The 56,435-nt window shown below is 69.7% G+C and carries 49 protein-coding genes, 3 pseudogenes and 1 riboswitch; of the genes and pseudogenes, 29 read left to right on the forward strand and 23 right to left on the reverse strand.

Features of this window, described 5'->3' with window-relative positions; genetic code table 11:
• Positions 1-51 precede the first annotated feature (51 nt).
• From ACNPQM_RS22180 to ACNPQM_RS22190, 3 genes are all read right to left on the reverse strand, one after another.
• The gene (locus tag ACNPQM_RS22180; RefSeq protein ID WP_418085439.1) at positions 52-582 is read right to left on the reverse strand and encodes a hypothetical protein; all 531 of its coding nucleotides are present in this window, start codon (positions 580-582) and stop codon (positions 52-54) included.
• Between the two features lie 189 nt (positions 583-771).
• On the reverse strand, positions 772-1,530 hold the full coding sequence (locus ACNPQM_RS22185) for a hypothetical protein (RefSeq protein ID WP_418085440.1): 759 nt from the start codon (positions 1,528-1,530) through the stop codon (positions 772-774).
• A gap of 15 nt (positions 1,531-1,545) precedes the next feature.
• Complete coding sequence (locus tag ACNPQM_RS22190; RefSeq protein ID WP_418085441.1) at positions 1,546-1,677, reverse strand: hypothetical protein; 132 nt, start codon at positions 1,675-1,677, stop codon at positions 1,546-1,548.
• Positions 1,678-1,912: 235 nt separating this feature from the next.
• On the opposite strand from ACNPQM_RS22190, the gene ACNPQM_RS22195 reads away from it, so the two are divergent.
• The 4 genes and pseudogenes from ACNPQM_RS22195 to ACNPQM_RS22210 all read left to right on the forward strand — a co-directional run bounded on the left by ACNPQM_RS22195 (position 1,913) and on the right by ACNPQM_RS22210 (position 6,157).
• Positions 1,913-2,131, forward strand: coding sequence for a hypothetical protein (locus ACNPQM_RS22195; protein ID WP_418085442.1), 219 nt, complete (start codon positions 1,913-1,915; stop codon positions 2,129-2,131).
• Positions 2,040-2,964 (forward strand): annotated as a pseudogene (locus ACNPQM_RS22200) (SCO0930 family lipoprotein). Before ACNPQM_RS22195 ends, ACNPQM_RS22200 begins: the two are co-directional and overlap by 92 nt.
• A gap of 203 nt (positions 2,965-3,167) precedes the next feature.
• Positions 3,168-3,986: an SAM-dependent methyltransferase gene (locus ACNPQM_RS22205; RefSeq protein ID WP_418085443.1), complete on the forward strand. Its 819-nt coding sequence runs from the start codon at positions 3,168-3,170 to the stop codon at positions 3,984-3,986.
• Positions 3,983-6,157, forward strand: a complete 2,175-nt coding sequence (locus ACNPQM_RS22210; RefSeq protein WP_418085444.1) for a putative bifunctional diguanylate cyclase/phosphodiesterase — start codon at positions 3,983-3,985, stop codon at positions 6,155-6,157. The genes ACNPQM_RS22205 and ACNPQM_RS22210 overlap by 4 nt, the downstream gene beginning before the upstream one ends.
• Positions 6,158-6,185: 28 nt before the next feature.
• Here ACNPQM_RS22210 and ACNPQM_RS22215 read toward each other — a convergent pair whose 3' ends face one another.
• Complete coding sequence (locus ACNPQM_RS22215; RefSeq protein WP_358859429.1) at positions 6,186-7,106, reverse strand: LysR family transcriptional regulator; 921 nt, start codon at positions 7,104-7,106, stop codon at positions 6,186-6,188.
• A gap of 94 nt (positions 7,107-7,200) precedes the next feature.
• On the opposite strand from ACNPQM_RS22215, the gene ACNPQM_RS22220 reads away from it, so the two are divergent.
• Genes ACNPQM_RS22220 through ACNPQM_RS22230 form a run of 3 tightly spaced genes read left to right on the forward strand, consistent with a single transcriptional unit; the run spans position 7,201 to position 10,599 of the window.
• The gene (locus ACNPQM_RS22220) at positions 7,201-7,908 is read left to right on the forward strand and encodes a succinate dehydrogenase (RefSeq protein WP_358859430.1); all 708 of its coding nucleotides are present in this window, start codon (positions 7,201-7,203) and stop codon (positions 7,906-7,908) included.
• A 1-nt stretch (position 7,909) separates the two neighbouring features.
• The gene (locus ACNPQM_RS22225; RefSeq protein WP_358859431.1) at positions 7,910-9,859 is read left to right on the forward strand and encodes a fumarate reductase/succinate dehydrogenase flavoprotein subunit; all 1,950 of its coding nucleotides are present in this window, start codon (positions 7,910-7,912) and stop codon (positions 9,857-9,859) included.
• The gene (locus tag ACNPQM_RS22230; RefSeq protein ID WP_358859432.1) at positions 9,856-10,599 is read left to right on the forward strand and encodes a succinate dehydrogenase/fumarate reductase iron-sulfur subunit; all 744 of its coding nucleotides are present in this window, start codon (positions 9,856-9,858) and stop codon (positions 10,597-10,599) included. Before ACNPQM_RS22225 ends, ACNPQM_RS22230 begins: the two co-directional genes overlap by 4 nt.
• Here ACNPQM_RS22230 and uvrA read toward each other — a convergent pair.
• Positions 10,596-13,076 carry an excinuclease ABC subunit UvrA gene (gene uvrA, locus ACNPQM_RS22235; RefSeq protein ID WP_418085445.1) on the reverse strand — a complete coding sequence of 827 codons (2,481 nt, stop codon included), beginning with the start codon at positions 13,074-13,076 and terminating at the stop codon, positions 10,596-10,598. The two genes, ACNPQM_RS22230 and uvrA, sit on opposite strands and share 4 nt — an antisense overlap.
• A gap of 152 nt (positions 13,077-13,228) precedes the next feature.
• Positions 13,229-14,620: a polysaccharide pyruvyl transferase family protein gene (locus ACNPQM_RS22240; protein ID WP_418085446.1), complete on the reverse strand. Its 1,392-nt coding sequence runs from the start codon at positions 14,618-14,620 to the stop codon at positions 13,229-13,231.
• A 401-nt stretch (positions 14,621-15,021) separates the two neighbouring features.
• On the opposite strand from ACNPQM_RS22240, the gene ACNPQM_RS22245 reads away from it, so the two are divergent.
• Together ACNPQM_RS22245 and ACNPQM_RS22250 are read left to right on the forward strand one after the other, a co-directional pair.
• Positions 15,022-15,549 carry a DinB family protein gene (locus ACNPQM_RS22245; RefSeq protein ID WP_418085447.1) on the forward strand — a complete coding sequence of 176 codons (528 nt, stop codon included), beginning with the start codon at positions 15,022-15,024 and terminating at the stop codon, positions 15,547-15,549.
• Positions 15,550-15,715: 166 nt separating this feature from the next.
• Positions 15,716-16,204 (forward strand): hypothetical protein, encoded by a 489-nt coding sequence (locus tag ACNPQM_RS22250; RefSeq protein WP_358859436.1) that lies wholly within the window; start codon positions 15,716-15,718, stop codon positions 16,202-16,204.
• Between the two features lie 15 nt (positions 16,205-16,219).
• Here ACNPQM_RS22250 and ACNPQM_RS22255 read toward each other — a convergent pair whose 3' ends face one another.
• Positions 16,220-16,435, reverse strand: coding sequence for a dodecin (locus ACNPQM_RS22255; RefSeq protein WP_358859437.1), 216 nt, complete (start codon positions 16,433-16,435; stop codon positions 16,220-16,222).
• 199 nt (positions 16,436-16,634) lie between these two features.
• Between ACNPQM_RS22255 and ACNPQM_RS22260 the strand changes: the two genes are divergently transcribed.
• From ACNPQM_RS22260 to ACNPQM_RS22270, 3 genes are all read left to right on the forward strand, one after another.
• Positions 16,635-17,891, forward strand: a complete 1,257-nt coding sequence (locus ACNPQM_RS22260) for an extracellular solute-binding protein (protein WP_418085448.1) — start codon at positions 16,635-16,637, stop codon at positions 17,889-17,891.
• Between the two features lie 198 nt (positions 17,892-18,089).
• Positions 18,090-18,947, forward strand: a complete 858-nt coding sequence (locus ACNPQM_RS22265) for a GNAT family N-acetyltransferase (RefSeq protein WP_418085449.1) — start codon at positions 18,090-18,092, stop codon at positions 18,945-18,947.
• On the forward strand, positions 18,944-19,798 hold the full coding sequence (locus tag ACNPQM_RS22270; protein ID WP_358859440.1) for a lysophospholipid acyltransferase family protein: 855 nt from the start codon (positions 18,944-18,946) through the stop codon (positions 19,796-19,798). Before ACNPQM_RS22265 ends, ACNPQM_RS22270 begins: the two co-directional genes overlap by 4 nt.
• Here ACNPQM_RS22270 and egtD read toward each other — a convergent pair.
• Genes egtD through egtA form a run of 4 tightly spaced genes read right to left on the reverse strand, consistent with a single transcriptional unit; the run spans position 19,741 to position 24,123 of the window.
• Positions 19,741-20,703, reverse strand: coding sequence for an L-histidine N(alpha)-methyltransferase (gene egtD / locus ACNPQM_RS22275; protein ID WP_358859441.1), 963 nt, complete (start codon positions 20,701-20,703; stop codon positions 19,741-19,743). The genes ACNPQM_RS22270 and egtD overlap by 58 nt on opposite strands.
• Positions 20,700-21,455: an ergothioneine biosynthesis protein EgtC gene (gene egtC, locus ACNPQM_RS22280; RefSeq protein WP_418085450.1), complete on the reverse strand. Its 756-nt coding sequence runs from the start codon at positions 21,453-21,455 to the stop codon at positions 20,700-20,702. The genes egtD and egtC overlap by 4 nt, the downstream gene beginning before the upstream one ends.
• Positions 21,455-22,789 carry an ergothioneine biosynthesis protein EgtB gene (gene egtB, locus ACNPQM_RS22285; RefSeq protein WP_418085451.1) on the reverse strand — a complete coding sequence of 445 codons (1,335 nt, stop codon included), beginning with the start codon at positions 22,787-22,789 and terminating at the stop codon, positions 21,455-21,457. Before egtB ends, egtC begins: the two co-directional genes overlap by 1 nt.
• Positions 22,786-24,123, reverse strand: coding sequence for an ergothioneine biosynthesis glutamate--cysteine ligase EgtA (gene egtA, locus ACNPQM_RS22290; protein WP_418085452.1), 1,338 nt, complete (start codon positions 24,121-24,123; stop codon positions 22,786-22,788). Before egtA ends, egtB begins: the two co-directional genes overlap by 4 nt.
• Before the next feature lie 148 nt (positions 24,124-24,271).
• Between egtA and ACNPQM_RS22295 the strand changes: the two genes are divergently transcribed.
• Positions 24,272-25,138 carry a TIGR02452 family protein gene (locus ACNPQM_RS22295; protein WP_418085453.1) on the forward strand — a complete coding sequence of 289 codons (867 nt, stop codon included), beginning with the start codon at positions 24,272-24,274 and terminating at the stop codon, positions 25,136-25,138.
• Between the two features lie 264 nt (positions 25,139-25,402).
• Here ACNPQM_RS22295 and ACNPQM_RS22300 read toward each other — a convergent pair whose 3' ends face one another.
• The gene (locus ACNPQM_RS22300; RefSeq protein ID WP_418085454.1) at positions 25,403-26,920 is read right to left on the reverse strand and encodes a flotillin family protein; all 1,518 of its coding nucleotides are present in this window, start codon (positions 26,918-26,920) and stop codon (positions 25,403-25,405) included.
• A 138-nt stretch (positions 26,921-27,058) separates the two neighbouring features.
• A complete protein-coding gene (locus ACNPQM_RS22305) occupies positions 27,059-27,277 on the reverse strand; it encodes a hypothetical protein (protein WP_418085455.1) in 219 nt (72 codons plus the stop codon).
• Positions 27,278-27,326: 49 nt separating this feature from the next.
• On the opposite strand from ACNPQM_RS22305, the gene ACNPQM_RS22310 reads away from it, so the two are divergent.
• The 3 genes from ACNPQM_RS22310 to ACNPQM_RS22320 all read left to right on the forward strand — a co-directional run bounded on the left by ACNPQM_RS22310 (position 27,327) and on the right by ACNPQM_RS22320 (position 30,467).
• The gene (locus ACNPQM_RS22310) at positions 27,327-28,349 is read left to right on the forward strand and encodes a LacI family DNA-binding transcriptional regulator (RefSeq protein WP_418085456.1); all 1,023 of its coding nucleotides are present in this window, start codon (positions 27,327-27,329) and stop codon (positions 28,347-28,349) included.
• Between the two features lie 55 nt (positions 28,350-28,404).
• Positions 28,405-28,737: a hypothetical protein gene (locus ACNPQM_RS22315; RefSeq protein WP_418085457.1), complete on the forward strand. Its 333-nt coding sequence runs from the start codon at positions 28,405-28,407 to the stop codon at positions 28,735-28,737.
• 293 nt (positions 28,738-29,030) lie between these two features.
• Positions 29,031-30,467 (forward strand): aldehyde dehydrogenase family protein, encoded by a 1,437-nt coding sequence (locus tag ACNPQM_RS22320; protein WP_418085458.1) that lies wholly within the window; start codon positions 29,031-29,033, stop codon positions 30,465-30,467.
• A 146-nt stretch (positions 30,468-30,613) separates the two neighbouring features.
• Here ACNPQM_RS22320 and trxA read toward each other — a convergent pair whose 3' ends face one another.
• A complete protein-coding gene (trxA, locus tag ACNPQM_RS22325; protein ID WP_418085459.1) occupies positions 30,614-30,985 on the reverse strand; it encodes a thioredoxin in 372 nt (123 codons plus the stop codon).
• A 116-nt stretch (positions 30,986-31,101) separates the two neighbouring features.
• Here trxA and ACNPQM_RS22330 point away from each other — a divergent pair, with 116 nt between their 5' ends.
• Positions 31,102-32,541 carry a dihydrolipoyl dehydrogenase family protein gene (locus tag ACNPQM_RS22330; protein WP_418085460.1) on the forward strand — a complete coding sequence of 480 codons (1,440 nt, stop codon included), beginning with the start codon at positions 31,102-31,104 and terminating at the stop codon, positions 32,539-32,541.
• A 132-nt stretch (positions 32,542-32,673) separates the two neighbouring features.
• Here the strand turns inward: ACNPQM_RS22330 and ACNPQM_RS22335 are convergent, their stop codons facing one another.
• The 3 genes from ACNPQM_RS22335 to ACNPQM_RS22345 form a co-directional block, all read right to left on the reverse strand.
• Positions 32,674-32,829, reverse strand: a complete 156-nt coding sequence (locus tag ACNPQM_RS22335; RefSeq protein WP_418085461.1) for a hypothetical protein — start codon at positions 32,827-32,829, stop codon at positions 32,674-32,676.
• A 222-nt stretch (positions 32,830-33,051) separates the two neighbouring features.
• The gene (locus ACNPQM_RS22340) at positions 33,052-33,543 is read right to left on the reverse strand and encodes an Asp23/Gls24 family envelope stress response protein (protein ID WP_418085462.1); all 492 of its coding nucleotides are present in this window, start codon (positions 33,541-33,543) and stop codon (positions 33,052-33,054) included.
• 486 nt (positions 33,544-34,029) lie between these two features.
• The gene (locus tag ACNPQM_RS22345) at positions 34,030-34,608 is read right to left on the reverse strand and encodes a histidine phosphatase family protein (protein WP_418085463.1); all 579 of its coding nucleotides are present in this window, start codon (positions 34,606-34,608) and stop codon (positions 34,030-34,032) included.
• A gap of 126 nt (positions 34,609-34,734) precedes the next feature.
• Positions 34,735-34,883, forward strand: a riboswitch (adenosylcobalamin (AdoCbl) riboswitch).
• A gap of 3 nt (positions 34,884-34,886) precedes the next feature.
• Between ACNPQM_RS22345 and ACNPQM_RS22350 the strand changes: the two genes are divergently transcribed.
• Positions 34,887-35,105: a CbtB domain-containing protein gene (locus ACNPQM_RS22350; RefSeq protein ID WP_358859456.1), complete on the forward strand. Its 219-nt coding sequence runs from the start codon at positions 34,887-34,889 to the stop codon at positions 35,103-35,105.
• Positions 35,106-35,133: 28 nt separating this feature from the next.
• The gene (locus ACNPQM_RS22355; RefSeq protein ID WP_418085464.1) at positions 35,134-35,904 is read left to right on the forward strand and encodes a CbtA family protein; all 771 of its coding nucleotides are present in this window, start codon (positions 35,134-35,136) and stop codon (positions 35,902-35,904) included.
• 67 nt (positions 35,905-35,971) lie between these two features.
• Here ACNPQM_RS22355 and ACNPQM_RS22360 read toward each other — a convergent pair whose 3' ends face one another.
• Both ACNPQM_RS22360 and ACNPQM_RS22365 read right to left on the reverse strand, forming a co-directional pair.
• Positions 35,972-36,544: a GNAT family N-acetyltransferase gene (locus tag ACNPQM_RS22360; RefSeq protein ID WP_418085465.1), complete on the reverse strand. Its 573-nt coding sequence runs from the start codon at positions 36,542-36,544 to the stop codon at positions 35,972-35,974.
• A gap of 179 nt (positions 36,545-36,723) precedes the next feature.
• On the reverse strand, positions 36,724-37,080 hold the full coding sequence (locus tag ACNPQM_RS22365) for a tetratricopeptide repeat protein (protein ID WP_358859459.1): 357 nt from the start codon (positions 37,078-37,080) through the stop codon (positions 36,724-36,726).
• 165 nt (positions 37,081-37,245) lie between these two features.
• Between ACNPQM_RS22365 and ACNPQM_RS22370 the strand changes: the two genes are divergently transcribed.
• Positions 37,246-38,211 (forward strand): pirin family protein, encoded by a 966-nt coding sequence (locus ACNPQM_RS22370; RefSeq protein WP_358859460.1) that lies wholly within the window; start codon positions 37,246-37,248, stop codon positions 38,209-38,211.
• A gap of 40 nt (positions 38,212-38,251) precedes the next feature.
• Here the strand turns inward: ACNPQM_RS22370 and ACNPQM_RS22375 are convergent.
• Positions 38,252-38,407: pseudogene (locus ACNPQM_RS22375) on the reverse strand (aminopeptidase P family protein); the annotation flags it as partial.
• A gap of 138 nt (positions 38,408-38,545) precedes the next feature.
• On the opposite strand from ACNPQM_RS22375, the pseudogene ACNPQM_RS22380 reads away from it, so the two are divergent.
• From ACNPQM_RS22380 to ACNPQM_RS22420, 9 genes and pseudogenes are all read left to right on the forward strand, one after another.
• Positions 38,546-38,780 (forward strand): annotated as a pseudogene (locus ACNPQM_RS22380) (IS200/IS605 family accessory protein TnpB-related protein); the annotation flags it as partial.
• 30 nt (positions 38,781-38,810) lie between these two features.
• On the forward strand, positions 38,811-39,977 hold the full coding sequence (locus ACNPQM_RS22385; RefSeq protein WP_418085466.1) for an NAD(P)/FAD-dependent oxidoreductase: 1,167 nt from the start codon (positions 38,811-38,813) through the stop codon (positions 39,975-39,977).
• Complete coding sequence (locus ACNPQM_RS22390; RefSeq protein ID WP_358859462.1) at positions 39,974-40,294, forward strand: (2Fe-2S)-binding protein; 321 nt, start codon at positions 39,974-39,976, stop codon at positions 40,292-40,294. The genes ACNPQM_RS22385 and ACNPQM_RS22390 overlap by 4 nt, the downstream gene beginning before the upstream one ends.
• Complete coding sequence (locus tag ACNPQM_RS22395) at positions 40,275-41,705, forward strand: NAD(P)/FAD-dependent oxidoreductase (protein ID WP_418085467.1); 1,431 nt, start codon at positions 40,275-40,277, stop codon at positions 41,703-41,705. The genes ACNPQM_RS22390 and ACNPQM_RS22395 overlap by 20 nt, the downstream gene beginning before the upstream one ends.
• 117 nt (positions 41,706-41,822) lie before the next feature.
• Positions 41,823-42,734 carry a dihydrodipicolinate synthase family protein gene (locus ACNPQM_RS22400; RefSeq protein ID WP_418085468.1) on the forward strand — a complete coding sequence of 304 codons (912 nt, stop codon included), beginning with the start codon at positions 41,823-41,825 and terminating at the stop codon, positions 42,732-42,734.
• A gap of 26 nt (positions 42,735-42,760) precedes the next feature.
• A complete protein-coding gene (locus ACNPQM_RS22405; protein WP_418085469.1) occupies positions 42,761-43,762 on the forward strand; it encodes a proline racemase family protein in 1,002 nt (333 codons plus the stop codon).
• Positions 43,693-44,781: a proline racemase family protein gene (locus ACNPQM_RS22410; protein ID WP_418085470.1), complete on the forward strand. Its 1,089-nt coding sequence runs from the start codon at positions 43,693-43,695 to the stop codon at positions 44,779-44,781. The genes ACNPQM_RS22405 and ACNPQM_RS22410 overlap by 70 nt, the downstream gene beginning before the upstream one ends.
• A 10-nt stretch (positions 44,782-44,791) precedes the next feature.
• Positions 44,792-45,739 carry an ornithine cyclodeaminase family protein gene (locus tag ACNPQM_RS22415; RefSeq protein ID WP_418085471.1) on the forward strand — a complete coding sequence of 316 codons (948 nt, stop codon included), beginning with the start codon at positions 44,792-44,794 and terminating at the stop codon, positions 45,737-45,739.
• Positions 45,740-45,781: 42 nt separating this feature from the next.
• Positions 45,782-46,459: a GntR family transcriptional regulator gene (locus ACNPQM_RS22420; RefSeq protein ID WP_418085472.1), complete on the forward strand. Its 678-nt coding sequence runs from the start codon at positions 45,782-45,784 to the stop codon at positions 46,457-46,459.
• A gap of 178 nt (positions 46,460-46,637) precedes the next feature.
• Here ACNPQM_RS22420 and ACNPQM_RS22425 read toward each other — a convergent pair whose 3' ends face one another.
• The 3 genes from ACNPQM_RS22425 to ACNPQM_RS22435 all read right to left on the reverse strand — a co-directional run bounded on the left by ACNPQM_RS22425 (position 46,638) and on the right by ACNPQM_RS22435 (position 55,809).
• Positions 46,638-47,606, reverse strand: coding sequence for a helix-turn-helix transcriptional regulator (locus ACNPQM_RS22425; RefSeq protein WP_418085473.1), 969 nt, complete (start codon positions 47,604-47,606; stop codon positions 46,638-46,640).
• A 308-nt stretch (positions 47,607-47,914) separates the two neighbouring features.
• On the reverse strand, positions 47,915-51,715 hold the full coding sequence (locus ACNPQM_RS22430) for a S8 family serine peptidase (protein ID WP_418085474.1): 3,801 nt from the start codon (positions 51,713-51,715) through the stop codon (positions 47,915-47,917).
• 305 nt (positions 51,716-52,020) lie between these two features.
• Entirely contained in the window at positions 52,021-55,809 is a 3,789-nt protein-coding gene (locus ACNPQM_RS22435) for a S8 family peptidase (RefSeq protein ID WP_418085475.1), read from the reverse strand.
• Between the last annotated feature and the right edge of the window lie 626 nt (positions 55,810-56,435).

A 56,435-nucleotide genomic window follows, 5' to 3' on the forward strand; every position in this document is an offset into this window, starting at 1 on the left:
TCCTGATGCAGGACCCGGGGCGACGGGCGTACCACCGACGGTCTGCGCCGGTCAGTGGCTGTACCTCTCGTTGCGCCGGCGCACCACGAAGACGGCGCCGGTGGTCGCGGCCACGGCCACTGCCGTGCCGCCGACCAGTTGCGCGGCATTCATCCGGCCGATGCCGCCGCCGAGATCACCCTGTACGCCGTTCGGCGCGATCGCCGTGGAGCCGGGGGTGGGGGTGGGGGCGGAGATCGCGAGACCGATCTCCGCCGTGGAGGTCGGGGATGTATTGCAAATGAACGACACCTCATACGAAGCGCCGGGTTTTGCATCCCGGTCGACCGTGGCCGAGGCGCTGCCTCCTCTGGGAATAGTGACGCTGTCGAAGATGCCCGAGCTGGCCGTTGCTGTTGTTAGGCACCCCCGTGCGGCCAGGGTGACCTGGCCGCCCGGCGCGATCACCGACGGAGCAACGGTGTATCCGGTCGCGCCCGGCGCGCCCCCCGACGTCGCGGCGTACGCGGTCGCAGCCGGAGCGGTCAGGGTGAGAGCGGCGGCACCGAGCAGGGCGACGGGTGCGACACCTATGGTGCGCATGGTGAATCCTCCAGTTCCCCGAGGAGCAACTGCGGAACGAATATCCACAAAGCGTCAAATGTGCGCCTCGATGGAGGAAACGTTAGAAGTGCTGTATATCGCTCGCGATCGGGGACCGGCGAATGGGGCACCGGTGTCCCCCGGGCGGCGCACCGACGGGACGTCAGGCCGTCAGGGCGCCGGTCAGCCCTACACGTTGGGAAAGAGGTCGAGGAACGGCGCGGCTGTGGCCGAGATGCCGCGGCCGAAGGGGGAGTCGAAGTCCCAGATCAGGAAAAGCAGGAAGGCGATGAGCACACTGAACAGCCCGGCCAGCAGGAGTTCCCGGAATGTTCGACGGATCTGCAGGGTGAAGATCAGCCCGACGGTCACCAGCGCCCCGGTGATCAGACCGAACCAGACCACGCCCGGCATCGTGGCGCCGACGCTCTGAGCGCGGGCGCTGCGCGCGTCGTCGGCCGCGGCGACCTGGTCGACCAGTGGCTGATACGCCTGTCCTTCGTGGTCGTTCCTCGGCCGGTAGTCGGTGACGTCGGCACGTACCCGGCCGAGGAGTTCGGCGCCCTTGTCGGTGAGGCTTCCGTGCTCCGTCATCGCCCTCCACTCGTCGTGGACGACGTGACCGACGTACGCGTCGACGTCGGCGCGGATCCGGGTACGCACCTCGGCGGGGTAGACGGAGGATCGGGCGTGCACCTCGTGCAAGGCCTGGGCCTCCTGGCGGACGTATTCCTGGGCTGCGCTGCGCCCCTCCCAGACGCCCGCGATGGCGAGGCCGAGCACGATGGCGTACACCACGCCGATCATCATCGTCATGTATTCGATGACGTCAGGGGTTTCGGACGGGTCGTCGTCCTCCCCGACGCGGCGATTCTTGAGGACGGCGATGGTGAGCACGACTGCGCAGGCCGCGGCCATGGCGAGGGTGAGAACGAGCCATTCCGACATGGGCTTCTCCGTAGGTCATCGGGAGCGGGGACGTAGCACGGCGACGGCGAACACTGCGGGAGCGGTGATCAGCAGGGTGAGGGTGACCAGGGAGGAACCTCGCTGAGGGGCCTTGCGCGGCGGCTTGCGGTAGGTGGGGATCGCCACCGGCTTGGGCGGGGGTGGTGTGGGGCGTACGGAGCGCGTGGGCTCCGGAGGAGGCGGTGTGGGCGCCGGTGGTGGCGTGGGCGCCGGTGCCGGTGCCGGTGGTGGTGGCGGGGGCGGGGGCGGAGGCGGCGAGGGTGAGGGCGGCGCAGGCGGGGGAGGCGGAGGCGGCGGTGGGGGTGTCGGCCGCGGGGTCGGTCCGGGCGCCGGGCCGGCCTGGCAATGACCGTCGCCCGATGTGGCGACCGCCGAGCTGCTGCCGCCGTCCCCGATCGAGGCGTACGAGCAGTTGTCGGCCACCGCGGGCACCGGGGCGGTCAGGAGCCAGCTGAGCGCGACGGCTGCGGTGAGCCGCCCGAAGAGGGATCCGTGCACGACGGGGAGCATGTTCCGGCCGGTCGGACGGCACGCGGACCACGGTCCTGATTCCCCTGATGGAGGGGACCTGGAGCGCTGAGGGTTTGCGCATCGGCAGCGACTACGGATCCGATTTCGGGGCCCAGGCGGGCAAGTCCGAGCAGGCGGGGCAGCTCGCGGTGTGGGACAGCAAGAAACTCGGCAAGGTCGTGACGGACAGCGAGGGATTCACTCTCCACCGTTTCGACAAGGACACCGCGAGCCCGCCGAAGTCGAATTGCGAGGGCGACTGCACGAAGACGTGGCCGGTCGTTCCCGCGGGCAAAGTGACGGCCGCCGCCGGTACCGATGGAGCCCTGATCGGCAAAGTCATCCGTGCGGACGGCACCCGGCAACTCACCATTGCGGGGCGGCCGATGTACCGGTACGCCAAGGACACCAAGCCCGGAGACGCAATGGTCAGGGAGTGGAGGCGCGTGGTGCGCCTCTGCGCCGGACAGCAAGAAGGCTGCGTCGAACGCCGACGGTCCGAGCGGTGGTGAGCAGGCTGATCTCTCGGGGCTTTCGGCCCGCAAGGACCCGAAACTCGGAGACATCGTCGTCGACAAGCGCGGCATGACGGTCTACCGGTTCAAGAAGGACACGGCATGGCCGATGAAGTCGGCCTGCACCGGAGCCTGTCTCTCGAAGTGGCCGGTTGTTGCCCCGTTGGCCAAGAATGGTGTGAAGGGCGTGACCACCAAGGGTTTTGTCACTTTCCATCGCGCCGACGGTCTCTGGTGCCGGGAGGGATACCAGCAGCAGGCCATCGACTGCTGGCCCCTCTATGCCTTCTCCGGTGACGGGAAGCCGGGTGACACCAACGGCCAGGGTGTCAGGGGCAGATGGTACGCGGTGTCTCCCGACGCAAAGCTCGTCGGCGTCCCGAAGTGACCCCACAACAGCCGTCCGGACACCGGCCCGTCGCCGAATGTCACCGATAGCGACGGGCCGGTTGCACATGCCACTGGTGTGTGACCAATAACGGACCGCTAATTTCCGTTTCCGCTCGCTCTCCTGGCGGTCGGTCAGTAACCTCTGGTCAACACTGACCATGAACATGGCCGGATCGCCGTGGCGACTTGTTGGAGACATCGATGGAGCGTCCTGCCTGGGCACCGCAAGGCATTGACATTTCAGTGCCGAGCGTTTCACGCATGTATGACTTCTATCTGGGCGGATCGCACAATTTCGAGGTGGACCGGGAAGCGGCCCGCAAGGCCATGGAGTTCATGCCGGGGCTCCCCAAGATCATGCAGGCCAATCGCGCCTTTATGCGCAGGGCAGTGCGCCATGCGGTGAGTGAAGGCGTGACTCAGTTCCTGGACATCGGTTCCGGTATACCTACCTTCGGCAATGTGCACGAAGTCGCCCAGGCCGCGGACCCGGAGGCGCGGGTGGCGTATGTGGACCACGACCCCGTTGCGGTCGCGCACAGCCAGGCCGTACTCGAAGGAAACGACTGCGCGGTCGTCACCAGCGCCGATCTGCGTCGCCCGCAGGAGATTCTGAAGAGTCCCGAGGTCAGCGAACTTCTCGACCTGGAACGCCCGGTGGCGCTGCTGCTCGTCGCCGTCCTCCATTTCATCGAGGACGCCGACGACCCGCAGGCGGCCGTTGCCGCCCTGAGTGAGTCACTCGCCCCTGGCAGCCTGCTCGTCATCACCCACGCCTCGTACGAGGGCATCCCGCTCACCAAGGAGGAGGCGGGGGGTGCGGTCGGTGTCTACCGGAACATCCGCAACCCGCTGATCATGCGGTCGCGCGACGAGGTCAGCCGGTTCTTCGACGGGTACGAGATGGTCGAGCCAGGGCTCGTGGCCATGCCCAACTGGCGTCCCGACACCCCCGTGGTGCAGGAGCAGGAAGACCCGTATGCCTTCTCGGGCTTCGGCGGAGTGGGACGCAAGGCGTGAGCATTCCCGCCCAAGCGTCCGAAGCACCGGACGCGGAGCCCGACGACGCCGAGGACCGGCTCCGGAGATTCGCCACCATCTGGAGCCGGGCCATCTTCCCCTCGACGGCCACTTCCATGACCCGTCCGGAGTTCGAACAGCATCTGCTGCCGCTGGCCCGCAGGTTGAGCGACATCCTGCACGCGCGCCCCTTCGACCCGGCGCCCGCCAACAAGGTGGGAGCCGCGCTCGTCGCCGCGCACTGCACGGACCCGGACGCGCTCAGCTCCACGCTCGGGGTCGTCGACTCGTACCTGGTGCTCTACTGCGGCGGCAACGGCCCGGTGGCCCTGTTGACCGAGGACAGCAGGGCCCGCTGTGCCCGGATGCAGCATGCTCTGGCGGGCGGCTTCACCCAGGCGCTGCGCGAGCGGACCCTGGCCGAACAGGAGGCCATCGCCCGCTCGGCGCTCACCGCACGCTCCAACGCCGAGCAGGCCCTGCACGCCACCGAGGCGCGGTTCCGTGCCGTCTTCAAGGACGCCGCCATCGGCATCGGGATCGCCGACCTGGAAGGCAATGTGCTGGAGGTCAACGACACGCTGACCCGGATGTTCGGCGGCCTCGAGCACCATGTCCGCAGCCACAAGGTCAACGAGTGGGTCCACCCCGAGGACTCGCCGCACGTGTGGAAGTACTACGAGGAGCTGGTACGCGGTGAACGCGAGCACTATCGCGTCGAGAAGCCGTACTACCGCAATGACGGCACCGTCCTGTGGACCAACCTCACGGTGTCGCTGCTCCGCGACCCAGAAGGCCGGCCGCAATACCAGCTGGCGCTCATGGAGGACACCACGGAGCGCAGGCTGCTGAATCTGCGGCTGCGGTACGAGGCGACCCACGACGCGCTCACCGGCCTGCCCAACCGCACGTTGTTCTTCGAACGGCTGGAGAAGGCGCTCTCCGCCGACGACGGCAGCCGCTTCGGGCTCTGTTACCTCGACCTCGACGGCTTCAAGGCGATCAACGACAGCCTGGGCCACGCGGCAGGCGACCGGCTGCTCGTCGAGGTCGCCGACCGGCTGCAGAGCTGTGCGACCGCGCCGGGCGAGATGGTGGCACGGCTCGGCGGCGACGAGTTCGTGGCCCTGACCACCGGCCCGCACACCGAGTCGGAGGTCGACGAACTGGCCTCCCGGATCCTCGGTGTGCTCGCCACGCCGATCCGGCTCGACGGCCGCGAACTGACCGTACGAGGCTCCATCGGCATCGTCGAAGGGCCGGCGGGCGAACGCAGCGCCGCCGAGGTGCTCCGCAGCGCCGACATCACGATGTACCGGGCCAAGTCGGCAGGCGGCAGCCGCTTCGAAATCGCCGACGCCGAGGCGGACGCCCGCGCCATCACCAGGCACGGGCTGACCACCGCGTTGCCCGCCGCCCTGGAGCGCGGCGAGTTCTTCATCGAGTACCAGCCGCTCGTGCACCTCGGTGACGGCACGGTCCACGGCGCCGAGGCCCTGGTGCGCTGGTGCCATCCGCAGCACGGGGTGCTCGGGCCGGACCGATTCATTCCGCTCGCCGAGCACACCGGGCTGATCGTGCCGCTCGGGCGGTGGGTGCTGGAGGAGTCCGTCCGGCAGGCCAACTTCTGGCAGGAGCGGCACAGCGACGGCGGTCCGCTGCGGATCAACGTCAACCTCTCGCCGACCCAGCTGCACCATCCGCGGCTGGTCACCGAGATCGTGGACGTGCTGGAAACCTCGGGTCTCGAGCCGGGCGCGCTGTGCCTGGAGGTCACCGAGTCCGCGGTCATCGGAGCCGACGACGACCTGCTCAAGCCGCTGCGGCAACTGGCCGAGATGGGTGTTGACATAGCGCTCGACGACTTCGGTACGGGCTACTCGAACCTGGCCAATCTGCGTCGGCTGCCGGTGAGCGTGCTGAAGCTGGACCGTTCCTTCACCCAGGGCATGCAGCAGCATCCGGCCGACCCGGTCGACCTGAAGATCGTCGAGGGGATCGTCTCGCTGGCGCACAGCCTGGACCTGGCGGTCACGGTGGAGGGTGTCGAGACAGGGGCGCAGGCGGAGCAGCTCCGGAAGCTCGGCTGCGACACGGCCCAGGGGTGGTACTACGCGCGGCCCGGGGCACCTGACCGGATCCATTCCTTGCTGCTGGCCGACGCGGTCTGAGCGGGTAGGCCCGGCACAGGTTCCGTCCTCAGCTTCCGGACGGGTTCGATCTCCCGAGCCCGTCCGGCCGACTGGCCAGCAGTACCCGCTGGAGCTCGCGCGCCGCCCGCGGAGGTGCCACGTCACTGCGGTGCGCCAGCGCGATCGTGCGCCGCAGCCCCGGCGGGGCCAGCTGTGTCGTCCGCAGGCCGTGCCCCGTCCGGATCGCCACCATGCTGGGCACCACGGCCACGCCCAGTCCCGCCCGTACGAAACCGAGCACCGCGTCCATCTCGCCGCCCTCCACCGTGAACGACGGCTCGAAGCCCTCCGCGCGGCACGCGGCCACGGTCAGCTCCCGCAGGTCGTAGCCGTGCCGGAACATCACCAGCGGCTCGCCCTGCAGATCCGCGATCCGCACGCTCGCGCCCTTCCCCGGTCGTGGAGCCTCCGCCGACGACACCACCACCAGGTCCTCCTGGAGCAGCTCCACCGTGGTCAGCGCAGGCGACGCGGCCGGCAGCGGCAGGACCACCAGCGCGAGATCGAGCGCCCCCCGCGCCAGCTCCCGTACGAGGTCGTGCGAGCCACCCTCCTCCAACAGCAGCTGGATTCCCGGGTGTTGGTCGTGGAACGTGCGCAGTACGTCGGGCAGCAGCCCTGTGCACAGGCTCGGCGTCGCTCCGAGCCTGACCCTGCCCCGGCGCAGCTGGGCCAGCTCCTGCACCTCGTGCCGGGCGGTATCGGCATCCGCCAGGATCCGGCGGGCCAGCGGCAGCAGGGCCTCGCCCGCGTCGGTCAGGGTGATGTTGCCGCGGGCCCGGCTGAACAGCTCTGCCCCCAGCTCCTTCTCCAGCGCCCTGATCTGCTGGGAGAGCGAGGGCTGCGAAACATGCACCTCCTCCGCGGCACGGGTGAAGTGCCGTGTCTCGGCGACGGCCACGAAGTACATGAGCTGCTGAAACTGCATACACCCAGCCTAGCCCGCACCATAGCCAGAGGCTATGGACATGAGCCACACCATGTCTTGGACCGATGAGCCCTGCGGTCGTAGCGTCGTGCCCATGGCACTGGCAACACGGACGGACCGACGACCGTCCATGACGCGTACGCTCTGGGACTCGTCCGTCGGCAAGAAGACGGTCATGGCCGTGAGCGGCCTGATCATGCTCGGCTACCTGGTCGTCCACATGATCGGCAACCTGAAGATCTTCTTCGGGCCGGGGGAGTTCAACCACTACGCCCACTGGCTGCGGGTCGTGGGGGAGCCATTCCTGCACTACGAGTGGGCCCTGTGGATCATCCGTGTGGTGCTCGTCGTCGCAGTCGTGGCCCACGCCACCTCCGCGTACCAGCTGAGCCGCCGGGACATCAGGGCGCGCCCCAGCAAGTACGTCCACAAGAAGCCCCGCGCGAGCTACGCCACCCGCACCATGCGGTGGGGCGGGATCATCCTCGCCCTGTTCATCGTCTGGCACGTCCTCGATCTGACCACCGGCACCGTCCACGCCGGCGGCTTCCAGTCCGGGCACCCGTATCAGAACGTCGTCGACACCTTCTCCACCTGGTACGGCAACGTCATCTACATCGTCGCCATGCTCGCCCTCGGACTCCACGTCCAGCACGGGTTCTGGAGCGCCGCCCAGACCCTCGGCGCGGGCAGGGCGAGCCGCGACCGTGTTCTCAAGACCATCGCCAACGTCCTCGCACTGGTGCTGACGATGGGCTTCATCTCCGTACCCGTCGCCGTCATGACCGGAGTCGTGAGCTGACATGACCGACTACTCGCACTACGAGACCGGCGCACCCGTCGTCGACACCAAGGCCCCCGAGGGCCCGGTCGCCGAACGCTGGGACACCCGCCGCTTCGAGGCCAAGCTCGTCAACCCGGCCAACCGACGCAAGCACACCGTCATCGTCGTCGGCACCGGTCTGGCCGGCGGATCGGCCGGGGCCACGCTGGCCGAACAGGGCTACCACGTCGTCCAGTTCTGCTTCCAGGACTCGCCCCGCCGCGCCCACTCCGTCGCCGCCCAGGGCGGCATCAACGCCGCGAAGAACTACCGCAACGACGGCGACTCGATCCACCGGCTCTTCTACGACACCGTCAAGGGCGGCGACTTCCGCGCCCGCGAGTCCAATGTTCACCGGCTCGCCCAGATCTCCGTCGAGATCATCGACCAGTGCGTCGCGCAGGGCGTCCCGTTCGCCCGCGAGTACGGCGGCCTCCTCGACAACCGCTCCTTCGGCGGTGTCCAGGTCTCCCGCACGTTCTACGCCCGCGGCCAGACCGGGCAGCAGCTGCTCCTCGGCGCCTACCAGGCACTGTCCCGGCAGATCGCCGCGGGCAACGTCGAGCTGCACGCCCGTACCGAGATGCTCGACCTGATCATCGTCGACGGCAAGGCCCGCGGCATCGTCGCGCGTGACCTTGTCACCGGGAAGATCGACACGTACTTCGCCGACGCGATCGTCCTGGCCAGCGGCGGCTACGGCAACGTCTTCTACCTGTCGACGAACGCCATGAACTCCAACGCCACCGCCGTCTGGCGCGCCCACCGGCGCGGAGCGTACTTCGCCAACCCGTGCTTCACCCAGATCCACCCCACCTGTATCCCGCGTACCGGCGACCACCAGTCCAAGCTGACGTTGATGAGCGAGTCGCTGCGCAACGACGGCCGGATCTGGGTGCCCAGGGCGAAGGGCGACACCCGCCCCGCCAACGAGATCCCCGAGGAGGAGCGCGACTACTACCTGGAGCGCATCTACCCGGCCTTCGGCAACCTCGTGCCCCGCGACATCGCCTCGCGCGCCGCGAAGAACGTCTGCGACGAGGGCCGCGGCGTCGGCCCCGGCGGACAGGGTGTCTACCTCGACTTCGCCGAGGCCATCCAGCGCATGGGCAGGGCGAAGGTCGAGGAGAAGTACGGCAACCTCTTCGACATGTATGCGCGGATCACCGCGGAGAACCCGTACGAGACCCCGATGCGCATCTACCCAGCCGTGCACTACACGATGGGCGGACTCTGGGTCGACTACGATCTCCAGACCACGATCCCCGGCCTGTTCGCGATCGGCGAGGCCAACTTCTCCGACCACGGGGCCAACCGGCTCGGCGCCTCGGCACTGATGCAGGGTCTCGCCGACGGCTACTTCGTCCTCCCGTCGACCATCAACGACTACCTGGCCCGCAACCCGCACCACGGCGAGGTCGACACCTCGCACCCCGCCGTGGAAGAAGCCGTCGCCGAGACCGAGGACCGGCTGAACCTGCTGCTCGCCGTCGACGGCGACCGCACCCCCGACTCCTTCCACCGCGAAATCGGCGAACTGATGTGGGAGTACTGCGGGATGGCCCGCACCGAGGAGGGCCTGCGCAAGGCGCTCGACCGGATCCCGCGAATCCGCGAGGAATTCTGGCGGCGTATCAAGGTTCCCGGCACCGGCGAGGAGTTCAACCAGTCGCTGGAGAAGGCCAACCGGATCGTCGACTATCTGGAGCTCGCCGAGCTCATGTGCCTCGACGCCCTGCACCGCGCCGAGTCCTGCGGAGGCCACTTCCGCGAGGAGTCGCAGACCCCGGACGGTGAAGCCGCCCGCCGGGACGAGGAGTTCTCGTACGCCGCGGCCTGGGAGTTCACGGCCACCGGCGACGCCCCCGTCCTGCACAAGGAAGACCTCGTCTTCGAGTACGTCCACCCCACTCAGCGGAGCTACGCATGAAGCTCACCCTGCGCGTCTGGCGCCAGAAGAACGCCGACGCCCCCGGCGCCATGTCCACCTACCAGGTGGACGGCATCTCGCAGGACATGTCGTTCCTGGAGATGCTCGACACCCTCAACGAGGAGCTCATTCTCGCCGGCGACGACCCTGTCGCCTTCGACCACGACTGCCGCGAAGGCATCTGCGGCGCGTGCAGCCTCGTCATCAACGGCGACGCGCACGGCCCGGAGCGCACCACCACCTGTCAGCTCCACATGCGGTCCTTCGAGGACGGCGACACGATCGACATCGAACCGTGGCGCGCCTCGGCGTTCCCGGTCGTCAAGGACCTGGTCGTGGACCGGTCCGCCTTCGACCGGATCATCCAGGCGGGCGGCTACATCTCCGCCCCGACCGGCACCGCACCCGACGCCCACGCCACCCCCGTGCCCAAGCCGGACGCCGATTTCGCGTTCGAGCACGCCGAGTGCATCGGCTGCGGCGCCTGCGTGGCGGCCTGCCCCAACGGCTCGGCGATGCTCTTCACCTCGGCGAAGATCAACCACCTCAACGTCCTGCCGCAGGGTGCCCCCGAGCGCGAGACGCGGGTGCTCGACATGGTCGAGCAGATGGACAGTGAGGGGTTCGGTGGCTGCACGCTCACCGGGGAGTGTGCCACGGCCTGCCCGAAGGGCATTCCGCTGCCGTCGATCTCGGCGATGAACAAGGAGTGGCTGCGGGCGACCCGGAAGCTCCTCTAAGACCGACCGGCAGTTGGGGGGTGGGAGACGGAGTGACCCGTCGTGATTGTCCGGCAGGCCGACCTGAGAGCGGCCGTCAGGTACGCCGCGGTCCGGCTGTCCGCCGCACCCGCCACCTCTGCGGGCGTCCCCACCGCGACGATCCGGCCACCCTGGTCGCCGCCTCCGGGGCCGAGGTCGATCACCCAGTCGGCACCCGCGACCACGGCCATGTCGTGCTCCACGACCACCACCGTGCTGCCCGCATCGACCAGCCCGTGCAACTGCCGCATCAGCACCTCGACATCGGCCGGATGCAGCCCTGTTGTCGGTTCGTCGAGCAGATACAAGGTGTGGCCGCGACGGGTGCGCTGCAGCTCGGTGGCGAGCTTGATCCGCTGGGCCTCACCGCCGGACAGCTCCGTCGCCGGCTGCCCCAGCCGCAGATAGCCGAGCCCCACATCGAGCAGTGTCCGCAGACTGCGCTCGACGGCGGGTGTCCCGGCGAAGAAGCCGGCCGCCGACTCGACCGTCAGATCCAGCACCTGCGCGATGTTCAGCCCGCGCAGGGTGATCTCCAGCGTCTGCGGGTTGTACCGCGCACCGTGGCAGTCCGGGCAGGGCGCGTACGTGCTCGGCAGGAAGAGCAGCTCGACGGAGACGAACCCCTCGCCCTGACAGGTCTCGCACCGCCCGCCCGCCACATTGAACGAGAACCGCCCCGCCCGGTAGCCGCGTTCGCGCGCCGTCTCGGTCTCGGTGAACAATTTCCGCACGACATCGAAGAGCCCGGTGTACGTGGCCAGATTGGAGCGCGGGGTACGGCCGATCGGCTTCTGGTCGACCTGGACGAGACGGTCCACCGCCTCCAGCCCTCGCGCCGACGCGCAGCCGGCCGCGGGCCGCTCGACGGGAAGGTCGGCGGTGGCCGACGACTGTCGGTCGGCGAGGGCCCCGGCGAGTACCTGACCGACCAGAGTCGACTTGCCGGAGCCGGAGACCCCGGTGACCGCGGTGAACACCCCGAGCGGGAACGCGGCGTCCACCCCGCGCACATTGTGTTGGTCGACACCGATCAGCTTCAGCCACCCGGAGGGCGTACGCGGCTCCCGGGCAGGAGCCGGACCCCCGTCGAAAAGGAACCGCCGCGTCGCCGACTCCACGACGTCCGCGAGCCCGGCCGGGGGACCGCTGTGGAGCACCCGCCCCCCGTGCTCACCGGCCAGCGGCCCCACGTCGACCAGCCAGTCCGCCTGTCGCACCACATCCATCTGGTGCTCCACGACGAAGACCGAGTTCCCGGCCTCCTTCAGCCGGCCGAGGACCGCGAGCAACGACGCGGTGTCCGCCGGGTGCAGACCGGCCGACGGCTCGTCCAGCACATAGACGACCCCGAACAGCCCCGAGCGCAGCTGGGTGGCGAGCCGCAGCCGCTGCAGCTCGCCGGAGGACAGCGTCGGAGCCGTGCGGTCGAGACTGAGATAGCCGAGCCCCAGCTCGGTCACCGTCCCGATCCGGGCCAGCAGATCCGTCGTCAGCAGCCGCGCGGTGTCATCGCCGCCCGCAGCCGACAGCACGTCGGCGAGGCGCGCGAGGGGCAGCGAGGCCAGCTCGGCGATCGTACGGCCGGCAAAGGTGACGGCCATCGCCTCCGGACGCAGCCGGGTGCCGCCACAGACCGGACAGGGGGCGCTGGTCAGGAAGCGCTCGGCCTTGGCCCGCAGGGTGCGGCTCTTGGAGTCGGCGAAGGTGTGCATCACATAGCGCCGTGCACTCATGTACGTGCCCTGGTACGGGCGCTGGATCCGGCCGGCTTCCCGCACCGGGTGCACCGTCACCACCGGCTGATCGTCGGTGAAGAGGATCCACTCCCGGTCCTGCGCGTCCAGCTCTCGCCACGGCCGGTCGATGTCGTACCCCAGTGTGTCCAGCACGTCGCGAAGGTTCTTGCCCTGCCAGGCGCCCGGCCAGGCGGCGATCGCGCCGTCCCGGATCGACAGCGACGGGTCCGGGACGAGAAGCTCCTCGGTGGTGCGGTGGATACGCCCCAGACCGTGGCACTCGGGGCAGGCGCCGGCAGCGGTGTTCGGCGAGAACGCGTCGGAGTCCAGCCGCTCGGCCCCCGCCGGGTACTCCCCAACGCGCGAGAACAGCATCCGCAGCGAGTTGGACAGCGTGGTGACCGTACCGACCGAGGATCGGGCACCGGGCGCCGAGCGCCGCTGCTCCAGCGAGACGGCGGGCGGCAGACCGGTGATCTCGCCGACCTTCGGCGCGCCGACCTGGTGGATGAGCCGCCGGGCGTACGGGGCGACGGACTCGAAATAGCGGCGCTGGGCCTCGGCGTAGATCGTTCCGAAGGCCAGGGAGGATTTCCCGGAGCCCGAGACGCCCGTGAAGACGGTGAGGGTGTCGCGCGGGATGTCGACGTGGACGTCCTGCAGATTGTGCTCGCGGGCGCCGCGCACTCGGACGTACGGATCGTGGGGGGTGGGCATGCGCGCGGAACTCCGTACGGATGGGGGCAGGGCCGACAGCTAGGGACAAACAGTGAGATTCTAGGCGTCGACGGTGCCTGGACCCGCAGCGCTGACACCGGTATTCCCCTCCATACCCCCCAGGTCAGGGAGGGGAACACCGGCTTCGCTCGCTAGCGGCCGTTGCGCAGTGCCCGCTTGATGGGGCCGGGGATCACCCGGCGGGCGCGCTGGTACGGCCGTCGCTCGGGGCTCGCACTGTCGCGCTGGGCGGGTATCCTGCTGGCCTTCGCGAGGCGCCGTTCCAGCAGGGTGTTCTGGTCGGCGAGTCCGGTCAGTTGCGACTGGAGCCAGTTGAGGCGGGTGCTCATCTCGAGGACGCCGCTGCCGGTCCAGGGACGGACGCCCGCGGGGAAGGCCAGTTCGCTCATGCGGGACTCGAAGGCCGCGCCCCCGTCGCCGTGGGTGAAGGTGTTCTCCAGGCCGTTCTTGTCCAGGAAGTTCATGAACCGGTCGAACCGCTCGTTGTGGCCGCGCATCAGAGGTCCGAAGTCCGCCTCGGCGTACAGCTCCGCGGGATCCACGTTCTCGGGCACCTTGGCGAGCATCCGGTGCGGAATGTCGAAGTAGCGGCACAGCTCCAGCGTCCGGGAGTCGCTGCAGAGCACCGTCGCCGGCGTTCCGGCGAGCAGCGCCGCGATGTTGCCGTGGATCCGGGAGCCGAACGAGAAGTCGAAGCCCCGCAGGTCGTCCACCCACGTCTTGGGGTCGATATAGACCCTGACCTTGCCCTCCATGTACATCGGGTGGTCGGGGTGGGTGGGGATGTCCGTGATGGCGGCGTTCGCGTGGCTCAGGTCACGCCAGTGCAGCTGACGGGCATCGGACAGGTTCTGCCCGATGAAGCGCAGATGGGGATAGCGCGCATGGGTGTGATCGATGATCCGCCCGAGCTTGTACTTCTTGACGGCGTCGTGCGATCCGTTGATCGCGATCCGCGACTCCGGTCCCAGCGGTCGGGCGTTCTCACGTATGAAGAGGTCGCGGCCGCCCATGAACATCGACGGGCAGCCGATGACCTCCACGTCGCGGAAGCCCATGTCTCGCAGGTAGCGCTCGGTGAACTCCCCGCGCACTCCGATGGAAGCGCTGTGGTCCAGCACCGCGGAGACGAACGCGCGCACCGTGGGCGCCATGGGCCGCAGCCGGTCCGCGGAGTAGTTGGTGCTGGACTGCGCGCCGACGCCCGGCACGATGACCGGGATCTTCAGCTTCGAGATGAGCTGGGTCAGCCGCTTGAGCTGAGGCTCGAAGGACGGCCGGAAGGCATTGGCGAGCGGGATGACGAAAGCGTCGTACTCCTCGTTGATCCGCTCGGCGGCGGCGACCCTGGTCCGGATGCCGTTGGAGACCACCTCGGTCCGCGGCGTCTCAAGGATCTTGTGTGCGGCATCACTGAAGATCAGATTGCCCGAGTTTGTCGCGAACACATCCTCATGGAGGGCGCGCTCAACAGGAACGACGTCGTACGGGCTCTTCCCTGAGCGCAGGAGTATTCGCTTCACATCGGTCACATTACATGCCACAAATTAAGGTTAGCTTTGCGAAGGTTTTGGATTCTACTTGGATCGGCACAACCTTTTGGACGAACGCGGAACGTGATCGTGCGGCTACTCGCGTGCCCGCACGGATCGGCTCGGACGAACCCGAGCCTGCCCTTCCCGCGTGTCGTCGAAGGTGTCCGAATCGGCCTGTATGGCGCCCTCTTGAGGGCGCCCGTCCCCAGCCCTGCCCTTCTCCTGCGCAGAGGCGCGCCGATCGGGGGAGGCGGACCGCACCACGAAGCCGATGCGCAGGGGCGGGAGACCCGACCTCTCGATTCGCCGTGGTTCTGAACCTGTCTCGGGCCGCAGAGGCGTGCGGTGCCTACTGGCGTATCCGGCGAGGTGGCGGCGAAAGTGGGTGCATGACATGGAGAGCACCGCCGGTCGAGCGCACCGCACAGCTGGGCAGTCTGGGCACCGTACCTGAGCGTCAGATGCTGGAGGGCTGGCTGAGCCGGCACCGGGAGACGTTGCTGGCCAAGTGCGCCGGGCTCGATCCGGCCCAATTGGCGCGGACGACCGTGAAGCCGTCGAACCTCACCCTCCTCGGCCTGGTCCGCCACATGGCGGAGGTGGAGCGCTGGTGGTTCCGGCGAAGCTTCGCAGGTGAGGCCATCGGTGATGTCTTCACCGGCCCGTCGGACGGCGACGAGGGGCTCGACGGAGTTCACGCGGCCGACGCGGAGCGGGACTTCGGATTGTTCCAGGCCGAGGTCAAAGCGTGTGACGCCGCGGCGGCCGGGCACGACCTCGACGAGACGTTCATGTCCTCTCGCGGACATCCCCTCAGCTTGCGCTGGGTCTACGTGATGCTGATCCAGGAATATGCCCGTCACAACGGCCACGCCGACTTCCTGCGGGAGCGGATCGACGGGGCAACAGGCGACTGAGCTTGGGCCGTTGACCGGTTCGTCGTGGTGGGGTTCCCGCTGCTGCGGGTGCGGCGGCCAACGGCGCCCCTGGACTCGCATGACGCCGGGTCGTTGTGCCGGTGGGAGGCGCCCGTAGCTGTCGTCGTGCGCCCGTCAGGGGTGACGGGACTTCTAGGCTGGGCGCGTGACGCATGAAACCCGGCCTCTGGCTGTATTCGACCTGGACGGCACGCTCGCGGACAGCGGGCATCGGCAGCACTTCCTTGAGGGGGTCCGGCGCGACTGGGGCGGCTTTTTCGCCGCGGCTGTGGACGATCCGCCGCTCGACGAGGGCGTACGGCTGGTGCTGAGCAGCGCAGAGGAGTGCGAGATCAGGTATCTCACCGGACGGCCGGAGCGCTGCCGTCGGGACACCGTGACGTGGCTGGCCGCGCAGGGCCTGCCCGAAGGGCGCATGTACATGCGTCGCAATGACGACCGTCGCCCGGCTCGCCATACCAAGCTGGAGATCCTGAAGCGGCTGGGCCGGGAGCGTCAGGTGCGGATGCTGGTCGATGACGACGAGCTGGTCTGCGACGCGGCTGAGCGGGCCGGTTTCACCGTGGTGCGAGCTCGCTGGGCAGTGGCCTCGCCCGTGTTGAAGGACGCTCAGGGGCGTACGGGGCGTACCTGACCGCGGCGTACCGGGTCAGGTGATCTCGTCGAGCCGGAAGCCGACTTTCAGGCCGACCTGGTAGTGCTCGATCCGGCCGTCCACGATCTGCCCACGCACCTGGGTGATCTCGAACCAGTCGAGATTGTGCAACGTTTCCGCCGCCCTTGCGATGCCCCGGCGGATGGCGTCGTCGACGCCCTCGTGGGAGGTTCCTACGATTTCGGTGACCCGATACGTGTTGTTGGACATCATGTGTCCCCTTTCGTCCATACCACGGTGCCCCACTCGGCGCGGGTGCGCGAGAGGTCGACGTGGGGAACGCGGCACGAACAACCCTTGACCAAATGATTGGTCCATACCAAAATCCAGCCACGCCCGTGCGAGCGCCGCCCGCAGTCCCCCACACCGGGTCCTGATTCCGTCGTGCCGTTTCGCAGAAGGTGACCCAGTGAAGAACCGCGTACTCGTAGGAGCCGTCACGCTCGTTTCCACCGTCGCACTGGGCGGCTGCGGCTACCTCTCGGGCTTGGGTGGCCCCGACGACAGGACGGTGACGATCTGGCTGATGAAGGACAGTGTTTCCGCAGATTTCCTGGACCGTTTCAAGAAGTCGTATGAAGAGGAACACCCTTCCATCCAGCTGGAGTTCAAGATTCAGAGCTGGAGCGGAATCGGCCCCAAGGTGTCGGCGGCGCTGAAGGGCGACGACACCCCGGATGTCATTGAGGTCGGAAACACCCAGGTCGCCCAGTACGCGGAGAGCGGCGCGCTGCGCGATCTGACTCTCGAGTCGATGCGCGATCTCGGCAGCGAGGAATGGCTGCCCGGCCTCGCCGATCCCGGCAGCATCGACGGTTCCCAGTTCGGGATTCCCTGGTACGCGGCCAACCGTGTGGTGATCTACAACAAGGACCTCTTCGAGCAGGCAGGTATCAAGAGCCCGCCGAAGACCCGGAACGAGTGGATCGAGGACAGCCGGCTGCTCAACCGGAACGGCAATCAGGGCATCTATCTCGCGGGCCAGAACTGGTACGTGCTCGCGGGATTCATCTGGGACGAGGGTGGCGATCTGGCTGACGAGAAGGGCGGCCAATGGGAGGGGGCCCTCGACACGCCGGCCGCGATCAGAGGCATGGACTTCTACAAGGAGATCCAGTCGTTCGGCGACGGTCCGAAGGACGCCGACGAAGAGCATCCTCCGCAGACCGATGTATTCGCCAAGGGCGATGTCGCGCAGATCATTTCCGTACCGGGCAGCGCCCAGCTCATCGAGCAGAAGAATCCCGAACTCAAGGGAAAGCTGGGCTACTTCCCGATACCGGGCAAAACCGCGAAGAATCCCGGGTCCGTTTTTATCGGCGGTTCCGATCTGATCGTTCCGGAGAAGGCGGACAACGGTAGCGCCGGTCTCGAGGTGATCAAGGCGCTGGCCGGTGCGACGTGGCAGGCGGACCTTGCCAGAACCATGAGCTATGTGCCGAACAAGGCGAACCTCGCACATGCCATCGAGGGCCAGGAGGGGACCGCCGCGATGGCCAAGGGCGCCCGGCGGGGTCGCGCGACCCCCAACTCACCGCAGTGGGCGGCGGTCGAGGCCGAGAACCCGATCAAGCCATATATGTCGGCCGTTCTGCGCGGCGGTGACCCACTGGCCGAGGCGAAGTCCGCTTCGGAACGGATCACCGCCCGGCTCGCGGGCAGCTGACCGGTCCGGGCCGCCGGACGGCCCACCGGGTCCGCCCGGTCCACCGCCCGAAACCTCGGGATTCAGCCGTCGCACATCCAGGCTCTCCACAGTGGTCATGTCGAATCCAGCCGGTCACGGAAGAAGTAAGGGGCCGGGCCGTCGCAGCAGTGCGGCAGCCCGACAGCCGCCCTTGCCGATCCGTCCCCGGAGACCGTCATGAACGCGCTGCCCCTCTCTCCGCTCGTCGCCGGCCCTCTCACCTCCCCCTCCTTCGTGCCGGAGCAGCCCGTCCCGGCACGGTCCGAAGCTCCCGCGCCGCCGCTCTACCGCGTCTCCCTCGCCGTCACCCAGGACGAGGTGCGGGCCGCCCAGCGGCTGCGCCACCAGGTCTTCGCCGGTGAGCTCGGCGCCCGGCTGGACGGGCCGGAACCCGGTCTGGACAGCGACGCCTTCGACGCGTACTGCGATCACCTGCTGGTACGGGAGCTCGCGACCGGCGAGGTCATCGCCACCTACCGCCTCCTGCCGCCCGACCGGGCCCGTGTCGCCGGACGTCTCTATGCGGAGAGCGAATTCGATCTCGGCCGACTCGGACCGATCCGCGACGACATGATCGAGGTGGGTCGCTCCTGCGTCCACCCGGCCCACCGGGACGGCGCCGTCATCGCCCTGATCTGGGCAGGGCTCGCCCGCTACATGGAGCGCAGTGGGCGCAACTGGCTGGCCGGCTGCTGCTCGATACCCCTGGCCGACGGCGGCGTGCTGGCCGCAAACTCCTGGGACACCGTACGGGCGAAGTACCTGGCCCCCGAGGAGTACTGGGTCACCCCGCACCGCCTCTGGCAGCCCAGCGCCACCACCCGTCCCGGCGGAGCCGCCGGGACCCGCGCGCGCACCGGACTCGCCACCCTCCCGCCGCTGCTCCGTGGCTACCTCCGGCTCGGTGCCTGGGTCTGCGGGGCGCCCGCACACGACCCCGACTTCAACGTCGCCGACCTCTACGTCCTGCTGTCGCTGCGCCGCACCGACCCGCGCTACCTGCGCCACTTCCTGTCTCTCGCCCCGCTGACATGAGCGCCTGGCTGCCCACCGCGCCCTGCACGCCGCATGCCTGCGCCGGTCACGACGGCCCGGTGCGCGGCGCCCTCCTGGCCACAGCCCTGCTGCTCACCGGGTGCACCCTCGTCCTCGTCGGCGCGGTGTGCGCCGCTCCCGTGCTGCTCCTCGGCGCGCGGCAGCGCGACCGGCTGATCCGGTGGTGGGCGTACGCGGTCGTGCGGGCGTTCGGAGTACGGATTCAGGTGACCGGCGACCCTGCGACGACGGCCGCGGATCGCGCCGGTGGTCCCGGTGCGCTGGTCGTCGCCAACCACATCTCATGGCTGGACATCCCGCTCGTCGCCGCTGTGTTCCCGGGCCGGATGCTCGCCAAGAGCGAGATCCGGCGCTGGCCGGTTCTCGGCCCGCTCGCCGCGCTCGGCGGCACCCTGTTCGTCGAGCGCGACAGACTGCGGGCACTGCCCACGACCGTGCGCACCATCGCAGGGGCGCTGCGCTGCGGGTCACGGGTGGTGGTCTTCCCCGAAGGCAGCACCTGGTGCGGGCGCGGATCCGGTGGACGGTTCCGGCCCGCTGTGTTCCAGGCGGCGATCGACGCGGACGCCGAGGTCCGTCCGGTACGCATCACCTACCGCACCGCGCGGACGGACGGGCGGGTGGCCGGCGCCGCAGCGTTCGTCGGTGACGATCCGCTCACCGCCTCGCTGTGGCGGGTGGTCACGGCGGCCGGGCTGACCGCCGAGATCCGCGTCCTGCCGCCGATCCCCGCCGGCACCCGTCCCGGCCGCCGTGCTCTTGCCCGTACCGCTCAGACCGCCGTGGCCAGCGACACCGCGAACCGGTCCGCGGAGTCCGTCCACCACTGAGTCAACATGAGTCCGGCCGAGGCGAGTTCGCTCCGGATCCCCTCCTTGCGGAACTTCGCCGAGATCTCCGTACGCAGCTCCTCACCTGCTGTGAACGGCACCACCAGATCCAATTCCGGGATCTTCACCGTGAGCGTCCTGCGAGCCCGCAGACGCATCTCGATCCACTCCCGCTCCGGGTCCCACAGCGCGACATGGTCGAAGTCGGCCAGGTCGAAGTCGGCCCCCAACTCCCGGTCGACGACCGTCAGTACGTTCTTGTTGAACGCCGCGGTCACCCCGGCCGCGTCGTCGTACGCCGCGACGAGCGTCTCCTCGTCCTTCACCAGATCGGTGCCGAGCAGCAGCGAGTCGCCGGGCGAGAGAAGCGACCGTACCGACTTCAGGAACACCACCCGCTCGTCCGGCAGCAGATTGCCGATCGTGCCGCCCAGGAACGCGACGAGCCGCGGGCCCGGTGTGTCCGGCAGGGTGAGCTCATCGGTGAAGTCGGCGATCAGCGCATGGATCGACAGGTCCGGCCGCGACGCGAGCAGGGTCTCGGCCGCGCCGCGCAGCGCGCTCTCGCTCACGTCGACCGGCACATAGCTGTGCAGCGCGGGCAGCGCGTCCAGCAGATGCCGGGTCTTCTCCGACGAGCCGGAACCCAGTTCGACCAGGGTCTGTGCCCCGGACGCCGCGGCGATCCCGGGCGCGCGGGCGACCAGGATCTCCCGCTCGGCGCGGGTCGGGTAGTACTCGGGCAGCCGGGTGATCTCCTCGAACAGCTCACTGCCGTGTGCGTCGTAGAACCACTTGGGCGGCAGGGTCTTCGGGTGCCGGGTCAGGCCGTGCAGCACATCGGCGCGCAGCGCCGCGTCCGTCGCGTCCGCCGGCAGGGTACGGGTCAGCTGAATGGGACTCACTCGGTTGGCTCCTTGAGCGGGGTGAGCAGAACGTCGGTGCAGGTCGCGACGAGCAGGGTGCGGTCGGGGACCGTGCACCAGTGCGGATCGTCGTCGTACGGCTCCGAGGCCACGACCGCGCTGCGGCCCGGCTCGGTGAGGTACCAGAGGGTGTCTCCCCAGGCCGTCGCCACGATGGTGGTGCCGTCGGTGAGCAGCAGGTTCAGCCGCGAACCGGGCGCCGCCGCCGCGATCTCGCCCACGGTGTCCGCGACGGCCTGCGGTATGTCGTCCCCCTGGGCGATCCGGTGCTGCACGAGTGCCCAGACCAGGGCGGAGTCGCAGCGGGCGGTGAGGGTGAGGAGTTCGGCCGGGGGCAGCGTGGCGGCGAGCGGTGCCAGCGATCCGGGCCAGCCCTTCACCGCACCGTTGTGGCTGAACAGCAGCCGGCCCGAGGCGAACGGTGCGGCTGCCGCCTCGCCGTCCGCCCCCGGCTCGGTGGCGTCGCGTACGGCGGCCAGCAGTGCCGTGCTCCGCACCACCCTGGCCAGATCGGCGAAGGACAGGTCGGCCCAGATGGGCCCCTGGCGCCGGTAGCGACCGGGCACGGGGTCGCTGTCCGCGTACCAGCCCACCCCGAAACCGTCCGCGTTGACGGTCCCGTACTTCTGCTGCCGGGGCTGCCAGGACTGCCGGACCAACGCGTGGGACGGCTGCGTCAGCACCGAGCCGAGCGCAACCTGTGGCCCGACATAAGCAATATGACGGCACATCAGAGATCCCTCGCGGTGCGGAATCCGGAGAAGATCTGGCGCCGCACCGGCAGATCCCAGTTGCGGAACGTGCCCCGGCAGGCCACCGCGTCGACGGCGAACGACCCACCGCGCAGGACCTTGTGGTCGGGCCCGAAGAACACCTCCGAGTACTCCCGGTACGGGAACGCCGCGAAGCCCGGATAGGGGAGGAAGTCGCTCGACGTCCACTCCCACACATCGCCGATCAACTGACGTACTCCGAGGGGCGATTCACCTGCTGCGTACGCGCCCGCCTGCGCCGGACGCAGATGGCGCTGGCTCAGATTGGCCCGGTCCGGGGTCGGGTCCTCGTCGCCCCACGGGTAGCGGCGTGAGCGGCCCGAGTCCGGGTCGTGGCGCGCCGCCTTCTCCCACTCGGCTTCGGTGGGCAGTCTGCGCCCCGCCCAGTGGGCGTACGCGTCCGCCTCGTACCAGCTCACATGGAGCACTGGCTCGTCGGCCGGCACCGGCTCGGTCACCCCGAACCTGCGGCGCAGCCATTGCCCCGCGTCCCGGCGCCAGAAGAGTGGGGCGGTCAGCCCGTGCTCGCGGACCATGGCCCACCCCGCCGGCGCCCACCAGCGCCGTTCGGTGTAGCCGCCGTCCTCGATGAAACGCTCGTACGCGCCGCAGGTGACCGGTGTCGTGTCGATGAGGAAGGGGGGGACGTCGCGCACATGGGCGGGCCGTTCATTGTCGAGGGCCCAGGGTTCGGTGGACGTTCCCATGGTGAACGGTCCGCCGGGCACCAGGACCTCGGCGGGCAAGGCGGCCGCGCCGTCGGGCCGCGGCGGCTCCGGTGCGGTGAGTACGGCCGGCCCCGACCTCAGCTGATGGGTGATCAGCATCGTTTCGTCGTGCTGCTGTTCATGCTGGGCGATCATCCCGAAGGCGAAGCCCGCGTCCACGAGCGGGCGGCCGCCGGTCAGGGCCGTGCTGTCGAGGATGTCCAGGGCCCGGCCCCGTACTTCCGCCGCGTAGGAACGGGCCTCGGCGGGCGGCAGCAGCGGCAGGGACGGACGGCTGGCCCGCGGATGCTCGAACGCGTCGTACAGCCCGTCGATCTCGGGCCGCATCGGCTCCCGCCCGGCGACGCCCCGCAGCAGCCACAGCTCCTCCTGATTGCCGATGTGCGCGAGATCCCACACCAACGGCGACATCAACGGTGAATGCTGGGCGTTCAGTTCATGGTCATCCACGCTGTCGGTGAGGAGCGTGGTGCGTTCCCGTGCAGTGAGGAGAGCCGCAAGAGCGCGCCGACGGAGCATCTCGGTGTCCAGGCCGGTGGCCGGGGGGGTGGGGGAGTGGGTCATGAGTCTGCCTTCCTTCCCGGTTCCGGACGGAGCGCCGCCGCGGGCATCGCATGCATCGCCGGCCTCGACAGCAGTCCGGACAGGTCATCGGCCGGACATCGCCCCCGGGCGACATAGCGGTCGTGGAATGTCGACACCGCCTCCTGTGCAGCCTCGCTCGCACCCATCCGGGGCAGCGCTTCGAGGGCCAGCTGGAAGCAGACGGCGGCCACCGCCCGCAGTTCGGGGTCGGCCAGGCCGTTACGGGCGGCGCCGGTCCAGAGCGGGTTGCGCGGTGCCGACTGCGGGCCCGCCGTTTCGGCCAGGGGTTTGACGGTGCGGTACACGGTCTCGGCGGCCTCCGGGTCGTCGAACAGAGCGGTGGTGACGGCGAGCGGCACGAGCCATCCGTCGTCGCCCGGCTGCGCGTCGATCATGCGCAGTTCGAGATGTCCGCGCGGGCGCACCGGAGGAAAGAGCGTGCTGATGTGGTAGTCGAGATCGGCGCGCACCGGCGGCCGTGGCGCACCCGTACGGATCCAGTCGCGGAAGGTCAGATCCTCCGGGACGGCCCATGGCCCATCGCCGCCGCGTATGCACATCACAGGAGTGTCGAGCACATGCGTGGCCCAGGCGTCGCGCGGGGCCAGATGGCCCGGCGGGGCCAGACTTCGTACCGGATCGAGATCCGCCCAGATCGACTGGCGGGTGGACCGCAGTCCCGTCGGCCGGCCCTGCCGGTACGGTGAGTTGGCGAACGCCGCCACCAGCACGGCACCCAGCAGATGCGACAGCTGCCAGCGCCGCCCGTAGCCGAGTGGCCCCGGCTCCTCCTCACCGGCGTCGAGACAGACCTGGACGGACGCGGTGGTGCACATCATGGCGCGGCCGGCCGTACCCGACCGGTCGAGTGAGACCTCCATGGCGTCGTAGCGGGGCTCGTGCAGCAGACGGTGCGGCGGATGCCAGGGGTCGACACCGACACCGACCGGTGCGAGGTCCTCCGCGTCGAGGGCGGCACGTACGGCGGCCAGATCGGCGGTCATGGCATCGACGCAGGCCATCAGGGAGTCGGCGGGGCGCGAGCTGAGCTCCAGCTGGCCGCCGGGTTCGAAGGTGAGTGCCGCACTCAGCGGCAGCGCGCGTACCGCGGCGACAGCCGCGTGGAGACGGTCGTGCGGGACCGGGGTCCAGGGGTGGTCACGGTCGTGGATGAGCCATTCGAGCTCGACACCGACCGTGCGGGGCGGGCCCGTCTTGAAGCAGATACATCGCAGTAGATCCTCCGCCTCCCCCTCGCCGAGGGCGAGGTCGTACGCGGCCGGACCGTGGCCGACAGGTGCGTCCGGTGACATTCCGGGGCCTCCTTCTTCGGTGCGTCCGTACCACCCAAACCGGTGCCTGGAGATCGCACAAGAGCGCCCTTGTGCGACAGAAATTCGGTTGCATCCGGGCTTCGGAACCACCGACCATGTCCCGTATGCACCACATGGGGGAGTATTGATGAGCGCACGGCTTCGCGCCATCGCAAGAGAGACCGAGGCCATCGTCGAGCAGCGGTTCTACCGCACGCCCGCAGGGCGTGAAGTGAGTATCGAGCGTGCTCTGGCCGCCGCGCTTTCCGGGACCCGGCTGTACGGGCCCGAGCCGGTGCCCGTCGCCGTTCTGGACTCCGACCGCACCACGGTTTTCGAGGTAACCGGCGAGAGCAGCCTGCAGGCGGCGCGCCGGATGACGGGCGAAGGGCCCGGCAAGGTCGCCGTGCTGAACTTCGCCTCCGCCCGTAACCCAGGCGGCGGCTACCTCAATGGCGCGCAGGCCCAGGAGGAGGCGCTCTGCCGCGGCTCGGCGCTCTACGCCACCCTGCTGCGCGTCCCCGGCCACTACGCCCACCACCGCGCCGAACGCAGCGCCTTCTACACCGACCGGGTCATCCACTCACCCGGCGTACCGGTGTTCCGCGACGACCGGGGGCGCCTGCTGGACATCCCGTGCACCGTGGGCTTCCTCACCTCGCCCGCACCGAACGCCGGAGTGATCCGCAGCCGGACCCCCGAGGACGCCCCTCGCATCCCCGCCGCGCTCGCGTCCCGCGCCGAACGCGTGCTGGAGGTCGCTGCGGTGTGCGGTTACCGCAGGCTGGTGCTCGGCGCCTGGGGCTGCGGCGTGTTCCGCAACGATCCGGCGCAGGTGGCAGGTGCCTTCCGCGCGCTGCTCACCGACGGGGGCCGGTTCGCCGGGCATTTCGAGCAGATCGTCTTCGGTGTCCTCGACCGCGGTCCAGAATCGGCCACTCGTACCGAATTCGCTCGCACGTTCGAAAAAGAGCTGCGTTTGCCGGGACCGGACACTCCCCGACCCCGCCGTTGAGCCAGAGGGGTGGACATCGGCCGACACCGTGACGTCGAGCCGGAGGGTCAACGTCAGCCGCAAGGGCCGCCTCCCTCCCAGCCTGCCGGAGCGCCCTCTGCACCGGCCACCCGCGGCGGCAGGGCCGTCGGCGCCGTCTGCCGGTGCTGCGTCGGCGCGGGGCGGCCGAAACGGAGGTGGGCGCCGCATGTCGAGGACCCGGAGCAGTGGCCGGTCCGCGCCCGTGGCTGACGCACGAGGACCGGCCACACCCACCGGGAGCGGTCAGGAGGGTGTGCTCCCCTCCTGGTCACCCGTCACCGGAATGCGCTCCTTGCGCGGCGACGGCGGCACGGCGGGCGTGACACCGTTGCCCGGCGCCGAGGATCCTGCCGACTCGCCCTTCTCGCTCATCGCGGACAGCAGCTGCCGGGCCAGACCCAGCCCCGTGCCACCCATCGTCAGCGCCTTCGCGAACATCTCCGACATCCCGTCGGCGCCGTTCAGCAGCACCATGTGATCCACGCTACTGAAGGCACCCGCGCCCGCCTCGACGATCTCCGGCCACTTCTCCGCCAACTGCTGGGCGACAACGGCTTCCTGATTTTCCGCGAGGGCGGCAGCACGCGCCTTGATCGCTTCGGCCTCGGCCAGCCCCTTGGCCCGGGTCGACTCAGCCAGCGCCAGCCCCTTGGCCTGCGCCGCCGCTGCCTCCGCCTCACCGGTCGCCCGGGTCGCCGACGCGGCGGCGGCGCCGCGCGCCTTCGTGGCCTCGGCCTCCGCGATCGCCGCCGTCTTGACCCGGTTGGCCTCGGCGATCGCGGCGAGCTCCGTCTCCTTCGCATGCGCCTGGGCGGCCGAGATCCGGGCGTCGCGCTCGCCCTCCGCCAGCGTCCGCTTCTCGTACGCCTGGGCATCCGCGGGCTTCCGTACGTCCGCCTGCAGCTGCTGCTCGCGCCGCTGGGCCTCCAGTTCGGCGACCCGGGTCTCCTGGACCACGACCTCCTGCCTTGCCGCCGCGTCGGCGAGGGGTCCCGCCTGCCGAGACTTGGCCGCGGCCTTGTCCCGCTCGGCCTGATACCCGGCCTGCAGGATCTCGCTGTCGCGGGTCGCCTCCGACATCCGGGCGGCGGCCTGCTGCTCCGCCTCGGTGGCCCGCCGGTTGGCCTCGGCCTGCGCGATCCGGGCGTCCCGCTGCACCGCCGCGGCATGCGGCATGGCGAGATTCTTGATGTACCCGGTCGGGTCCTCGATCTCGTGGATCTGCAGCGAGTCGACGATCAGCCCGAGCTTCTCCATCTCGGTTCCGCACGCCGCCCGGGTCTGACCGGTGAGCTTCTCCCGGTCCCGGATCATGTCCTCCACGGTCAACCCGCCGACGATGGAACGGAGATGACCGGCGAACACGTTGTGCACCCGCTCCGACATCATCTTCTGCTGGTCGAGGAACCGACGGGCCGCATTGGCGATCGACACGAAGTCGTCGCCCACCTTGAAGATGACGACGCCGCGCACCCGCAGAGGAATCCCCTGATGCGTGACGCAATCGACGGACAGTTCCGTTTCGTTGAGGTCCAGGGACATCTTCCGTACCGCCTGCACGCCGGGCAGGACGAGTGTGCCGTGCCCGGTGACGATGCGGAATCCCATGCCCTGTCCGAGGCCCTCGGTCTTGTGCTTGGAACCGGAGATGACGAGTGCCTCATTCGGCTCGGCCACCCGCCACATGAGCTTGAACAGGCCGATCAACACAATGATGGCAGCGAGTACGAGACCCGCCGTGACGCCGATGACCATCGGCATGCGCCCCCTTATCGCAGTACCCCGTCGGCACTGCTGAACAGAGGGAGTCTTCTCCTGTGCGCGACGGCGGAGAAGAGGTGTGCGCAACCTTGCCGCAATCTTGACTGCCGCACCCGGAACGCCGGTCCTTCACGCACCTCAACTGTCGTAAGCAGGAGACACATAGACCGTGCGCGGCGGCAGATACTCGATCACCGTCACCACCGTTCCCGGCTCGATACGGACCCCCGGCGAGGCCGGATGGGCGAGGAAGTGCTCGGCGCCCCCACGGATCTGAACGATCACCTCACCGACCAGCCCCGGCCCCACCGTCCCGGTCACCCTGCCGAGCAGCCCCACCATCGACGAGTCATCCATGCCCCGGAGCGTACCCACCTTCAAGCGGTCTGGAAGACTGCCCGACGCCATGAGCCAGTTACCCAAGCAGCCCACCGAAGGCCCCGTTCCGACCAGCGCCGACGTGGCGCGGCTCGCCGGGGTCTCGCGGGCCACCGTGTCATACGTACTCAACAACAACCCGACCGTCCGGATCAGCGAGCCCACCCGTCACCGGGTCCGGGAGGCGGCCTCCGAACTCGGCTATGTGCCACACGCGGCGGCCCGGAGCCTGCGCGCCGGACACACCCGGACGGTGCTGATGCCCACCGGGAACCACCCGATCGGTCCGCTCCACCACCGCTTCCTCCATGAACTCGAATCCGGGCTGCGCCGCCTCGACTACACCGTGGTCCAGCACGGGAGCCTCGGACTGGACGCCGACGACGCCGCCCGGGCCTGGGCCGAACTCCGTCCCGTCGCCGTGATCGCACCCGGCGGGGTCGCGCTCACACCGCAGGGCATCGCCGTACTGCGGCGCTCCGGCGCCAAAGCGGTGATCACCCTCGGCCCGCAACCGGTGGACGACGCCCACGCCCTGGTCATGGACCAGCGAGAGGTCGGCAGTTGTGCGACCGGACATCTGCTGGAACGCGGACGGCGCCGGATCGGCGTCGTCATGCCCGAGGAACCGGGCCTCGCCCTGTTCGCCGATCCGAGGCTGTCCGGAGCCCGGCGGGTGGCAGCCGATTGCGGAGCCCTCATCGAGCCGTTGCCCCTGCGGTACGACGAGGAGTCGGCCGGCGAGCTTGCCGGCCGGTGGCGCACGCTCGGACTCGACGCCGTGTTCGCGTACGACGACGCCTACGCGATGCTTCTGATGCGGGCCCTCCAGGACGCGGGCATCGAGATACCGGGCGAGACGGCCGTGGTGGGCGCCGACGACCTGCTGCTCGGCAGGCTGCTGAGGCCCCGGCTGAGCAGTGTGCGGATGGAACTGGCCACGTCGCAGCCGCTGGCGGATATTGTCGACCGGCTGGTGCGGCATCCGGGAGGCGTGCCGGAGCGCCATGACCTGCTGAGGGCGCGGGCGATCCCCCGCGAGTCCAGCTGAGGGGGTTCAGCGCGGCAACGTGCGCGTCGCGCGTCGCTTGCTTAGCGTCATGACCATGAACCATCCGCAGAGTTACGAGATCCTGCTGGTCCCCGAGTTCACGGAAGGCCCCGCTGAGGCCCCGAAGGCCAAGGGCGCCTCCGAGGCCTCCGGAACCTCCGAGTCCGCCGATGCCGGCGGTGTCCGGCCCGTCGGCGCCCCTATCCGCTCTGCCGTCGTGACGGCCACCGGCGAGACGGGGGCGTCGGGCTACCCTCGGTACGCCGGGGAGGGCATGGTGGCGGACATCGATCCGGCGACCTGCGCGGTGGAGGCCCTGCTTGTCGACGGTGCCGAACTGGACTACGGGCTGTCGGTCAGGATCTCGGAGCGGACCGGCGACGGCTGACCGTCTGCTCTGGCAACTGCCTTGCGTAAAGCTAGAGTTGGGAAAACTGTTGGCGCGTGACATCCGTACCGTTCCGCGCGCGCAAAAGGGAGCAGCAGTTCGATCAATTCCCCTTTCGATCGGTGCGGCGTGACTACGATGTTGCAGGTTCAACCGGGCGAGATCACGTTCGATGGCCGAACGCAGCTCGCACGGCTGCGCCGGATCGCGTAGTCCCGCGAGGCCGCGGCCGCGCACTCCGGGCGCCCCATCGCATGGGACCACCCCTCGAACCGATCGACTGGAGAGTCTTCATGTCCCTGCTCGACCCCAAAACCTGGCAGTCCCGCACACTCGCGGGTGGTGAGTCGGATGTCGTCGAGCCCGCCACCGGAGAGGTCCTCGGACAGGTCACCCTCGCCGCACCCGAGGACATCGCGGCAGCCGCCGAGGCCGCGGCCGCCGCCCAGACCGCCTGGGCCCGCACCCCGCACTTCGTGCGCGCGGCCTTCCTGCGCCGGGCCGGTGACCTGTTCACCGCCCATGCGGACGAGCTGCGCGAATGGCTCGTAAGGGAGTCCGGATCGATCCCCGGCAAGGCCGACTTCGAGCTCCACGTCGCCGCCCAGGAGTGCTACGAAGCCGCCGCCCTCGCCTCCCGGCCGGCCGGTCAGGTCCTGCCCAGCGAGGACCAGCGGCTCTCCTACACCCGCAGGGTCCCGGTCGGGGTGGTCGGCGTCATCGCCCCGTTCAACGCGCCGTTGATCCTCTCCATCCGGTCCGTCGCGCCCGCACTGGCCCTCGGCAACGCGGTGCTTCTCAAGCCCGACCCGCGCACCGCGGTCTGCGGTGGGCTCTCACTCGCCGCGGTCTTCGCCGAGGCCGGACTCGGTGAGAACCTGCTGCATGTCCTGCCCGGCGGCGCCGAGGCCGGACAGGCGCTCGTCGCCGAACCTCGCGTCCCGGTCATCTCCTTCACCGGCTCCACCACGGCGGGCCGCGCCGTCGGCGAGGCTGCCGGGCGGCTCCTCAAGCGTGTGCACCTCGAACTCGGCGGCAACTCCGCCCTCGTCGTCCTGGAGGACGCCGACCTGGAGGGCGCTGTGGCGCAGGCGACCTGGGGCTCCTTCTTCCACCAGGGCCAGATCTGCATGACCACCGGCCGCCACCTCGTCCACGCCTCGCTGCACGACGAGTACGTCGAGCGGCTCGCCGCGAAGGCGGACGCGCTGGTTGTCGGCGACCCGCACCGTGAGCAGGTCCACCTCGGCCCGGTCATCGACCGCGGCCAGCTCGGCAAGATCCACCGGCTGGTCGAGTCGAGCACCGCACGGGGCGCGAAGCTCGCGGCGGGCGGCACCCACCGCGACCTGTTCTACCGCCCTACTGTCCTCACTCACGTCGACGACCGGACACCCGCCTACGCGGAGGAGGTCTTCGGTCCGGTCGCCCCCGTGCGGTCCTTCGGCACCCTGGACGAGGCCGCGGCGCTGGCCGCCGACAGCCCGTACGGACTCTCGCTGGGCATCGTCACCCGCGACACCGCCGTCGGCCTGGAACTCGCCGACCGGATCCCGACCGGCATCGCCCACATCAACGACCAGACGGTGAACGACGAGGCGGTCGCACCCTTCGGCGGCATCGCCGCGTCGGGCACCGGGGCGCGCTTCGGGGGTGAGGCCAACCTCGAGGCCTTCACCGACCTGCGCTGGACGACGGTCCGCCGCGAACCGGCCGGACACCCCTTCTAGGGCGTGTTTCGAAAGCCTCGTCTGCCAGGCGGCGCCCGGCACATGCCCTGGTCCGGCGGATCGGGGGCGGACACCCCTCGGGGATATCCGGATGCCGAAGGGGCCCGGCCGAACCGGCCGGGCCCCTTCACCGCGGCGCGCGCCGCCTACTTCGGTTCCTTCTGCTGGTTCTCGATGGACTTGCGGACCTCGTCCATGTCCAGCTTGCGGGCCTGTCCGATGACATCCTCGAGAGCCGCCTCCGGCAGGGCCCCCGGCTGGGAGAACACCGCCACATTGTCCCGGACGATCATCAGGGTCGGAATGGAACGGATCTCGAAGGCCGCCGCCAGTTCCTGCTGCGCCTCTGTGTCGACCTTGGCGAAGACCAGGTCGGCGTGGCGCTCGGACGCCGCGTCGTACACCGGGGCGAACTGCCGACACGGGCCACACCAGGAAGCCCAGAAGTCGATCAGGACGAACTCGTTCCCGCTGACGACCTGATCGAAGTTTTCCTTGGTGAGCTCTACGGTGCTCATGTTCTCGTTACCTCTTCCTGTGCCCGTTCGGACGTGTCCGGGACAACCGTGCCCGATTCCGCGCTATTCCGCCTGCCCATGTGGCCACGGCTCACACCCCCGGCCAGACTGTCCCCATGACAGTTGCTGTGGAGAATGTTGTGTACGACGTCGTGGTGATCGGTGCCGGACCCGTGGGTGAGAACGTGGCGGATCGGACCCGGGCCGCTGGACTGTCCACGGCGGTCGTCGAGAGGGAGCTCGTCGGCGGCGAGTGCTCGTACTGGGCGTGCATGCCCAGCAAGGCGCTGCTGCGCCCGATCGTGGCCCGCGCCGACGCGCGCAAGGTCCCCGGACTCAGCGCGGCGGTCCAGGGACCCTTGGACACGGCAGCCGTTCTCGCCCACCGTGACGAATACGCCTCGCACTGGAAGGACGACGGACAGGTCGCCTGGCTGGAGGGGATCGGCGCGGACGTCTACCGGGGTCAGGGACGTCTGACCGGCACGAAGGAGGTCTCCGTCACAGGCCCTGACGGCACCGAACACCGGCTGACCGCCCGGCACGCCGTCGCCGTCTGCACCGGCAGCCGCGCCGTCGTTCCCGGCCTTCCCGGAGTCGCCGACGCCCGCCCTTGGACCAGCCGCGAGGCGACCAGCGCCAAAGAAGTGCCGGGTCGACTGGTGATCGTCGGCGGGGGAGTCGTCGGCGTGGAGATGGCCACCGTCTGGCAGGCCCTCGGCGCGCAGGTCACGATGCTGATCCGCGGCAAGGGGCTGCTGCCGAAGATGGAGCCGTTCGCGGGCGAGCTGGTCGCCGAGGCCCTCACCGAGGCCGGAGCCGACATCCGTACAGGCGTCTCGGCCACCTCCGTGCGGCGTGCCGCCCCCGACGGACCGGTCACCGTGGAACTGGACAACGGTGAGCGCATCGAGACCGACGAGATCCTCTTCGCCACCGGCCGTGCCCCGCGCACCGACGACCTGGGCCTGGAGACGGTGGATCTGAAGCCCGGATCCTGGCTCGAGGTCGACGACACCTGCCGCGTCGAGGGCAGCGACTGGTTGTACGCGGTCGGCGACGTCAATCACCGGGCGCTCCTCACCCACCAGGGCAAGTACCAGGCCCGCATCGCCGGTGCCGCGATCGCCGCCCGCGCGCAGGGGGGCGCGCCGCTGGCGACCGGCCGCTGGGGCGCACACGCCGCCACCGCCGACCATGCGGCCGTCCCCCAGGTCGTCTTCACCGATCCGGAGGCCGCATCCGTGGGGCTCACCCTCGCCGCGGCCGAGCGCGCCGGGCACCGGGTCCGCGCCGTCGACCACGACCTCGCCGCCGTCGCCGGCTCCGGACTGTACGCGGATGGCTACCGGGGCCGCGCCCGCATGATCGTCGACCTCGACCGCGAGATCGTGCTCGGCGTCACCTTCGTCGGCCCCGGCATCGGGGAGCTGCTGCACTCGGCGACGGTCGCCGTTGCGGGCGAGGTCCCCATCGACCGGCTCTGGCACGCCGTCCCCGCCTATCCGACGATCAGCGAGGTGTGGCTGCGCCTGCTGGAGGCGTACCGGGGCTGAGTACGGCTGGTGCGTCGGCGTGTCCCGTCGTCCCTCCGAGGGACGACGGGACACGCCGACGGGGTCCGGCGTACCACGCAGACGCACCTACGCAGTGCCGGTGAGCGCACGGGGCTATGCGTGTTCCGGCTCTCACCAATAGTGGCGCCGGCCACCGATCCCGTGGCCGACAGCACCGAGAATCCAGAGGACCGCACCGATCAGCACGAGGGCGATGCCGATGGTCGACAAGAAGGCGAGCCCGGCCACCATGCCGACCACGAGCAGAATGACTCCGAGGACGATCATCGCGTCCCCCAATCTTTCAGGCCTACCTTTGAGTATGCGCCGGACGGCGCATCTCCGCGTCGCCGACGACTGCTGTCGCTCGTACTGCCGTCCCGGGCCGCCGCGCGGTGGCCGGCCGGTGGGCCGGAGAGCTCGTCGGACCTCGTCGGACAGCCGGGGTTCCAGGCCGACGACACGGCCGGTGGACCCCCTCGACCAGGCGCGACCGGGTCCGGCGAACCGCTACGCGACCCGCCTCTCCAGCATCGGTTGTTCCTCTTCCTCCTCGGGCAGCTTCACGTCGCTCACCAAGATGTTGACCTCCACGACCTCCAGACCGGTCATCCGCTCGATGGCGGCGATCACCTCGGTCCGGACCTCGCCCGTGAGCTCGACGATCGCGTATCCGTATTCGACGACGATCGACAGGTCGACCGCCGTCTGGACCTCGCCGACCTCGACCTTGACACCGCTGGTGACGGACTGACCTCCCGCTCCGGGCACCCGTTCCCGCACAGCGCCCACACCGCGGGCGAATCCCCCTCCCATGCCCTGGACTCCGGGCACGCCCCGGGCCGCCAGCCCGGCGATCTTCGCCACCACGCCGTCGGCGATCGTGGTTCGGCCCCGCGATCCAGGTTCCGTTCTGCGGTTTCCGCCGTGCGGTCCTGCTCCGTGCACGGCCTCGGATTGTGGGCGGGTGGTCTCGGGTTTCACCTGCGTTTGATCGGTCATGGCCGGTCGCCCTTCCGACGAGAAGGTGGATTCGAACGCTTTGGCCAGTTTACGTACCATTTGTCAACATTGCGCGAGTGATAGGGGTATGCGGGCGGATTCACGGGCGGATTCACGGGCGGGTCCGCCGCAGAGGGGATGGGTGGGATTCCGCGGTTCGTCACGGAGACGGCTCGCCCGCCCACCGTCTGTCCGCTGCGCTGGTGACCGCAGACGAAAGGTCGGCCCAACGATGCACCGGTGGCAGGGCCGTTGCGGTTCGCTGCGGTGTTCTTCGTCCAGTGGGACGGCTGCTGCGCCACACTCCGATCGTGGTCTTCCTGCCACAGGTGGCGAACCTCGGGGGCCTACACCATCCTGGGCTCCGCCTCCACGACCGCTTCGGTCGCACCGTTGACGAACTCGGACAGCCCGACCGGTCGTCGGGGATGCTGTGACCTGACGTCACCGGCAGGGCGGGCCGGTCCGGCGGTGGCGGGCGACGGGTTACGGGGCGTCGGTTCCGGTGTTCAAGGACCGGCCACAGCGCAGGTTCCAGCGGCCGGACCGGCCGCTGAGCTCTGTCAGTGTCAACGGGGCGACGTCCAACCGCCAGAACGCCTGCGGCGGAAGGCCCAGCGCATGCACGATCGCGGCGCGCACCACCGCGGGTTCGACCACAGCGATCAGGCGGCCGTCCCCGGCGCCGTCCCGATGCAACGAGTCCAGCCAGCCGCCCACTCGCGCACACAGGTCCAGTAGCGACTCGCCGCCGTGCGGTGCCGCCGAAGGGTCGGACAGCCAGGCCGACACCGCCTCCGGCTCGGCCTCGCTCACCTCCGCCAGCCGCTGCCCGCTCCAGCGCCCCAAGTTCCAGCCGTGGAGGACCGGTTCGGGCTCGGAGTGCAGCCCCAACGCCTCGGAGGTCCCGGCGCACCGTTCGTCCGCTCCGCACACCCGGCGATCGGCTGGAGGCACCGCGGCAGCGGCCGCACGCGCCCGCCGGACACCGGACGCGTCGAGCGGGGCGTCGCCGTCGAAACGGGCTTCACGCAACGCCGCATTGAGCGCCGGTGAGATCAACATCACGTGCACCGTCAACACCGGTGTCAACTCCCTGAACTGTGGCCTTTCGGGTAAGCACACCATGGCATCCGGGCCTCCCGGCCCCGCAGTCGGCGCCATGGCGGCGCGTGCCCGCAGGCGGTATGGTCGCGACGAACATGACGACGGTGTGACGGAAGTCCGGTGAGAATCCGGCACGGTCGCGCCACTGTGAACCCGTACTCCTGCGGGAAGTCAGACCCGGCACCGTCGTCTCAGGCACCACGATCGGGACGCGTGTTCCCTCAGGAGGTTCTGCCATGGCACAGACTGCTGCCCCCGCAACCGTCGCCACCCCCGCCATCACCCCCATCTCACTGAAGGCCATTGCCCCGTGGGCGGTCTTCTTCGGCATTCTCATGCTCGTTCTGCTGTACTTCGTCGGCGCAGAGCAGGGTGCCACCGCCGTCATCTCCGGCGAAGGTGTCCACGAGTGGGTCCACGACGGCCGTCACCTGCTCGGTTTCCCCTGCCACTGACGCGCTGCACACCTCAGGGGAACCGTTCATGAACTCCATATCTGTCAGAGCGCTGCTCGTCCGCGGCATGCTGGCCGGACTTGCCGCGGGCGCGCTCGCTCTTGCCGTCGCCTACTTCCTCGGCGAATCCCGGGTGGACGCGTCGATCGCGCTCGAAGAGGCTCACAGTCACGAGCACGGCGGTGAGGAACTCGTCAGCCGTACCATGCAGTCCACCGCGGGTCTCGCCACCGGTGTCCTGGTCTTCGGCGTGGCGATCGGCGGCATCGCCGCGCTGGTCTTCTGCTACGCACTCGGCCGCATCGGCAGGTTCGGCCCGAGAGCCACGGCCGCATTGATCGCGTTCGGCGCCCTGCTGACCGTGTACGTCGTGCCGTTCCTCAAATACCCGGCCAATCCGCCGGCTGTCGGAAATCCCGACACGATCGGCCAACGCACCACCTTGTTCTTCCTGATGGTCGCCCTCAGCGTGCTGTTGGCCGTCGCTGCCGTCATCTTGGGCAAGCGGCTGGCTCCCCGCCTGGGCAACTGGAACGCGTCCATCGCCGCGTCCGCCGCCTATGTGCTCGTCATCGGGCTGGCCTACGCCTTCCTGCCCTCGTTCAACGAGGTCGGCAAGGACTTCCCGGCCAGTCTGCTGTGGGAGTTCCGCCTTGCCACCCTCGCCGTTCAGGCCACGCTGTGGACCACTTTCGGTCTGGTCTTCGGCTATCTGACCGAGCGGCTGCTGGCGCCCAAGGCCGGCGCAGTGACGGCCGGGGACGGTCCCACGTCCCACGCGGCCGCCGCTGCGAGCTGAGGCGCCGGCCGACTCGTCGGCCGTATGACGGCAGAACCCACCGGGATGCCCCGGTGGGTTCTGCCGTCTATGCGGCGTCCGTCGCGTCGGTCGCTTCAGTCACGTACGTCGGATGCGTTGTGTCCGACGCCTCCGATGGCTCCGGCGTGTCCGACCAGTCGATCAAGAAGTGCTTCAGCCGGTCGTCCGCCCTGACGAAGCGCATTCCTGCTGCCATCATGACGTGGTGGGACGCGATGTTGTCGAGGTCGGCATCGCCGATCACGGCGGCGACACCCTCGCCGCGGGCGAACTCCAGCAGTGCCCGCAGCGCCTCGGAGGCGTACCCCTTGCCGCGCGCCGCAGGGGTCAGGCCGTAGCCGATTGTCACCTGCCCCTCCGCGTCCGGAACGCCGTGAAAGCCCACTCCGCCTATGGTGTGTCCGTCCTGACGGAGGCGGATCTCGTAGGCGCCGAACGGCTGGGGATTGCCGGTGTCGGCGCAGTGCTCCAGGAAATGCCGGGCCCCGGCCGCGTCGCCGTCGCCGGGGTACTCCGGTGCCCATAGGGCACCCGGCCCCGGACGGCGGGCCACGATGTTCTCCGCCTCGGCGGGACTCAGCGGGTGGAGTACGAGTCGAGGTGTCAGAAGATCTCTCATGACTCGTCGGACTATCACGGCGGCGAGGTTCGGCGCACCGGAATTATCGGAGTTTTTGCTGTCGGAAGGAGTGGGCGGCCGGGTCGGCATGCGCACGCCGACCCGGCCCACCGCCTGAGGCGGCGTGAGGAGGGCGGGGCTTCTCCGCCGGACAGCGTCCGTCCCGAAGCCCCGCCGGCTCAGCTGCTCACGTCCTCCCCGAAGTCCCCGGACATCGCCGCCGCCATCCGCAGATGAGGCTTCGCCTCCTCCTGCCGGCCCTGCCGCTCCAGGGTGCGGCCGAGCATCAGCCGCGCGTAGTGCTCCACCGGGTCGCGCTGCAGCACCGCCCGCAGCTCTGCCTCGGCCTTGCCGAGCCGCGCCGAGTGGTAGTAGGCGCGGGCCAGCAGCAGCCGCGGCGCGACCTGCTCCGGCGCTTCCTCGACCAGTCCGCCCAGGATCCGGGCCGCGGTCAGGTACTCCTTGGCCTCGAAGAACATCTGGGCGCGGTCCCAGCGGTCGGCTGCCGTGCCGAACTCGTAATACGTCTCGTTCATTTGCCCTCCTCGGTCGCAGCCTTGGGTGATCCGTCGGGCCATGCATCCAGTCGTTCGCGCGGCCCGCCTTCAGCCTGCACAACACCACACTATGGTTGAACATTCCACCAAACTTTTGGCGTGGGTACCGACCGCCCGCGCCTGCGCAGGAATAGGTTGAGCGCCATGAGCAATCTCGATCGCCAGGCCGCACTCTCCGTCTGCGGCGGCCGGGGCTTTGTCGTCGCCGACCCGGTGCGTGAACTCCTCACCCCGCGTCACGTCCAGCTCGGCGAGTCCACCGAGGTTCGCAGGCTGCTGCCCAACCTCGGCCGCCGGATGGTCGGAGCCTGGGCCTTCGTCGATCACTACGGCCCCGACGACATCGCCGACGAACCCGGGATGCAGGTACCGCCCCACCCCCACATGGGCCTGCAGACGGTCAGCTGGCTCCACGACGGCGAGGTGCTTCACCGCGACAGCCTGGGGAGCCTGCAGACGATCCGGCCGCGCGAACTGGGACTGATGACCTCCGGCAGGGCCATCAGCCACTCCGAGGAGAGCCCGAAGCCGCACGCTCGCTTTCTGCACGGCGCTCAGCTCTGGGTTGCGCTGCCCGACGCTCACCGCCAGATCGAGCCGCACTTCCAGCATCACACCGACCTGCCGACCGTCACCGCCCCCGGCCTCACCGCCACGGTGATCCTCGGCGAGCTGGACGGCGCCACCTCGCCAGGCACCGCCTACACCCCGATCGTCGGCGCCGACATCGCCCTGACCGGTGGCGCCGAGGCACGCCTGCCACTCGATCCGGATTTCGAGTACGCCGTGCTGTCCATGTCCGGCGAGGCGGAGGTCGACGGCGTGCCCCTGCTGCCCGGCTCGATGCTCTACCTCGGCTGTGGCCGCACCGAACTTCCGCTGCGCGCCGACTCCGACACGGGGCTGATGCTCCTCGGGGGCGAGCCCTTCGAGGAGGAGATCGTCATGTGGTGGAACTTCGTCGGCCGTACGAACGAGGAGATCGCCCAGGCTCGCGAGGACTGGATGGGCGGTTCCCGCTTCGGCGAGGTGAAGGGCTATCAGGGAGGTCCGCTGTCCGCTCCCGAACTCCCTCCGGTGCCCCTCAAGCCCCGGGGGCGTGTGCGCTGACCTGCGAGGACAGTCCTGCGGCGATGTCCCGAGAGGCGCTGTCCGGCTGGAGGCGGAGGCCGGGCCCGACCGTGAGGACCTGGCCATCCTCCAGCACGCCGTCCAGATACGTCTCCGCGCGGGCCTTGCCGCAGTCGTGGACGTCGAGGCAGAGCATGTGGCCGCTGTTGCACAGGGTGTAGCGGCGGCAGGGGCCGCGGCGGCCTTCGCCGCGCGGCCGCGCCCGGCCGCCCCCAACCTGTTCGACGAGGTCCAGCGGCTCGCCAGGTCCCCCAACGTCACCGTCGCACCAGCCCCGGCGCCCGGGCCGCGGGACGCATCCCCAGGGTCGTCCGTCGATACCAACGCCGACCACCTCGCCGCCTACCGGCTCGACCGGCACGGCAACCAACCCCATCGGAGACCCGCGCCGCTTCCCCTACGACCTGTCCGGCACCACCGCTCACCGCGACGCCCAGATCCGCCACGCGCTGACCCGCCTGATCAACTGGGCCAAGCAGGCCGGGGCCGCCGCGATCGGCATTGAAGACCTCGACTTCACCGACGAGAAGACCTGGGAAACTCTTGGCGGTCACATAGCAATGTGACATATTACTGCCGTGCCCAAGAGACACTCTCTGGACGTCGTCATCGTCGGTGCCGGCGTCGTCGGAGCCGCCTGCGCGTACTACGCGAGCCGCTCCGGCCTCTCCGTCGCCGTCGTCGACCGCGGTTCCGTCGCGGGCGGCACCACCGGTGCGGGGGAAGGCAACCTGCTCGTCTCCGACAAGGAAGCGGGTCCTGAGCTCGACCTCGCGCTGCTGTCCACGCGACTCTGGCGCGAACTGCGCTCGGCCCTCCCGCCGGAGATCGAGTACGAGCCCAAGGGCGGCGTGGTCGTGGCGCCCGACGAGGCCGCCCTGTCCGCCCTGCGTGCCTTCGCCGAAGGCCAGCGCGGGGCGGGCATCGAGGCCCACGAGGTCGCCGCGGATGGGCTCCATGACCTCGAACCCCATCTGACCCCCGGCCTTGCCGGGGCCTTCCACTACCCCCAGGACGCCCAGGTCCAGCCCGCCCGGGCCGCCGCCGAACTGCTGCGCGCGGCCGCCCGCCACGGTGCCCGGCTGCACCTTGGCGAAGAGGTCACCGAGATCCTGACCGGCCTGGACGGCGCCGTCCGCGGGATACGCACCCCGCGCGGCGAACTCCTCGCCCCGGCCGTCGTCAACGCCGCCGGCACCTGGGGCGGACAGCTCGCCGGACTCGCCGGCACACACCTCCCGGTACTGCCCCGCCGCGGTTTCGTCCTCGTCACCGAACCGCTGCCGCGGGTCGTCCGCCACAAGGTGTACGCCGCGGACTACATCGCCGACGTCGCCAGCGGCTCTGCCGCCCTGCAGTCCTCCGCCGTCGTCGAGGGAACCCCCTCCGGGCCCGTTCTGATCGGCGCCACCCGTGAACGCGTGGGCTTCGAACGGACCTTGTCCACCGAGGCGCTGCGCCGCCTCGCGGGCCAGGCCGCGGCTCTCTTCCCGGTCCTCGCCGACGTCCACGCCATGCGCGGCTACCACGGCTTCCGCCCCTATCTCCCCGACCACCTCCCGGCGATCGGTCCCGACCCGAGGGTGCCCGGCCTCCACCACGCCTGCGGCCACGAGGGAGCCGGGATCGGCCTCGCTCCGGCCACCGGGCTGCTCGTCGCCGCCGTTCTGAGCGGCGGTCGGCCCGCCTTGGACCTGACCCCGTTCCGTCCCGAACGCTTCGACCGCGAAGGAGCCGACCGATGAGCCCCGACCCTTCACCGCAGGCGCTCGTACGGGCGGAACCGGAGGCGTCGTTCGAGGTCACCTTCGACGGCCGTCCGCTGACCGCGCTGCCCGGGCAGAGCCTTGCCGCCGTTCTCTGGGCCGCCGGCATCCTCGCCTGGCGCACCACCCGGGGCGGCGGTGCGCCGCGCGGAGCGTTCTGCGGCATCGGCGTTTGCTACGACTGCCTGCTCACCGTCAACGGCCGCCCCAATCAGCGTGCCTGTTTGGTCCCCGCCCGGCCCGGCGACATCCTCACCACCCAGGAGGGGACCGGCCATGCCGACCTCGCCGTCTGAACCGACCGACCTCGCCGTCGTGGGCGCGGGCCCCGCAGGGCTCGCGGCCGCCGTCGCCGGGGCCGACCTGGGCCTGCGCGTCACCCTGCTCGACGCGGGGGAGCGGCCCGGCGGGCAGTTCTACCGCCACCCCGCGCCGGGTCTCGGCGCCCGGCGCCCGGAAGCCCTGCATCACGGCTGGCGCGCCTTCGCCGGAAGGGCGCACCGACTGCGGGATCACGAGCGGCACGGCGGGGTCACCCATCTGACCGCCCATCATGTGTGGACCGTCGTCCGCGACTCGGACTGCTGGCAGCTGCACGCCGTCGCCGGTCCCGAGGAGACGCCCGCCACGGTCCATGCCCCCGCGGTGCTGCTCGCCACCGGCGCGTACGAGAGGCAACTTCCCTTCCCTGGCTGGACCTTGCCCGGGGTCGTGGGTGCGGGCGGCGCGCAGGCCATGCTCAAGTCCGGCCTGGTGCTTCCCGGCAAGCGGATCGTCGTGGCCGGCAGCGGCCCGCTGCTGCTGGCCGTTGCGGGATCGCTCGCCGCCGTCGGCGCCCGGGTGCCCGCCGTCGTGGAGGCCGCCTCCTACACGGCGTACGCGCGTGAAGCCCCCTCCCTCGTACGCAACCCGGGCAAGCTCGTCGAGGGCGCCGTGCACGGAGGTGGCCTGCTGCGGCACTCCGTCCGTCTGCTGACCCGGCACGCGGTCACGGCCGCCCACGGCACCGGACGGGTCGAGGCCGTCACCGTCTCCCGCCTCGACCGTGACTGGCGGCCCGTGCCCGGTACCGGTCGGCGCATTCCGTGCGACGCGCTCGCGGTGGGCCACGGCCTGGTCCCCCAGCTGGAACTGGCCACCGGACTCGGCTGTGCCACCCGTCGCACCCCCGACGGCACCCTCGCTCTGGAACTCCACGGTCACCAGCGCACCTCCGTTCCCGGTGTCTGGGCGGCGGGGGAGACCGGCGGCATCGGAGGCGCCGAACTCGCCCTCACCGAGGGCGAACTGGCCGCCGCGTCCATCGCCCACGAGCTGCACGGCACTCCATACCCGCGGGCCGTGGCCGGGCTCGCCCGGCGCCGGGCGCGACTGCGTGCCTTCGCCGACGCGATGGCCGCCGCGCACCGGCCGGGGCCCGGCTGGACCGACTGGCTGGACGACGCCACCGATGTGTGCCGCTGCGAGGAGGTTTCGGCCGGCGCCATAAGGGAGGCCGTGGCCGAACTGGGCGCGCGCGACGCCCGGACCGTCAAGCTGCTGACCCGCGCCGGTATGGGTTGGTGCCAGGGCCGGATGTGCGGTCAGGCGGTGGCGTGTCTGGCAGGCGAGGAACCCGCGGCGGACCGGCGCCCGCTGTCCTGCCCGGTTCCGCTGAAGCACCTCGCCGAACTGCCGCCCCCGGCGGATGTCGGCGCGGAGGACTGACGCCGAGAAGCTGACGGCCGCCCCACCGTGGCGGCCGTGCGGGCACGACGGGCCCTTGTGGCCTCCGTGCATGCCTTAGTAAAATGTCACACCTCACAGGACTAGGAGTCTCACGTCATGACCGCAGAGTCCACCGCATCCCGCAACCACCCCTGGCGCGGAATCATGGTCGCCACTACCCTGCCGCTGCGCGACGACCTTTCCGTCGACTACGACGCCTACGCCGAGCACGTCGCCTGGCTCATCGCCAACGGCTGCGACGGCGTCGTCCCCAACGGCTCCCTCGGCGAGTACCAGACGCTCACCGACGAGGAGCGCGCCCGCGTCGTCCGTACCGCAGTCGAGGCCGCGGGCGACGGATCCCGCGTGATGCCCGGTGTCGCCGCGTACGGCAGCGCGGAGTCGGGCCGTTGGGCCGAGCAGGCCGCCGAGGCCGGCGCGGGCTCCGTTCTGCTGCTCCCGCCGAACGCCTTCCGCGCCGACGAATCCGCCGTACGCGCCCACTACAGCGAGGTGGCGAAGGCCGGCGTGCCCATCGTCGCGTACAACAACCCGCACGACACCAAGGTCGACCTGACGCCCGCCCTGCTCGCCCAGCTGCACCGGGACGGCAGCATCGTCGCCGTCAAGGAGTTCAGCGGCGACGTCCGCCGGGCCTACGAGATCGCCGAACTCGCCCCCGGCCTCGACCTGCTGATCGGCGCCGACGACGTTCTGCTCGAACTTGCCCTCGCCGGAGCGGTCGGCTGGATCGCCGGCTATCCCAACGCCCTGCCCGCCACCTGCGCCACCCTCTACCACGCCGCCGTCGCCGGCGACCTGGAGACCGCGCTGCCGCTCTACAAGTCCCTGCACTCGCTGCTGCGCTGGGACTCCAAGACCGAGTTCGTCCAGGCCATCAAGCTCTCCATGGACATCGCGGGACGCACCGGCGGTGCCGTCCGACCGCCGCGCTTCCCGTTCACCGGCGCGCAGGAGGCGTCCGTGCGCGCCGCCACCGAGAAGGCACTCGCCGAGGGCCTCAAGTAGTAACAACCGGCCGAGAAGGGGACTTCATGCGTACCCGTCACGTCTTCCATGCCGTCGACTCGCACACCGAGGGCATGCCGACCCGCGTCATCACCGGCGGTGTCGGTGTCATCCCCGGCGCCACCATGGCCGAGCGCAGGCTGCACTTCATCGAACACCTCGATCACATCCGCACCCTGCTGATGTACGAGCCGCGCGGCCACTCGGCCATAAGCGGCGCGATCCTCCAGCCGCCCACCCGGCCCGACGCCGACTACGGCGTGCTCTACATCGAGGTGTCCGGGCTGCTGCCGATGTGCGGCCACGGGACCATAGGCGTCGCCACCGTGCTCGTCGAGACCGGCATGGTGCCGGTCGTGGAACCGGTCACCACGGTCCGCCTGGACACCCCGGCGGGACTGGTGAGCGTCGACGTACGGGTCGAGGACGGTGCGGCGAAGTCCGTCACTCTCACCAACGTCCCGGCCTTCTGCGTTGCGCTCGACCGCAAGGTGGAAGTGCCGGGACACGGCACGGTCACCTATGACATCGCATACGGCGGCAACTTCTACGCATTCGTTCAGCTCGACTCCCTAGGCCTGCCCTTCGACCGCGCCCGCAAGGACGACCTCCTCGCCGCCGGACTCGCCATCATGGACGCGATCAACGCCACCGACCGGCCCAACCACCCGGAGAACCCGGAGATCAGCGGCGTCAAGCACGTCTATCTCGCGGCCCCCGGCTCCGACGCGGTCCGCTCCCGGCACGCTATGGCCATCCATCCGGGCTGGTTCGACCGTTCGCCGTGCGGCACGGGCACCTCGGCCCGGATGGCACAGCTGCACGCCCGCGGCGAGCTCCCGCTCGGCCGCGACTTCGTCAACGAGTCCTTCATCGGTACCGAGTTCACCGGCCGCCTGACCGAGGAGACCACCGTCGGCGGACTGCCCGCAGTCGTCCCCACCGTCACCGGACGAGCATGGATCACCGGCACCGCCCAGTACTTCCTGGATCCGAGCGATCCGTTCCCCGGAGGCTTCCTGCTGTGACCGTCGTACGCACCACCGACTACCACACCGCGGGCGAACCCTTCCGCATCGTCTCCGAAGGGCTGCCCGCGATCCCCGGCGACACGGTCGCCGAGCGCTGCGCCAACACCATCGGTGCCGGCGGATCCGGCACCGCCCCCCGTTCCGGCCCGCTCGACGACATCCGCCGGCTGCTGGTCCAGGAACCCCGCGGCCACGCCGGGATGTACGGCGGCTTCGTCGTCCCGCCCGACGACGACGGCGCTCATCTCGGCGTCCTCTTCTGGCACAAGGACGGCTTCTCCACCGCCTGCGGGCACGGCACGATCGCGCTCGGCGCCTGGGCGGTGGACAGCGGACTGGTCGCCGCGCCCGACGACGGCTCCGTCCAGGTCCGTATCGACGTTCCTTCGGGCCGGGTGTCCGCCACCGTGCACCGCGAGGCCGGCCGCACCACCGGCATCACCTTCCGCAACGTCCCGGCCAGGGTGGCCGCCCGCAAGATCCCCGTCGCCACCAGCCGGGGCATGGCCGACGTGGACATCGCGCACTCGGGAGCCTGCTACGCCTCGGTGCCCGCGGCGCAGCTCGGCCTCGACGTGAACGTCGCCTCGCTGGACGATCTCGTGCGCGCCGGCCAGGAGATCCGGGCAGCACTGGCAGGCCATCCCGCCACCTGGCACCCCGACAGCCCGCTGCTGTCCGGCGTCTACGGCGTGATCCTGTACGAGGAGCTGCCCGACACCCCCCTGGGGCCCGCGCAGTGCAACGTCACCGTCTTCGCCGACGGCCAGATCGACCGGTCGCCCTGCGGCTCCGGTACCTCCGCCCGCCTCGCGCTGCTCGCCGAGGACGGCAGGCTGGGCCCCGGCGACTCCCTGCACCACGAGTCGGTCATCGGCACGGTCTTCACCGGCCGGGTCGTCCCCGGTACGGACGAAGGCATCGTCACCGAGGTGACCGGCACCGCGCACCGGACCGGGGAGCACACCTTCGTGCTGGAGCCCGGCGACAGCCTGGCGACCGGATTCCTGCTGTGAGGGGCCGACTGTGAAAGACCTCCTGTTCATCGACGCGGACGACATCGCCCGCGTGCTGTCCCCCTCCGCCGCGGCCGACGCCGTGGCCGAGGTCCTGAGGGCGGGCCTCGACCCGGAGACCTGCCCGCCCCGCGCCAACGTCCCGGTACCGGCCGGCGAGTTGCTGCTGATGCCGGCCGCCACCGGGGCGTACGCGGGGGTGAAGATCGCCGGTGTGGCCCCGGCCAACCCCGGGCGCGGGCTGCCCCGTATCACCGGCGGATACCTGCTGCTGGAGGGCGCCACCCTGATGCCCGTGGCGCTCCTGGACGGCGCCGCGCTGACGTCCCTGCGCACCCCGGCGGTCTCCGCCGTGGCCATCCGGCACCTGGCCGTACCCGACGCCGAGCACTTGGCGCTGTTCGGCGCCGGCCCGCAGGCGTACGGCCATCTGGAAGCGGTTCTCGCAGAACGGCCATTGACCAGGGTGACCGTCGTGTCCCGTACCGCGTCGGCCGCCGAGGCTCTTGTCGCGCACGCCCGTACGGCATTCGGCCTCGACGCCCGCACCGGAACCCCGGACGAGGTGTCCGGTGCTGATCTGGTCGTCTGCTGCACCACGGCACGCGAGCCGCTCTTCGACGGGCGACTGGTTCCCGAGCACGCCACCGTCGTCGCCGTCGGCTCGCACGAACCGGAGGCCCGCGAGACGGACACCGCGCTGGTGCGCCGCTCCCGCGTCTTCGTCGAGGCGCGCTCTGTCGCACTGAGGGAAGCCGGAGATCTGATCATTCCACAGCGGGAAGGGGCCCTCGCGCCTGACCAGATCGTCGGGACACTCGCCGATCTCGTGTCCGGCCGGACCGCCCCCGGACCCGGTGGCCCCCGCTTCTTCAAGAGCGTGGGCATGGCCTGGGAGGACCTCGCTGTCGCGGCCGCGGTCCACCGGGCCCTTGAGTGGACGCCCAGCACAACGTGACATTGTACGCTGGGTGCCTCGCGAACACTCGGAGGAACGACCATGGGCGACCTGAAGCAGCGCACTCTGATCACTGCCCGGGAGCGGCTGCGTGATCAGGTCGCCCAGGCCCTGCACGCCGCACTGATCGCCGGCGAACTGCGCCCGGGACAGATCTACTCAGCGCCCGGTCTCGCCGCCGACTTCGGCGTCTCGGCCACGCCGGTGCGCGAGGCGATGCTCGACCTCGCGCGCGAGGGTCTTGTCGAACCCGTACGCAACAAGGGTTTCCGGGTCACAGAGTTGAGCGAGCGCGACCTCGACCAGTACACCGAACTGCGTGCTCTCATCGAGGTTCCCACCATCGGCAGGATCACCGAGAAGTGCTCCCGGGACGCGATCGAGGACCTCCGCCCCCTTGCCGAGGCCATCGTGGAGCGCGCCCGCGAGCACGACCTCATCGGCTATCTGGAGGCGGACCGCCGCTTCCATCTCGCCCTCCTCGCCCTGTCCGGCAACGAGCGGCTGGTCGAGACGGTCGGCGATCTGCGCAAACGCTCGCGGCTGTACGGCCTCACCGCGCTCGACGAGCGCGGTGAGCTGATCTCCTCCGCCGAGGAGCACCTCGAGCTCCTCGACCACATGGTGACCGGTGACCCGGAGGCCGCCATGGCCTGCATGACCCGGCATCTCGGACACGTACGTTCCGTGTGGGCACAGGACCACGACGAATCCGTCTGACCGGGGCCCAAGTGGATGCCCGGCCACCGGTGGTCATTCCCAGGGCGCTCCCCTGGGTCGTGAACGCCCGCTTTGGCGCACGGGCGTACCCGGCGTGGCGTACGGGAAGCTCTGGACGGGATCGGCGTGGACATCGATCTGGTCATCGAAGCTTCGCGACCAGTCGTCGTCCCGCCGCTCAGAGCCAGCCGCGGCGGCCGGCCTGGACGCCGAGCTGGAAGCGGGTCTGCGCGCCCAGGACTTCCTGGAGGCGGGCGATGCGGCGCGCCACTGTCCTTTCGCTGACGCCGAGTTCGCGGGCGATGGATTCGTCGGTGAGTCCGCCGCTGAGGTAGGTGAGGAGCTGCCGGGTGTCGTCGGTGGGGGCGTCGCCGACGTCGTCCATGGACTCGTCGGTGGTGGGGAGCGGAACGGCCATCTGCCAGTAGGACTCGAACACGCCGATGAGGCCGTCGAGCAGGGCGGATTGCTGTACGGCGATGTGATGGCGCCACTGATGGTCCCGCGGGGGTACGTGGACGACGGCGAAGCGGTCGTCACAGATCAGCAGGTTCAGCGCGACGTTGGGGAAGACGCGGGCGCGTTCACCGAGGGTGACACAGGCATTGATGGCCTCCCGGCCCAGCGGGTCACGCAGTACCTGGGCGCCGTAGACCACTGAGTACGCGACGCCGCGCGCGAGCGCCTCCCGACAGCCGGGCGCCACGTTCGGGGGCGTGGCGAGGCGGCCGGGGGAGCCGATGGACAGAGCGCGGACCTGTTGCACCGCCTCGTCATGGACGCGCCGAGCCAGCGCTTTACGGGGCTCCTCCGCGCGAACGATCTCGATGTATCCGGGGCCTTCGGGGTGGTGATCGCGCCAGAACTGGGAGAGTTCGTCGGCGCCGTCGCGCAAAGCACCGAGTTCTTTGGCGCGGATCTCCGCGAGGGCTTCCAGCGCGGCGCGCGGGGGGCGGGCGAGGAGCCGCTCGCCATCCGGTTCGACCAGACCCAGGCCGGTTAGTTCGCCGGCTGCCGCGTCGACGGCGTCCGGGGTCACGCGCAGGATGCTCGCCAGTGCGGCCGACGTTGTCGGGCCGCGCTGGACGAGCGTGAGGTAGGTGTCCTCAGCAGTCGCGGTGAGCCCAATAGCCCGAAGTGGATGCATATTCCAATCATTGCACCGATCCACTCCATGTCGAGATCATGTTCACATGGTGACTGCCGTTGGGCAGGGTGTGGCCGGAGTGATGTTTCGTCAGGCGAGAGACAGTCGCAGTCACATTGATTGTTCGCATGGGCACATGGAGCGTGTCAGGTTCTTGCCATGCCGGATCCCGACGGTGCCGATGGCTCTCTCCGGAAGTGATTCTCCGCAAGCTCTTGGCCAGGGTGCGGCTCACGCGATGGTGCCGGTGGTGCGAAGGGCGCCGCGCGGGAGTTCCCGTGCGGCGCCTCCGCTGTGGGTGGGTCGTGTTACTTCAGCGCGTAGGCCCGGGTGACGGTCTGGACCGTGCGGTTGCCGGCCTTGTCCCAGACTTCGGCCTTGATGCTGACGTAGCCGTTGGAGTCGGACAGGTTCGCGTTGGTGAAGCGGGCCTTGAAGGAGTTGTCGTCGGTGCGGTCGACGTCGGCGCTCTTCCAGGTGGCGCCGTCGTCGTAGCTGACGGAGAACTTCGCTCCGGCCATCCGGCTGTCGCCGGTGAAGCCCTGGGCGCGGGAGGCGTCCACGGTGATCGTGGAGCGGGTGCCCGCGGCCACCTGGTTGAACAGGGAGGTTTTCATCCGGTAGTGGGGCTGGATGACGGGCAGTGTCTCGCAGGTGGTCGCCTGGGGGATGACCGTCTTGCAGTCGGGCGTCGCCGTCGACGTCGGTGCCGCGGAGGTGAAGCCGTACTCGGTGACGACCTTGCCGCCGAGCTTCACTGTGCTGTCGGCATGGGCGTTGGTGGAGACAAAGGTGTAGTCGGCCTTCTCCGGCACGAAGATCCTGGAGGCGTCCGTGATCTGCTCACCGTTGCGGTAGTACGCCCAGGTCCGGTTCATACCCCAGTACGTCCAGTGCGTCGGGTCGCTGTCACCGCCGTAACCCGGCGAGAAGGTGGCACTCACGTCGGAACGGCAGAACGAGCACGCGGAGCGGGAAACGACGGACGGATGCTGCACGGGCGCCCACCAGTGCGCGGCGACCGAGGTCCCGGGCCGGTAGCTGCGCACTGTCTCGAGCATGTCCACTGGTCCGTTGCGGGAGGAGTCGACCGTGGTCTGGTATGTGAGGTCCGGACGGGCCAGCATGTAGTCGTCGCGTTCGGTGCCCAGTTGCACGTTCCGCGACAGCCGGAAGGAGTACGCGGGGCCCGGACCCCAGGAGTCCACGCGGTAAGTGGTCGTCTGGTCGGTGCCGTTGCTGTGGAACGAGTTGTGGACCTTGGCGTAGTCGGCCTTCTTGCTCGGGGTCGACAGGTTCGCCGGGATACCGGTGTTCCAGTTGTACTGGCCCGTGTACTGGTAGCGCGACTCCTTGATGCTCCGGACGTCGATCGTGGTCCGGGCGGCTGCGACATCGGCGGTGAGCCTGCGGCCTTCGTCGTAGTTGACGGCGAAGAACGGCACGTTCACCCCGTCGACGTACACGCTGAGGGGCGCGTCGACGGTGGGTACGAGGACGATCGCGGCGGCGCCGGCCGCCTCCACGCGCTGGATCACCCGGTTGTTGGCATCGATGTTGTCCAGGTGCAGAAGGGCCGCCTTGCCCTTGAGGTCGAGTCCCGCCAGGTCCTCCTCGGTTCCGGCGCCGACGTCCACGGCGTCATAGCGGCTGTGGCCGTCGAACCGCTTGATGTAGTCGGTGGTGATGGGCGTCAATGCGTACGAGTCCGGCCGGGTCACCGATGCCCGGATCAGCGGCTCGCGGCGTGATTGGTAGAACGAGGCCCACAGCTCGCCGTCGCCCTTCTTCGGTGCCTCGACCGGGATGGCGCCCGCGTGCATCCTGCTGCGGACCACGTCGTTCATGCCGAAGCGCTCTATCAAGCTCCCGTTCTCCGCCACGCGGGCGAGGCTGTACACGAAGGTCGCGGTCTCCAGGGGCCGCTTCTCGTCGCGCACGTCCAGCTTGAAGTCGGTGGCTGTGGTGCCGTCGACGGTCAGCTCGGTGTCACGGGAGGTGAGGTCGATCGTCGGAAGAGCGAAGAGGTCGGCGGCGCCGAGCCTGCCCCCGCTGAGCCGGGTGTACACCCCACCCATCATGCTGTAACGCCCTGCGGGAAGGCGCAGTTCGAGCTCCCCTGTGGAGCCGTTCAGGAACTTGGAGGTGCCAGAGCTCATCCCGCTGAGGATGCCGAAGAAACTGCTCGGCTGGCCCTTGCGGTCCTTGAAGTGGACGGTGAGCTTGTGATGTTCGCGCTCCATGTCCAGGCCGATGGCGGTGTGGGCGGTGGCGCCCGAGGAGCTGGTGAGGGTGAGGGTGCCGTTGGTCAGGCCGGTCGGGGCGAGGTTCGGGTCGAGGGTGACGGTGATTTCGGTGCTGGCGCCCGGGGCCACCTCGACCGGTTCCGGGACGGTGACCGCGCCCTGCGGGATGTTCCCGCTGAGTGCCGAGGTCACGGTGGTGGCACTGTCCGTGGTGTTGGTGACCGTGACGGTACGGGTTTCCTTCTCGTACGTCCCCGAATGCCACTCGACCATCCCGAAGTCGGCCGTACCGGACAGCTCCAGCGCCGGGTCGAGCGCGGCGGGCACGTCCACCCGGCCGTTGCCCTGCTGGTAGACGGAGTAGGCGTTGCTGGGCTTGGCGTGCGTGACGAGTGCCGCCTTGATGCGCTGGCCGGTCCAGTCCGGGTGGCGCTGGGCCAGCAGAGCGGCGGCGCCCGCGACATGCGGAGCCGCCATCGACGTGCCGTCGGCCGCGGTGTAGTTCGCATCGACGGGCGTGCCCATGGAGGTGCCGGCGGCGCGGGCCGCGACGATGCCGACGCCGGGCGCGGTGATCTCGGGCTTGATCGCGCTGTCGCCGATGCGCGGACCGCGCCCGGAGAATCCGGCGAGGACATCGGACTTGTCGACCGCGCCCACGGTGAGCGCGGAGTCTGCCGTGCCGGGGGTGGTGACGGTGATCGCGCCGGGGCCGGAGTTGCCGGCGGAGATGACGAACAGGGTGCCGGTGGTTTCCGACAGCCGGTCCACCACCTCCGTCACTTCATCACGGGAGGAGCTCGCGGGGCCACCGAGGCTCATGTTCACCACATCGGCGCCCTGGGCCGCGGCCCACTCCATGCCGTTGATGATCCACGAGAACTGGCCGGTGCCGCGGTCGTTGAGCACCTTGCCCACCAGGAGGTCGGCGCCGGGGGCCACACCCTTGTACTTGCCGCCCGAGTTGGCGCCGCTGCCCACGATGGTGGAGGCGACATGGGTGCCGTGGCCCTTTCCGTCCTGGACCGTGGCGACGCCCGGAACAAAGCTCTGAGTGGCTGTCACCCGATCCTTGATGTCAGCGTTGTTGAGGTCCACTCCGGTGTCGAGGACGGCGACCTTGACGCCCTTGCCGTCCACGCCCTTCGCCCAGGCCTCGGGAGCGCCGATTTGCGGCACGCTCTTGTCGAGGGATGCCTTGACCTTCCCGTCGTACCAGAGGCGGGAGACCTTCGATGCAGCGTTCGGGGCGGTGGCCATCCTGCCGTGCCGGGGCGTCTTGGAGACCGGTTTGACGGACCGCCAGAACTGTCCGGCGTTCTTCTTGTCGACCTTCACGCCCGCCATGTCGACGGTCTCCAGCAGTGCACCGGGGTCGGCGGCGGGCAGCTTGTCGGCGCGCGTCTTGAGGGTGGCGTCCGACGGCTTGTCCGCATAGCCGACGATCACCGGGATGCTGTCACTGTGGGAGTCGGCGTAGCCGTCCTTGATGAGCCGGGTGACATTGAACAGCTCGCGGTCGACCGCGTCGGAGGCGATGGCGTCCAACGCGTCCCCGGGGATCACATACAGGGACCCGTCCGGCCCGGACATCGTCTCGAAGTGCTCGCTAGCGCTGCGGGCGTCGGCGATGTGCACCGACTCCCTGCCGCTCGCGTCCTTGACGACCTCGACGGTGTCACCGGTGACCAGGGTGACCCGGGCCGTGCTGGCCCGGTCGGCCGAGGCCGCGGGCGACAGCAGGCCGGTGGACTTCTCCGAAGCCCCGGCGGCCCCGGTCAGGCCGGGCAGCGCGGCGACAGCGGCCAGCACCACCCCGGTCGCCGCAAGCCGTCTGTATCTGGTTCCTCTTGAGTTGTTCACGTGCTCCCCTCGACTCCCTTTTTTGCGCCCGGAAGACAACGCGTCTGTCATCCCGTGGGGCAGAAGTTGCGGTCAGCTGTGCCGGATCAGGGTCGGTGAAGACCACTTCCCGGAGAAAGACGCCGGTGCTGTCCGAATCCGGCATGGCAGGAACCTGACAGAACCCCAGCCACGCCGTGGGCAGCGTGGACTCCCGACATGTCTCGCTGCGCTTCAGGGCGCAGGACTGCCGGCCGGTCCGGTGGAGGAGTAGAGGGCACCGCACGGGAGTTCCCGTGCGGCGCCCCCACTGTGGGTGGGTCGTGTTACTTCAGCGCGTAGGCCCGGGTGACGGTCTGGACCGTGCGGTTGCCGGCCTTGTCCCAGACTTCGGCCTTGATGCTGACGTAGCCGTTGGAGTCGGACAGGTTCGCGTTGGTGAAGCGGGCCTTGAACGAGTTGTCGTCGGCCCGGTCGACGTCGACGCTCTTCCAGGTGGCGCCGTCGTCATAGCTGACGGAGAACTTCGCTCCGGCCATCCGGCTGTCGCCGGTGAAGCCCTGGGCGCGGGAGGCGTCCACAGTGACCGTGAAGGGTTTGCCCGCGGCCACCTCGTTGAGGAGGGAGGTCTTCATCCGGTAGTGGGGCTGGATGACGGGCAGTGTCTCGCAGGCGGTCGCCTGGGGGATGACCGTCTTGCAGTCGGGTGCCTCCATCGACTTCGGCGCCTCGGAAGAGAAGTTGTACTCGGTGACGACCTTGCCACCGAGCTTGACCGTGCTGTCGGCATGGGTGTCGGTGGAGACAAAGGTGTAGTCGGCCTTCTCCGGCACGAACATCTTGGAGTTGGTGACGTCGATCTGCTCGCCGTTGCGGTAGTACGCCCAGGTCCGGTTCACACCGAAGTACGTCGAGTGCGTCGGGTCGCTGTCACCGCCGAGACGCGGAGAGAAGAAGGTGCCTATGTCGGAACGGCAGAACGAGCAGGCGAAGCTGGGTTCGACGGACGGATGCTGCACGGGCGCCCACCAGTGCTCGGCGACCGAGGTCCCGGGCCGGTAGCTGCGCGCCGACTCGATCATGGCCATGGACCCGCGGCTGCCGGAGGAAGTGACCCGGGCCTGGTAGGTGAGGTCCGGACGGGCCAGCATGTAGTCGTCGCGTTCGGTGCCCAGCTGGATACTCCGCCACAACCCAGAAGGGTTCCAGGGGGCCGGCCCCGAGGCGTCCAGGGTGTAAAAGCCTATCTTTCCGGCGCCGTCGCTGTGGAACGAGCTGCGGACCTTGGCGTAGTCCGCCTTCTTGCTGGGGGTCGACAGGTTCGCCGGGATACCGGTGTTCCAGTCGTACTGGCCCGCGTACTGGTAGCGCGACTCCTTGATGCCCCGGACGTCGATCGTGGTCCGTCCGGCCGCGACATCGGCAGTGAGCGTGCGGCCCTCGTCGTAGTTGACGCCGAAGTACGGCACATTCACCCCGTCGACGTACACACTGAGGGGCTCGTCGACGCTGGGAACGAGGACGATCGCGGCGGCGCCGGCCGCCTCCACGCGCTGGATCACCGCGTCGTTGCCCAAGAAGTTGTCCAGGTGCAGAAGGGCCGCCTTGCCCTTGAGATCGAGTCCCGCCAGGTCCTCCGCGGTTCCGGCGCCGACGTCCACGACGTCATAGCGGCCGTGGCCGTCGAACCGGTAGACAGAGTCGGTGGGGATGGGCGTCAGTGCATACGAGTCCGGCCGGGTCACCGATGCCTGGATCAGCGGCTCGCGGCGTGACTGGTAGAACGTGCCCCACAGCTCGCCGTCACCCTTCTTCGGTGCCTCGACCGGGATGGCACCCGCATGCTGCTCACTGAGGGCCGGGTACGTGATGCCCAAGCCCTCAAGCAAGCTCTTGTCCTCCCCCGCGCGGCTGAGGCCGTACGTGTAGTCCGCGGTCTCCAGGGGCCGCTTCTCGTCGCGCACGTCCAGCTTGAAGTCGGTGGCTGTGGTGCCGTCGACGGTCAGCTCGGCGTCATGGGAGGTGAGGTCGATCGTCGGAAGGGCGAAGAGATCGATGGCGTAGTTCGTGAAATTGTCCCCGCTGCTCTGGGTGTACACCAAACCCAGAATGCTGTAACGATCCGCGGGCAGGCTCACTTCGGCCTTCCCTGAGTTGTAGCCGGACCCAAACTTGAGACCGTTGAGACCGTCGCTCAGCCCCGTGAGGGCGTAGAGGAAACTGCTCGGCGTCTGGCCCTTACGGTCCTTGAAGTGGACGGTGAGCTTGTGCTGTTCGCGCTGCTTGTCCAGGCCGACGGCGGTGTGGGCGGTGGCGCCCGACGAGCTGGTCAGGGTGAGGGCGCCGCTGGTCAGACCGGTCGGGGCGAGGTTCGGGTCGAGGGTGACGGGGATCTCGGCGCTGGCGCCCGGGGCCACCTCGACCGGTCCCGGGACGGTGACCGCGCCCTGCGGGATGTTCCCGCTGACTGCCGGGGTCACGGTGGTGGCACTGTTTGTGGTGTTGGTGACGGTGACGGTACGGGTTTCCTTGTCGTACGTCCCCGGCTGCCACTCGACCTGACCGAAGTCGGCCGTATCGGACAGCTCCAGCGCCGGGTCGAGCGCGGCAGGGACATCCACCCGGCCGTTGCCCTGCTGGTAGACGGAGTAGGCGCTGCTGGGCTTGGCGTGCGCGGTGAGTGCCGCCTTGATGCGCTGGCCGGTCCAGTCCGGGTGGCGCTGGGCCAGCAGAGCGGCGGCGCCCGCGACATGCGGAGTCGCCATCGACGTGCCGCTGAGCGAGGTGGAGTGCGCGTCGACGGGCGTGCCCAGGGAGGTGCCGGCGGCGCGGGCCGCGACGATGCCGACGCCGGGCGCGGTGATCTCGGGCTTGATGGCGCTGTCGCCGACGCGCGGGCCGCGGCTGGAGAATCCGGCGAGGACATCGGACTTGTCGACCGCGCCCACGGTGAGCGCGGAGTCGGCCGTGCCGGGACTCTCAATGGTGCTCGCCCCGGGGCCGGCGTTGCCGGCGGCGATGACGAACAGCGTGCCGGTGGTCGCCGACAACCGGTCCACCACCTGCGTCATCGGGTCACTGGGGGAGCTCGTGAAGCCGCCCAGGCTCATGCTCACCACATCGGCGCCCTGGGCCGCGGCCCACTCCATGCCGTTGATGATCCACGAGAATTCGCCGGTGCCCCCGTCGGCGAGTACCTTGCCCACCAGGAGGTCGGCGCCGGGGGCCACACCCTTGTACTTGCCGCCCGAGTTGGCGCCGCTGCCCACGATGGTGGAGGCGACATGGGTGCCGTGGCCGTTTCCGTCCTGGACGGTGGCGGCGCCTGGAACAAAGTTCTGAGTGGCTGTCACCCGGTCCTTGACGTCGGCGTTGTTGAGATCCACTCCGGTGTCGAGGACGGCGACCTTGACGCCCTTGCCATCCACGCCCTTCGCCCAGGCCTCGGGCGCGCCGATCTGCGGCACGCTCTTGTCGAGGGATGCCTGGACCTTCCCGTCGTACCAGAGGCGGGAGACCTTCGATGCAGCGTTCGGGGCGGTGACCATCCTGCCGTGCCGGGGCGCCTCGGAGACCGGTTTGACGGACCGCCAGAACTGTCCGGCGTTCTTCTTGTCGACCTTCACACCCGCCATGTCGACGGTCTCCAGCAGCGCACCGGGGTCGGCGGCGGGCAGCTTGTCGGCGCGTGCCTTGAGCGTGGCGTCCGACGGCTTGTCCGCATAGCCGACGATCACCGGCAGGCTGTCACTGCGGGAGTCGGCGTAGCCGTCCTTGATGAGCCGGGTGACATTGAACAGCTCGCGGTCGACCGCGTCGGAGGCGATGGCGTCCATCGCGTCCTGGGGGATCACGTACAGTGCCCCGTCCGGGCCGGATATCGTCTCGAAGTGCTTGCTGGCACGGTCGGCTTCGGCGATGTGCACCGATTCTTTGCCGCTCGCGTCTTTGATGACCTCGACGGTGTCACCGGTGACCAGGGTGATCCGGGCCGTGCTGGCCCGGTCGGCCGAGGCCGCGGGCGACAGCAGGCCGGTGGACTTCTCCGAAGCCCCGGCGGCCCCGGTCAGGCCGGGCAGCGCGGCGACAGCAGCCAGCACCACCCCGGTCGCCACAAGTCGTCTGTATCTGGTCCCTCTTGAATTGTTCACGTGCTCCCCTCGACTCCCTTTTTTTGCGCCCGGAAGGCAACGCGTCTGTCATCCCGTGGGGCAGAAGTTGCGGTCAGCTGTGCCGGATCAGAGTCGGCGAAGACCACTTCCCGGAGAAAGACGCCGGTGCTGTCCGAATCCGGCATGGCAGGAACCTGACAGAACTCCAGGCGTCCACGCCCCCTTGCGAACGCTTGACATGAACGTCTCCCGCCGAATGAAACGTCACTCCAGACAGCCGGATCAGCCGTCTTGATGCGGCGGCGACGTTCTTGGCGAGGCGCTCTGGGCTGCGGGAGCGGTCCTACCCGCATGCGGGGGTTGCCGGCGGCTGAGAAAAACGCTTGGACTCCGCGGGCGCTGTCGCGGGACACTGAGGTTCCGGGCCTGGCCTCCCCGTACTCGCACACATGCGTCGCCACGAGCTGCGCGGGGGCTCTGCCGCCGTGCCCCGCCTGTCGCACGACGACCCGAGCGACGCACTCACTCGAACCGAAGCTCCGCGCGGCCACTGAGGCAACGGCTTCACCCCGCAGAAGCACGAGGCGGGATGCCGCACGACCACACAGGGTTGGTAGGGGATCGCCTGA

The organism is Streptomyces sp. NPDC056231 (genome assembly GCF_048270745.1).
Lineage (GTDB): Bacteria > Actinomycetota > Actinomycetes > Streptomycetales > Streptomycetaceae > Streptomyces.

Coding starts and splice junctions, on each gene's coding strand:
- ACNPQM_RS22180 (WP_418085439.1), bottom strand. CDS start 582: ATGCGCACCATAGGTGTCGCACCCGTCGCCCTGCTCGGTGCCGCCGCT.
- ACNPQM_RS22185 (WP_418085440.1), bottom strand. CDS start 1,530: ATGTCGGAATGGCTCGTTCTCACCCTCGCCATGGCCGCGGCCTGCGCA.
- ACNPQM_RS22205 (WP_418085443.1), top strand. CDS start 3,168: ATGGAGCGTCCTGCCTGGGCACCGCAAGGCATTGACATTTCAGTGCCG.
- ACNPQM_RS22215 (WP_358859429.1), bottom strand. CDS start 7,106: ATGCAGTTTCAGCAGCTCATGTACTTCGTGGCCGTCGCCGAGACACGG.
- ACNPQM_RS22220 (WP_358859430.1), top strand. CDS start 7,201: ATGGCACTGGCAACACGGACGGACCGACGACCGTCCATGACGCGTACG.
- ACNPQM_RS22225 (WP_358859431.1), top strand. CDS start 7,910: ATGACCGACTACTCGCACTACGAGACCGGCGCACCCGTCGTCGACACC.
- ACNPQM_RS22230 (WP_358859432.1), top strand. CDS start 9,856: ATGAAGCTCACCCTGCGCGTCTGGCGCCAGAAGAACGCCGACGCCCCC.
- uvrA (WP_418085445.1), bottom strand. CDS start 13,076: ATGCCCACCCCCCACGATCCGTACGTCCGAGTGCGCGGCGCCCGCGAG.
- ACNPQM_RS22245 (WP_418085447.1), top strand. CDS start 15,022: ATGACATGGAGAGCACCGCCGGTCGAGCGCACCGCACAGCTGGGCAGT.
- ACNPQM_RS22255 (WP_358859437.1), bottom strand. CDS start 16,435: ATGTCCAACAACACGTATCGGGTCACCGAAATCGTAGGAACCTCCCAC.
- ACNPQM_RS22265 (WP_418085449.1), top strand. CDS start 18,090: ATGAACGCGCTGCCCCTCTCTCCGCTCGTCGCCGGCCCTCTCACCTCC.
- ACNPQM_RS22270 (WP_358859440.1), top strand. CDS start 18,944: ATGAGCGCCTGGCTGCCCACCGCGCCCTGCACGCCGCATGCCTGCGCC.
- egtC (WP_418085450.1), bottom strand. CDS start 21,455: ATGTGCCGTCATATTGCTTATGTCGGGCCACAGGTTGCGCTCGGCTCG.
- egtB (WP_418085451.1), bottom strand. CDS start 22,789: ATGACCCACTCCCCCACCCCCCCGGCCACCGGCCTGGACACCGAGATG.
- egtA (WP_418085452.1), bottom strand. CDS start 24,123: ATGTCACCGGACGCACCTGTCGGCCACGGTCCGGCCGCGTACGACCTC.
- ACNPQM_RS22295 (WP_418085453.1), top strand. CDS start 24,272: ATGAGCGCACGGCTTCGCGCCATCGCAAGAGAGACCGAGGCCATCGTC.
- ACNPQM_RS22300 (WP_418085454.1), bottom strand. CDS start 26,920: ATGCCGATGGTCATCGGCGTCACGGCGGGTCTCGTACTCGCTGCCATC.
- ACNPQM_RS22305 (WP_418085455.1), bottom strand. CDS start 27,277: ATGGATGACTCGTCGATGGTGGGGCTGCTCGGCAGGGTGACCGGGACG.
- ACNPQM_RS22310 (WP_418085456.1), top strand. CDS start 27,327: ATGAGCCAGTTACCCAAGCAGCCCACCGAAGGCCCCGTTCCGACCAGC.
- ACNPQM_RS22315 (WP_418085457.1), top strand. CDS start 28,405: ATGAACCATCCGCAGAGTTACGAGATCCTGCTGGTCCCCGAGTTCACG.
- ACNPQM_RS22320 (WP_418085458.1), top strand. CDS start 29,031: ATGTCCCTGCTCGACCCCAAAACCTGGCAGTCCCGCACACTCGCGGGT.
- trxA (WP_418085459.1), bottom strand. CDS start 30,985: ATGAGCACCGTAGAGCTCACCAAGGAAAACTTCGATCAGGTCGTCAGC.
- ACNPQM_RS22330 (WP_418085460.1), top strand. CDS start 31,102: ATGACAGTTGCTGTGGAGAATGTTGTGTACGACGTCGTGGTGATCGGT.
- ACNPQM_RS22335 (WP_418085461.1), bottom strand. CDS start 32,829: ATGATCGTCCTCGGAGTCATTCTGCTCGTGGTCGGCATGGTGGCCGGG.
- ACNPQM_RS22340 (WP_418085462.1), bottom strand. CDS start 33,543: ATGACCGATCAAACGCAGGTGAAACCCGAGACCACCCGCCCACAATCC.
- ACNPQM_RS22345 (WP_418085463.1), bottom strand. CDS start 34,608: ATGTTGATCTCACCGGCGCTCAATGCGGCGTTGCGTGAAGCCCGTTTC.
- ACNPQM_RS22350 (WP_358859456.1), top strand. CDS start 34,887: ATGGCACAGACTGCTGCCCCCGCAACCGTCGCCACCCCCGCCATCACC.
- ACNPQM_RS22355 (WP_418085464.1), top strand. CDS start 35,134: ATGAACTCCATATCTGTCAGAGCGCTGCTCGTCCGCGGCATGCTGGCC.
- ACNPQM_RS22360 (WP_418085465.1), bottom strand. CDS start 36,544: ATGAGAGATCTTCTGACACCTCGACTCGTACTCCACCCGCTGAGTCCC.
- ACNPQM_RS22365 (WP_358859459.1), bottom strand. CDS start 37,080: ATGAACGAGACGTATTACGAGTTCGGCACGGCAGCCGACCGCTGGGAC.
- ACNPQM_RS22370 (WP_358859460.1), top strand. CDS start 37,246: ATGAGCAATCTCGATCGCCAGGCCGCACTCTCCGTCTGCGGCGGCCGG.
- ACNPQM_RS22390 (WP_358859462.1), top strand. CDS start 39,974: ATGAGCCCCGACCCTTCACCGCAGGCGCTCGTACGGGCGGAACCGGAG.
- ACNPQM_RS22395 (WP_418085467.1), top strand. CDS start 40,275: ATGCCGACCTCGCCGTCTGAACCGACCGACCTCGCCGTCGTGGGCGCG.
- ACNPQM_RS22400 (WP_418085468.1), top strand. CDS start 41,823: ATGACCGCAGAGTCCACCGCATCCCGCAACCACCCCTGGCGCGGAATC.
- ACNPQM_RS22405 (WP_418085469.1), top strand. CDS start 42,761: ATGCGTACCCGTCACGTCTTCCATGCCGTCGACTCGCACACCGAGGGC.
- ACNPQM_RS22410 (WP_418085470.1), top strand. CDS start 43,693: ATGGATCACCGGCACCGCCCAGTACTTCCTGGATCCGAGCGATCCGTT.
- ACNPQM_RS22420 (WP_418085472.1), top strand. CDS start 45,782: ATGGGCGACCTGAAGCAGCGCACTCTGATCACTGCCCGGGAGCGGCTG.
- ACNPQM_RS22425 (WP_418085473.1), bottom strand. CDS start 47,606: ATGCATCCACTTCGGGCTATTGGGCTCACCGCGACTGCTGAGGACACC.